Annotated in this window: 46 protein-coding genes and 3 tRNA genes (2 of these 49 only partly in view); 27 read left to right on the forward strand and 22 right to left on the reverse strand. The window is 38.9% G+C overall.

Annotation, left to right across the window (positions count from 1 at the left end; all coding sequences use genetic code 11):
* Both JKG61_RS07615 and JKG61_RS07620 read right to left on the reverse strand, forming a co-directional pair.
* Positions 1 to 181: the 5' end (the start) of a UbiD family decarboxylase gene (locus tag JKG61_RS07615; protein ID WP_202102365.1), read on the reverse strand. Its footprint begins 1,658 nt before the window's first position; only the first 181 of its 1,839 coding nucleotides appear in the window; the start codon lies at positions 179 to 181; its stop codon lies beyond the left edge, outside the window.
* Positions 182 to 255: 74 nt separating this feature from the next.
* Positions 256 to 1,110, reverse strand: coding sequence for a hypothetical protein (locus tag JKG61_RS07620; protein ID WP_202102366.1), 855 nt, complete (start codon positions 1,108 to 1,110; stop codon positions 256 to 258).
* A 244-nt stretch (positions 1,111 to 1,354) separates the two neighbouring features.
* Between JKG61_RS07620 and JKG61_RS07625 the strand changes: the two genes are divergently transcribed.
* The 5 genes from JKG61_RS07625 (at position 1,355) to JKG61_RS07645 (ending at position 9,098) form a co-directional block, all read left to right on the forward strand.
* Entirely contained in the window at positions 1,355 to 2,542 is a 1,188-nt protein-coding gene (locus JKG61_RS07625; RefSeq protein ID WP_202102367.1) for a deoxyribodipyrimidine photo-lyase, read from the forward strand.
* A gap of 152 nt (positions 2,543 to 2,694) precedes the next feature.
* The gene (locus JKG61_RS07630; RefSeq protein WP_202102368.1) at positions 2,695 to 5,433 is read left to right on the forward strand and encodes a 2-oxoglutarate dehydrogenase E1 component; all 2,739 of its coding nucleotides are present in this window, start codon (positions 2,695 to 2,697) and stop codon (positions 5,431 to 5,433) included.
* 66 nt (positions 5,434 to 5,499) lie between these two features.
* Positions 5,500 to 6,726 carry a 2-oxoglutarate dehydrogenase complex dihydrolipoyllysine-residue succinyltransferase gene (odhB, locus tag JKG61_RS07635; RefSeq protein WP_202102369.1) on the forward strand — a complete coding sequence of 409 codons (1,227 nt, stop codon included), beginning with the start codon at positions 5,500 to 5,502 and terminating at the stop codon, positions 6,724 to 6,726.
* Between the two features lie 72 nt (positions 6,727 to 6,798).
* The gene (locus JKG61_RS07640) at positions 6,799 to 7,827 is read left to right on the forward strand and encodes a hypothetical protein (protein WP_202102370.1); all 1,029 of its coding nucleotides are present in this window, start codon (positions 6,799 to 6,801) and stop codon (positions 7,825 to 7,827) included.
* Between the two features lie 56 nt (positions 7,828 to 7,883).
* The gene (locus tag JKG61_RS07645; protein WP_202102371.1) at positions 7,884 to 9,098 is read left to right on the forward strand and encodes a hypothetical protein; all 1,215 of its coding nucleotides are present in this window, start codon (positions 7,884 to 7,886) and stop codon (positions 9,096 to 9,098) included.
* 7 nt (positions 9,099 to 9,105) lie between these two features.
* Here JKG61_RS07645 and JKG61_RS07650 read toward each other — a convergent pair whose 3' ends face one another.
* The gene (locus JKG61_RS07650) at positions 9,106 to 11,040 is read right to left on the reverse strand and encodes an LTA synthase family protein (protein WP_202102372.1); all 1,935 of its coding nucleotides are present in this window, start codon (positions 11,038 to 11,040) and stop codon (positions 9,106 to 9,108) included.
* 12 nt (positions 11,041 to 11,052) lie between these two features.
* The gene (locus JKG61_RS07655) at positions 11,053 to 12,933 is read right to left on the reverse strand and encodes an LTA synthase family protein (protein ID WP_202102373.1); all 1,881 of its coding nucleotides are present in this window, start codon (positions 12,931 to 12,933) and stop codon (positions 11,053 to 11,055) included.
* A 171-nt stretch (positions 12,934 to 13,104) separates the two neighbouring features.
* Here JKG61_RS07655 and JKG61_RS07660 point away from each other — a divergent pair, with 171 nt between their 5' ends.
* From JKG61_RS07660 to JKG61_RS07675, 4 genes are all read left to right on the forward strand, one after another.
* Complete coding sequence (locus tag JKG61_RS07660) at positions 13,105 to 15,723, forward strand: valine--tRNA ligase (protein ID WP_202102374.1); 2,619 nt, start codon at positions 13,105 to 13,107, stop codon at positions 15,721 to 15,723.
* A gap of 199 nt (positions 15,724 to 15,922) precedes the next feature.
* On the forward strand, positions 15,923 to 16,804 hold the full coding sequence (locus JKG61_RS07665) for an SH3 domain-containing protein (RefSeq protein WP_202102375.1): 882 nt from the start codon (positions 15,923 to 15,925) through the stop codon (positions 16,802 to 16,804).
* 59 nt (positions 16,805 to 16,863) lie between these two features.
* Entirely contained in the window at positions 16,864 to 17,613 is a 750-nt protein-coding gene (locus tag JKG61_RS07670; protein WP_202102376.1) for an isocitrate lyase/PEP mutase family protein, read from the forward strand.
* 201 nt (positions 17,614 to 17,814) lie between these two features.
* Complete coding sequence (locus JKG61_RS07675) at positions 17,815 to 20,367, forward strand: DUF5686 and carboxypeptidase-like regulatory domain-containing protein (RefSeq protein ID WP_202102377.1); 2,553 nt, start codon at positions 17,815 to 17,817, stop codon at positions 20,365 to 20,367.
* 40 nt (positions 20,368 to 20,407) lie between these two features.
* Here JKG61_RS07675 and JKG61_RS07680 read toward each other — a convergent pair whose 3' ends face one another.
* The 4 genes from JKG61_RS07680 to JKG61_RS07695 form a co-directional block, all read right to left on the reverse strand.
* A complete protein-coding gene (locus JKG61_RS07680) occupies positions 20,408 to 20,674 on the reverse strand; it encodes a hypothetical protein (RefSeq protein WP_202102378.1) in 267 nt (88 codons plus the stop codon).
* A gap of 123 nt (positions 20,675 to 20,797) precedes the next feature.
* Complete coding sequence (locus JKG61_RS07685; protein WP_202102379.1) at positions 20,798 to 21,400, reverse strand: LytS family sensor histidine kinase; 603 nt, start codon at positions 21,398 to 21,400, stop codon at positions 20,798 to 20,800.
* Positions 21,401 to 21,405: 5 nt separating this feature from the next.
* On the reverse strand, positions 21,406 to 22,002 hold the full coding sequence (locus JKG61_RS07690) for a DUF502 domain-containing protein (protein WP_021070055.1): 597 nt from the start codon (positions 22,000 to 22,002) through the stop codon (positions 21,406 to 21,408).
* Positions 22,003 to 22,004: 2 nt separating this feature from the next.
* Positions 22,005 to 24,437 (reverse strand): bifunctional UDP-N-acetylmuramoyl-tripeptide:D-alanyl-D-alanine ligase/alanine racemase, encoded by a 2,433-nt coding sequence (locus JKG61_RS07695; RefSeq protein ID WP_202102380.1) that lies wholly within the window; start codon positions 24,435 to 24,437, stop codon positions 22,005 to 22,007.
* 119 nt (positions 24,438 to 24,556) lie between these two features.
* On the opposite strand from JKG61_RS07695, the gene JKG61_RS07700 reads away from it, so the two are divergent.
* From JKG61_RS07700 to JKG61_RS07710, 3 genes are all read left to right on the forward strand, one after another.
* Positions 24,557 to 25,033: a regulatory protein RecX gene (locus JKG61_RS07700; protein ID WP_202102381.1), complete on the forward strand. Its 477-nt coding sequence runs from the start codon at positions 24,557 to 24,559 to the stop codon at positions 25,031 to 25,033.
* A gap of 69 nt (positions 25,034 to 25,102) precedes the next feature.
* Positions 25,103 to 25,175: transfer RNA gene (locus JKG61_RS07705), tRNA-Gly, on the forward strand.
* Positions 25,176 to 25,180: 5 nt separating this feature from the next.
* A tRNA-Leu gene (locus tag JKG61_RS07710) sits at positions 25,181 to 25,265 on the forward strand.
* A 205-nt stretch (positions 25,266 to 25,470) separates the two neighbouring features.
* Here the strand turns inward: JKG61_RS07710 and JKG61_RS07715 are convergent.
* The 4 genes from JKG61_RS07715 to JKG61_RS07730 all read right to left on the reverse strand — a co-directional run bounded on the left by JKG61_RS07715 (position 25,471) and on the right by JKG61_RS07730 (position 30,942).
* Positions 25,471 to 26,100, reverse strand: coding sequence for a YceI family protein (locus JKG61_RS07715; RefSeq protein WP_202102382.1), 630 nt, complete (start codon positions 26,098 to 26,100; stop codon positions 25,471 to 25,473).
* A gap of 101 nt (positions 26,101 to 26,201) precedes the next feature.
* Entirely contained in the window at positions 26,202 to 27,527 is a 1,326-nt protein-coding gene (gene murA, locus JKG61_RS07720) for a UDP-N-acetylglucosamine 1-carboxyvinyltransferase (RefSeq protein ID WP_202102383.1), read from the reverse strand.
* A gap of 182 nt (positions 27,528 to 27,709) precedes the next feature.
* The gene (locus JKG61_RS07725) at positions 27,710 to 28,456 is read right to left on the reverse strand and encodes a DUF4290 domain-containing protein (protein WP_202102384.1); all 747 of its coding nucleotides are present in this window, start codon (positions 28,454 to 28,456) and stop codon (positions 27,710 to 27,712) included.
* A gap of 215 nt (positions 28,457 to 28,671) precedes the next feature.
* On the reverse strand, positions 28,672 to 30,942 hold the full coding sequence (locus JKG61_RS07730; protein ID WP_202102385.1) for an ATP-dependent helicase: 2,271 nt from the start codon (positions 30,940 to 30,942) through the stop codon (positions 28,672 to 28,674).
* Positions 30,943 to 31,062: 120 nt separating this feature from the next.
* On the opposite strand from JKG61_RS07730, the gene JKG61_RS07735 reads away from it, so the two are divergent.
* Positions 31,063 to 31,749: a M15 family metallopeptidase gene (locus tag JKG61_RS07735; RefSeq protein WP_202102386.1), complete on the forward strand. Its 687-nt coding sequence runs from the start codon at positions 31,063 to 31,065 to the stop codon at positions 31,747 to 31,749.
* Between the two features lie 9 nt (positions 31,750 to 31,758).
* On the opposite strand, the gene dnaB is transcribed toward JKG61_RS07735, so the two are convergent.
* Entirely contained in the window at positions 31,759 to 33,348 is a 1,590-nt protein-coding gene (gene dnaB / locus JKG61_RS07740; RefSeq protein ID WP_202102387.1) for a replicative DNA helicase, read from the reverse strand.
* A gap of 438 nt (positions 33,349 to 33,786) precedes the next feature.
* Between dnaB and ubiE the strand changes: the two genes are divergently transcribed.
* The 4 genes from ubiE to JKG61_RS07760 are packed head-to-tail and all read left to right on the forward strand — an operon-like array spanning position 33,787 to position 36,654.
* On the forward strand, positions 33,787 to 34,527 hold the full coding sequence (gene ubiE / locus JKG61_RS07745; RefSeq protein ID WP_202102462.1) for a bifunctional demethylmenaquinone methyltransferase/2-methoxy-6-polyprenyl-1,4-benzoquinol methylase UbiE: 741 nt from the start codon (positions 33,787 to 33,789) through the stop codon (positions 34,525 to 34,527).
* An 11-nt stretch (positions 34,528 to 34,538) separates the two neighbouring features.
* Positions 34,539 to 35,375, forward strand: a complete 837-nt coding sequence (locus tag JKG61_RS07750) for a PorT (RefSeq protein ID WP_202102388.1) — start codon at positions 34,539 to 34,541, stop codon at positions 35,373 to 35,375.
* Between the two features lie 51 nt (positions 35,376 to 35,426).
* Positions 35,427 to 36,188, forward strand: coding sequence for an SDR family NAD(P)-dependent oxidoreductase (locus JKG61_RS07755; protein WP_202102389.1), 762 nt, complete (start codon positions 35,427 to 35,429; stop codon positions 36,186 to 36,188).
* A gap of 16 nt (positions 36,189 to 36,204) precedes the next feature.
* Positions 36,205 to 36,654 carry a GatB/YqeY domain-containing protein gene (locus JKG61_RS07760; RefSeq protein WP_202102390.1) on the forward strand — a complete coding sequence of 150 codons (450 nt, stop codon included), beginning with the start codon at positions 36,205 to 36,207 and terminating at the stop codon, positions 36,652 to 36,654.
* A gap of 44 nt (positions 36,655 to 36,698) precedes the next feature.
* Here JKG61_RS07760 and JKG61_RS07765 read toward each other — a convergent pair whose 3' ends face one another.
* Both JKG61_RS07765 and JKG61_RS07770 read right to left on the reverse strand, forming a co-directional pair.
* Positions 36,699 to 37,667: a GNAT family N-acetyltransferase gene (locus tag JKG61_RS07765; protein ID WP_202102391.1), complete on the reverse strand. Its 969-nt coding sequence runs from the start codon at positions 37,665 to 37,667 to the stop codon at positions 36,699 to 36,701.
* Positions 37,668 to 37,672: 5 nt separating this feature from the next.
* Positions 37,673 to 38,500, reverse strand: coding sequence for a 1-acyl-sn-glycerol-3-phosphate acyltransferase (locus JKG61_RS07770; RefSeq protein ID WP_202102392.1), 828 nt, complete (start codon positions 38,498 to 38,500; stop codon positions 37,673 to 37,675).
* 251 nt (positions 38,501 to 38,751) lie between these two features.
* Between JKG61_RS07770 and JKG61_RS07775 the strand changes: the two genes are divergently transcribed.
* The 8 genes from JKG61_RS07775 (at position 38,752) to JKG61_RS07810 (ending at position 47,728) form a co-directional block, all read left to right on the forward strand.
* Complete coding sequence (locus JKG61_RS07775) at positions 38,752 to 39,333, forward strand: CBS domain-containing protein (protein WP_237249407.1); 582 nt, start codon at positions 38,752 to 38,754, stop codon at positions 39,331 to 39,333.
* 43 nt (positions 39,334 to 39,376) lie between these two features.
* On the forward strand, positions 39,377 to 40,270 hold the full coding sequence (locus tag JKG61_RS07780) for an NAD kinase (RefSeq protein WP_202102394.1): 894 nt from the start codon (positions 39,377 to 39,379) through the stop codon (positions 40,268 to 40,270).
* A gap of 78 nt (positions 40,271 to 40,348) precedes the next feature.
* Complete coding sequence (gene porG / locus JKG61_RS07785) at positions 40,349 to 41,176, forward strand: type IX secretion system protein PorG (RefSeq protein WP_202102395.1); 828 nt, start codon at positions 40,349 to 40,351, stop codon at positions 41,174 to 41,176.
* A 16-nt stretch (positions 41,177 to 41,192) separates the two neighbouring features.
* Positions 41,193 to 41,930, forward strand: coding sequence for an isoprenyl transferase (locus JKG61_RS07790; RefSeq protein ID WP_202102396.1), 738 nt, complete (start codon positions 41,193 to 41,195; stop codon positions 41,928 to 41,930).
* Between the two features lie 113 nt (positions 41,931 to 42,043).
* Positions 42,044 to 44,626, forward strand: coding sequence for an outer membrane protein assembly factor BamA (bamA, locus tag JKG61_RS07795; protein WP_202102397.1), 2,583 nt, complete (start codon positions 42,044 to 42,046; stop codon positions 44,624 to 44,626).
* A gap of 84 nt (positions 44,627 to 44,710) precedes the next feature.
* Entirely contained in the window at positions 44,711 to 45,253 is a 543-nt protein-coding gene (locus tag JKG61_RS07800) for an OmpH family outer membrane protein (protein WP_202102398.1), read from the forward strand.
* 78 nt (positions 45,254 to 45,331) lie between these two features.
* Positions 45,332 to 45,865: an OmpH family outer membrane protein gene (locus JKG61_RS07805; protein ID WP_202102399.1), complete on the forward strand. Its 534-nt coding sequence runs from the start codon at positions 45,332 to 45,334 to the stop codon at positions 45,863 to 45,865.
* A 168-nt stretch (positions 45,866 to 46,033) separates the two neighbouring features.
* Positions 46,034 to 47,728, forward strand: coding sequence for an FAD-dependent oxidoreductase (locus JKG61_RS07810; protein ID WP_202102400.1), 1,695 nt, complete (start codon positions 46,034 to 46,036; stop codon positions 47,726 to 47,728).
* 187 nt (positions 47,729 to 47,915) lie between these two features.
* On the opposite strand, the gene JKG61_RS07815 is transcribed toward JKG61_RS07810, so the two are convergent.
* From JKG61_RS07815 to JKG61_RS07840, 6 genes are all read right to left on the reverse strand, one after another.
* On the reverse strand, positions 47,916 to 49,049 hold the full coding sequence (locus tag JKG61_RS07815) for an alpha/beta hydrolase family protein (RefSeq protein ID WP_202102401.1): 1,134 nt from the start codon (positions 49,047 to 49,049) through the stop codon (positions 47,916 to 47,918).
* Positions 49,036 to 50,409, reverse strand: coding sequence for a putative oxidoreductase C-terminal domain-containing protein (locus JKG61_RS07820; RefSeq protein WP_202102402.1), 1,374 nt, complete (start codon positions 50,407 to 50,409; stop codon positions 49,036 to 49,038). The genes JKG61_RS07815 and JKG61_RS07820 overlap by 14 nt, the downstream gene beginning before the upstream one ends.
* A 1-nt stretch (position 50,410) precedes the next feature.
* Positions 50,411 to 51,724 carry a sugar MFS transporter gene (locus JKG61_RS07825; protein ID WP_202102403.1) on the reverse strand — a complete coding sequence of 438 codons (1,314 nt, stop codon included), beginning with the start codon at positions 51,722 to 51,724 and terminating at the stop codon, positions 50,411 to 50,413.
* A gap of 5 nt (positions 51,725 to 51,729) precedes the next feature.
* Positions 51,730 to 53,079 carry a Gfo/Idh/MocA family protein gene (locus tag JKG61_RS07830; protein ID WP_202102404.1) on the reverse strand — a complete coding sequence of 450 codons (1,350 nt, stop codon included), beginning with the start codon at positions 53,077 to 53,079 and terminating at the stop codon, positions 51,730 to 51,732.
* Between the two features lie 10 nt (positions 53,080 to 53,089).
* A complete protein-coding gene (locus JKG61_RS07835) occupies positions 53,090 to 54,085 on the reverse strand; it encodes a Gfo/Idh/MocA family protein (protein WP_202102405.1) in 996 nt (331 codons plus the stop codon).
* Between the two features lie 85 nt (positions 54,086 to 54,170).
* Positions 54,171 to 55,229: a LacI family DNA-binding transcriptional regulator gene (locus tag JKG61_RS07840; protein ID WP_202102406.1), complete on the reverse strand. Its 1,059-nt coding sequence runs from the start codon at positions 55,227 to 55,229 to the stop codon at positions 54,171 to 54,173.
* Between the two features lie 287 nt (positions 55,230 to 55,516).
* Between JKG61_RS07840 and JKG61_RS07845 the strand changes: the two genes are divergently transcribed.
* Both JKG61_RS07845 and JKG61_RS07850 read left to right on the forward strand, forming a co-directional pair.
* Positions 55,517 to 56,809, forward strand: coding sequence for a 4Fe-4S dicluster domain-containing protein (locus JKG61_RS07845; RefSeq protein ID WP_202102407.1), 1,293 nt, complete (start codon positions 55,517 to 55,519; stop codon positions 56,807 to 56,809).
* 12 nt (positions 56,810 to 56,821) lie between these two features.
* Positions 56,822 to 57,616, forward strand: a complete 795-nt coding sequence (locus tag JKG61_RS07850; protein ID WP_202102408.1) for a (Fe-S)-binding protein — start codon at positions 56,822 to 56,824, stop codon at positions 57,614 to 57,616.
* A 52-nt stretch (positions 57,617 to 57,668) separates the two neighbouring features.
* On the opposite strand, the gene JKG61_RS07855 is transcribed toward JKG61_RS07850, so the two are convergent.
* Positions 57,669 to 57,671, reverse strand: a tRNA-Leu gene (locus JKG61_RS07855); it runs 81 nt beyond the window's last position.

Genomic DNA, 57,671 nt, shown 5'->3' on the forward strand with positions numbered 1-57,671 from the left:
ATACCGCCGGAAACTCCGACCCTTTTATACGTTCAAACAACAATGCCGGCCCCTCTGCATCAAACACCCGCATATGAATAGCGGCCATCTCCAAGTAAGGATCCACTTCTTCTTTTATCCGTACCAAATGCCCATGCTGTTCTAAATCAGCTATACAAGCCGCCAAACTAGAGTATCCCATATCTTTGATTAAGTGAGCAACAAAAATAGCAGAATATTTCAGCTAAAAAAAGTCTTATAAGTTCTGGCAAATATCTACTCAATAGGCGAAACTGTAAAGTCAACCTGCTCTCTCCACACCGAATTGTCAGTCTCCTGGGCTCCCATAATTCCTAACAAATAGTCATTATACACTTCGACTTCTATTCCATACAAAATTTTATTGAGCCATATAGACAATGTTCTACTAGGCAGCGAAAAAACATTGTATTTGATATGCTTACCAAATTTTTTGATATTCCAATGTATTAATTCATTAACACTCATCAGTCTTTCTCCGCCGAACTCTATTCGTTGGTTGATAAAAGTAGACTGCCAATCTACTTTTTTAATAAAAGCGAAAAGATCGGACAATATAATAGGCTTAAATTTTATACGCGCCAGACGATGGCATATATATATCGATTTGTTCTGGAGAACTTCGTTCATTAGCCCCTCAAAAGAGCTCCCTGGCCCTACAGCCAAATCCTTAAGTAGTATGGTATAGTTTACGCCTACCTCAATAAAAAGAGATTCCACAGCATCTAAGTATGACTTGTCATAGGTTCTACCCACATAAATAATACGATTACAGCCATTTCTCTTCGAAAGACAAATAAAATTACGTAGCGATACCAATTCATATTGTACCCCCAGTTTATCCTTTTGATTAGGGATTTGGGCAAAATACACCGATAAATCTAAATCTTCGATATGAAAATCTTCAAATGCTTTTCCTTTCTTTATCAAATCAATCGAAAACAACGATGCATTAACATCGCCATCCATTTTTCCTTTTAAAAGATTGACATCTCTTACGATACCAAAAACCTTATAGCCATTGCCAGGCATGTTAGCAAGCCCAGCACGGCCAAGATAAGAATTCAATCCACATAGCAGTAAATTCGTCATGCTATTCTACACTTACATATTACATTCATTACAAATAAGCTTACTTTCTCAAATTTTGTTTTAGCAAAAATAAAAGACTCCATTGATTCTGCCCGTTAAAAAAAGCTAAATGAATCCTTTTGACACCACAAGACTTCACTTTGTTTAAATATTGTAAATATTCACGCTTGACCATCCGACAATCCTTTAAATGTAATATCTTTACAGAACTTGAATTTAATCTAAATAAGTACGTGGTAGGTAAATGAGCAAAAAGGTTATTTTAGTTTGGTTTAGGAATGATCTTCGTACCCATGATAACGAGGTATTGCAAAGTGCTATTCAGAAGGCAGATTTTATTATTCCAGTTTATATTTTCGACCCCCGTTATTACCAAGAGAATAAATTTGGTTTTAAGAATACCGGAGAATTCCGGTCAGATTACATCGCACAAACGGTATTTTCTCTAAAGGATAAATTGCAATCTCTCGGCGGAGATTTGTTGACCTATGAAGGTTATCCCGAGCAGATCATCCCACAACTCGTTCAAAAATATGACGCAGACGAGGTCTATCATCATCGCGAAGTCGCAAAGCGGGAAACGGATATTTCAGAACTTGTAGAAGAGGAACTCTGGAAAGTAAAAAGAAATTTACGCCATTTTATTGGACACACCTTGTATCATAAGGAAGATTTGCCTTTTCCAATTCGGGACATTCCTAATGATTTCAATACTTTTCGCAAAAAAGTCGCTAAAGAAAGCTTTGTTCGTGGATGTATAGAAGAGATACAAGCGGTTAATATCCCTCCTCATCTCGAAAAGACGGCTTTCCCTTTTGATTTGGATTTTTCTCGATCAAAAAGCGATTTTGGCGAAAATGCGGCAAATGCTATTTTAAAAAAACTAGTCAAGGAGACAGAGGTGAATATGGAAAGCTATACGGAACTATCACCCTTTCTCGCTCTGGGCGTACTTTCTCCGGCCTATACTTTTCACTTTCTCACAGAAAACATCAACCCTAAGAATAAAAAAGGGATCAATCTCTTTTTAGAAAATCTGATGTTAAGGGATTATTTTCGGTTTATGCTGAAAAAATATCCAAACTGCTACTTTATAAGCAAGAGAGAGAGCCCAGAACACACCGCATTGGCGACATGGACTAGCGGAGGCACATCGAATAGTGTAGTGAACAAACTAATCCTCCAACTCAACTCTACAGGAAGGCTTACTCGGAAAGAAAGGGAGATCGTAGCTATGCACCTCGTCTACGAACTTAATGAGGACTGGTTGGCAGGTGCGGCTTGGTTCGAGCAGCAATTGGTCGACTATGCACCAGCAACAATTTATGGTTTTTGGGCACATATCGCCGAACAGGGAACGAGTATCAAAAACAATAAAAATATAGCAGATTGGGAGAAAGTAAAAGCGGAGTTTTCGAAAGATATCGTTTAACGTTAAAACATGTGCTATTTATTCAAGTTTGCCATTTAAATTTATGGCTACCGAAATGACACTATTTAAGTACAAAAACTTCAATTTCAGTACTCGAAACTCCTATTTAATTCCTAAATTTGGCAAATTCTTTAGACTTATATCAAAAGTAAATGGATAAATTGACATATTTGAGTAACGCCGACTCGAGCTATATCGACGGGTTATATCAAGCGTACAGGCAAGATCCGAATTCGGTAGATTTTGGATGGCAAAAATTTTTTGAAGGTTTTGAGTTTGGTCAAGGCGCTGAAGCAGTCAGCATTGACACCGAAAATGTTTCAGAGCATGCTCTGAAGGAAATCAACGTGTTAAACATGATTCACGGCTATAGAGACCGCGGGCACCTGTTTACGCACACCAACCCCGTCCGTGAGCGCAGGAAGTACTACCCAGGCAAAGAACTGGAAACTTTTGGCTTATCGGAAGCAGACATGGATACTGTATTCAATGCAGGTATTGAAGTCGGCTTGGGCCCTGCCAAATTGCGCGATATCCGTCAACTTATCGAAGATACTTATTGCCGTTCTATTGGGGCTGAGTTTAAATATATACGTAATCCTGAAAAAATCAAATGGTTGCAGGGTCGTATGGAAGCTGACCGTAACACCCCTAGCTACTCTGCCGAGCAGAAGAAACGTATTCTGCAAAAGCTAAACAGAGCGGTTGTGTTCGAGAGTTTTCTAGGCACCAAATTCTTGGGCCAAAAGAGATTTTCTCTGGAAGGTGCTGAAAGTTTGATCCCTGCCTTGGACTCCGTTATGGAGAAAGGTGCTGACTTGGGTCTTCAAGAATTTATGATTGGTATGGCGCACCGCGGTCGGCTAAATGTATTGGCCAATATCATGGGTAAGCCTTACAAAACCATCTTATCTGAATTTGAAGGTAAGATGTATAAAGAAGAAGATCCTGAATTAAAATTTGGCGGTGACGTTAAATATCACCTAGGTTACTCTTCGGATATCACCACTGATAAGGGAAAACATATCCACCTATCATTAGCGCCTAACCCTTCTCACTTAGAGACGGTGGATCCTATTGTTGAAGGAATGGTTCGTTCTAAAATTGACATGAAATATGATGGAGATTCTTCTAAGATCGCTCCTATCCTGATTCATGGTGATGCTGCCATTGCGGGACAAGGGGTAGTCTACGAAGTTACACAGATGTCTAAATTAGACGGCTACAAAACCGGTGGTACTATCCATATTGTAATCAATAACCAAGTAGGTTTTACCACCAACTATAAAGATGCTCGTTCGGGTACATATTGTACAGATGTTGCCAAAATAACATCTTCACCTGTATTCCATGTTAATGGAGATGATGCCGAAGCCGTAGTATATGCGATCAATCTCGCGGTAGAATATCGTCAAAAATATAAAACCGATGTTTTCATCGATTTATTGTGTTACCGCCGTTATGGCCATAATGAAGCTGATGAGCCTAAGTTTACACAGCCTCTTCTGTACAAGCTTATCGAAAAACATGCTAACCCAAAAGAGGTTTATGCGAAAAAACTCATCGATGAGGGTTCTATAGATACTTCGTATGCCAAAGAAGTCGAAAAAGAATTCAAAGACTACTTACAGAGTCAATTGGATGCTTCTAAAGCCGTAGAGAACCTAGAAGAAGAAGTTCCAATGTTTGGTGGTGCTTGGAAAGGTTTACGCCCAGCAAAAAGAGCGGACATCTTCCAAACAACAGAGACCAAAGTCAGTGATACGGTTTTTAAAGAACTGGCTATACAGATTACATCGTTACCAAAAGACAAGAAATTCTTCCGCAAGATCTCTAAGCTTTTTGAGGACCGTGCGGCCATGATCGGCAAGGATGCTTACGATTGGGCAATGGGTGAGCTGATGGCCTATGCAACACTATTGAATGATGGTAAGCGTGTTCGTATTTCCGGACAGGATGTACAACGTGGTACATTCTCGCATCGCCATGCGGTATTAACTTTAGAGGATTCTGAAGAGAAATACGTACCATTGGCTAATGTTAAAGGCGGCGACAAATTCAGCATTTACAACTCCTTGCTTTCGGAGTATGGGGTATTAGGTTTTGAATATGGCTATGCCTCGGCCAACCCGCAGGCACTGACTGTTTGGGAAGCGCAATTTGGAGATTTTTACAATGGTGCACAGATTATCGTTGACCAGTACTTAAGTAGTGCAGAAACAAAATGGAAACGTTCTAATGGATTGGTCATGATGTTGCCACACGGTATGGAAGGCCAAGGTCCAGAACACTCTTCAGGTCGTATTGAACGTTTCTTAGAATTATGTGCCAACGATAATATGATTATCGCGAACTGTACAACACCGGCAAACTATTTCCATTTGTTGCGTCGCCAATTGGTACGTGACTTCCGTAAACCATTGATTGTATTTACGCCAAAAAGTTTACTCCGCCACCCTAAAGTGGTTTCAAAGCAGGCTGACTTTACGAAAGTCAATTTCCAAGAGGTGATAGATGATACTGCTGTAAAAGCAGCTTCCGTTAAGCGCGTGTTATTCTGTTCAGGAAAGATCTATTACGACTTATTGGAAAAACAACAAGCAGATAAACGTAAAGATGTTGCTATCGTGCGTATTGAGCAATTGTATCCAGCGCCAGTTGAACAACTACAGGCTATCCATAAGAAATACAATAAAGCTTCTGAATTCATCTGGGTTCAGGAAGAAAACGAAAATATGGGCGCTTGGCCTTACTACTGCCGTACATTCCGCAAATCCGATATCGAATTTACGGATGTTATTTCTAGAAAAGAAAGTGGTAGCCCAGCAACTGGTTATATGAAACAGCATATCGCTCAACAAGAAACAATCATTAATAAAGCATTCGAATAAACATTTATAGAAGCCAAACGTTGTATATTATACGATATACAACGTTGGTTTTAAATAAGAACACATATGAGCTTAGAAATCAAAGTCCCTACGGTTGGTGAATCAATTACCGAAGTAACCTTAGCCCAATGGCTAAAAGAAGATGGCGACTACGTCGAAATGGACGAAAACATTGCCGAACTGGAATCAGACAAAGCTACATTTGAGCTCCCAGCAGAAAAAGCTGGTATCCTGCGTATTATCGCTCAAGAAGGCGATACGTTAGAAATCGGAGCTGTAGTATGTACAATTGAAGATGGCGATGCTCCTACTGGAGATAAAAAAGCGGAAGCTCCTGCTGCAACAACAACAGCTGCATCTCCATCGACAGAAGCATCTGAAAATCCGGATTCTTATGCTGCCGGAACAGCATCTCCTGCAGCGGCGAAAATTTTGAGAGAAAAAGGAATTGATCCTTCAACTATAAAAGGTACAGGCAAAGACGGCCGTATCACCAAGGAAGACGCAGAAAAAGCACAAGCAAAACCTGCAGCTCCTAAGGCTGAATCTAAGCCAGCCGCTACACCTGCAGCAGCTCCTACTATCGCTGGCGCACGCAACGAACGCCGCGAAAAAATGAGCTCTCTGCGCAAAACTATCGCTAGACGTTTGGTATCTGTAAAAAATGAAACAGCTATGTTAACTACATTCAATGAAGTGAACATGCAACCGATCATGGATTTGAGAGCTAAATACAAAGACATGTTTAAAGAGAAACATGGTGTAGGTCTAGGTTTCATGTCTTTCTTTACTAAAGCGGTAACTACTGCATTAAAAGAATGGCCTGCAGTCAATGCTCGTATTGAAGAAAACGAAATTGTATACTCTGATTTTGCAGATATCTCTATCGCTGTTTCCGCTCCAAAAGGATTAGTGGTACCAGTTATCAGAAATGCAGAATCTATGTCACTGTACCAAGTAGAAAAAGAGGTGATCAATTTGGCAACTAAAGCGAGAGATGGTAAATTGACCATTGAAGAAATGACAGGTGGTACATTTACGATCACTAACGGTGGGGTATTCGGCTCTATGATGTCGACTCCTATCATCAATGCACCACAATCTGCGATACTGGGGATGCACAATATTGTGCAACGTCCGATTGCTGAGAATGGTCAAGTCGTCATCCGTCCTATGATGTACGTAGCTCTTTCTTATGATCACCGTATCATCGATGGACGAGAGTCTGTGAGTTTCTTAGTTCGTGTAAAACAATTGTTAGAAGATCCTGCACGTTTATTATTAGAGGTGTAATCTTTTAAGAAAGTAAATAGAAAAAGGTCGTTCAGTACACGGACGGCCTTTTCTTTTAAAAATAAAGTTGATATGCCAATTAATAAATTCAACCATCTTTCTTTTACACTCTTTTTTTTCATTCTGCTAAACGTTTCTTTCCTCAAAGCACAAGAAGTTGGCTATAAGCTTGATTTCTTTGGCTATGCAGATAACAGAGAGTATGGGTCCTCTTATACACAAGATAAAACTATCTTTGGGACTTCGATAGCTCCCCAAATGTACTTCAAACTTAATGAAAACCATGTCTTATATGGCGGTATACACTATAATCAAGACTTTGGAAGCCACCCTGAGGATAAACGGTTATTCACCCCTATAACCTACTACAACTACACTTCCTCCAACATCGATTTTGCGATTGGTTTTATTCCCAGATATGAGCGCCTTAAGGATATTCCACGAGTGGTCTTAGCGGACACTTTTATGTATGACCGTCCCAACATAGAGGGTATGTATTTTCAATATATAAAAGGGAGCTTTGAGCAACGTGTTTTTATAGACTGGCTCAGTAAACAAAGTGATAAGCGTCGCGAACAATTTGCTGCTGGGATATCGGGAGTTTTCCGTCAGGGTCTATTTTATGTAAATCATGCGGGCTTACTCTATCATAACGCGCTCACTAGCAATGATGCTATAGACGAACACGTACAGGACAATGCTGTTGTAACCGCTAAAATAGGCTTAGATATCAGTGAAAAAACTTTCTTTGATTCGCTTACTGTAGATGCCGGTGCGGTAGTTGGATTTGATCGTATCCGCTCCAAATACGAAATGCGAATTACTAAAGGTTTTATTACAACCCAACATATAGGTTATAAAAGATTCGATGCTACCAATACGTTATATCTTGGTCAGACGCAATACCTTCCTAACGGAGACCCTTTCTATCGTCGCGGTCAATATGACCGTCTAGATCTTGGCTGGACCCCATTCAAAAGTCGCGCTATAGAAGCAAAACTTGTTTTGTCTTTCCATTTCACTAGAGATCGGGTGGATAATCAGCAGGCATTCACGCTGCGCTACAAATTTGATCAATCACTGTGGCGTAAACATAAGTAGTAAATATCCAATCTTACGGCATTAAATTTGCAGAGACACCGGAAACCCATAGTTACATGAACTGTAAAATATTCAAAATATTAATAATACTCCTCATCTTTCTCCCCCATACCACTTTCGCTCAGCATAAGTATTTTCTGTATAAGTATAACGCATATTTCGGCCTGACCAATATCGGGGGAACTGAATTAATAGAAGGAAATTTCACCAGTCACAGTGACCAAATAACGGATTATGCACTTTTCACTGCTGAAGATAAAAAACAGGTACTGATTAATCTAGAAACAGGTAAAAAAGACGTATTTGATGAATTCGAAGGAAATAGTATTTTTTTAGACAATCAATATTTTGCAAATGTAGAGAATCAAGGACAGCATTTTCTATGGAGTCAAACGTCTGGAGAGAAACTTCCCATGCCTAAAGCATTGCAGAAACTACCTTTTCAAAATGTCTACATGATAAATAAGGATTTTTTATATGCGATAAGCTATGAAATTGTATATCCTCCTATACCAAAAGAAAAGCCTGTTCAAAAGGGGAAAAACACGAATCAACCTCCTACAATTACCCCTCCTCGAAAAATTGAAGCACCAAAACAGGTTACCTATACTTATATCTTTAAGAATGAACGTAACATGCCTTTAATTGCAAAAATAGAGGTCGATGATGACAAACTGTTTGGAGGAAAACAACCGACTTCTGTATTTACTTTTTACGAACTTAAAAAGACTCCCAAATCGGATAAACAAGGAGACGAGATGCAGGTTTTTTCAGCTTCCAGAAGCAATTGGAATTCAGCACTAAAACCGTGGCACTTCTACTATGATGCTCCCTTTGATGTCGTCTGCATACCAATTGAGGACAGTATTCGGATTCTAGACGGTAATTTTAAGATCTTAAAAACTATCGCTTCAGCAGACAAATATGATCGTGACATTGTCGAAAGCTACTTTAAAGCTCAATATCCAAATGATGAGGTCGAGTTGGGCTATGCTGGTTTTTCCGCTCCAATAAGCATGGGTGGACCAGCAAGAAAGCCTTTTTGGCAGATATCCAATACGGAAAACCTTTTTGAAGTCAGCTATCTACAAGAAGACGTGTATATCCCCTATCTACAGCTTCAAGCAGCAGAAGCTAGGATAGGTTACGATAATGGACTATATCTAAAAGATAAAGATAACAATGAGCTGATGATCCAGTTGAGCAAAAAACGTGATCAGTTGCCCGTACCACTAAAGTATAAAAAACAATTCAGCATTCAAGAGTTATAAGCAGTCGCTATTCGGCGACTAGCTTATTGTGTATCATTCCATAATTATACTGTTGCATAAATGCATGGAGTTTTTGCGTTAAGCTATCTCTGACACTTTGCTTGCTCTCGAGAAGATTTTCTTGGAGCATCTTATCCTTTCTTAAATTATAAAGGGAAGTGGGCTTATTGTCATTATAGGTCATAAAATAATCACCATTAAAAAAATTAAAGGTGTCCCCTATCGTATTAACAACGAAGTTATCGCTATTCTTGTCAAAAGCATCAAACCCAAATGCAAAGTAGGGTTTGGGATACTTTAGATAATTCAATACGGTAGGCATAATATCCATCTGCTGTACTAATTTATCAGAAACTCCCTTTAAATCTCCTCCAGGATAATAAAATATAATTGGAATGGCGAAAGTATTGGGCAAAGTTTGGTATTCAGGCAAGTGGCTTAGACTGGTATGATCCGCACAGAGAACAAATAAGGTATTGTTGTACCAATCGCTTTTGGAAGCTTTATTAAAAAACTGTCTTAAAGCATTATCGGTATAACCGATAGGTTCTTGTAGTGGTACTGGGCCTTTGGGAAAAACGCCTTTATAATGCTCGGGAACCTTAAATGGGTGGTGTGATGAAAGCGAGAAAAAACCAGCAAAAAAAGGTTGAGCTAAATCATCCATCTTACTTGCCATAAATTGCATAAAAGGCTCATCCCATATCCCCCAGATGCCATCAAAATCAGCATCGTTGTTATACTCATTCTTTCCAAAGTAATGCTTGATACCTGCTAACTGTGTATACGCAGAGAACCCCATACTCCCATTCGGCGCACCGTGAAAAAAAGCGGTTTCATAACCTTCATCTCCTAATAGTTTTGCTATACTGGTCGTTTTATTGCCTGAATATATAGAAAGAACAAAAGGCTCGCCAACTGAAGGTACTCCTGTGATGACAGAAGGTAACGCATCAATCGACTTTCTACCGTTAGCATACGAACGGTTGAATGTAAAAGACTCCTCTATCAGAGAATCCAAGAATGGTGTATAACCCTTATAACTCCCGCCATCTATGTGTTTATTCAAAGCACCAATATGTTCTTTGCCGAAGCTTTCTAAAATCAGAAAGACCACATTCAGCTTTTGAAATGACGAAGAGTCTTTGGGCTGATGTATAACGGGATAAATCTCATTAACTTCTTGTGGAGAAAAATAATTTTTCTCCTGCAACTGGATTGCTTTTAGCGTTTTTAGAATACTAAATGGCGTATTGAGTACGATGCTCATTTCTTCGGGGTTCTTCACATAGTCTCCAGCGTTACTCAAGGTAATCGGTCTAGTACTATGTGCCCAACCGCCACGTACTCCTCCGACAAACAAAAATATCACTAAAAAGAAAGATAGCGTCTGAATGAGGTAGAAAGTCCATCCCGTCTTGACTGGACGAAGGAGTTTTACTCGATCATAACACCAGGCTAAAAGGCATACTAATGCCACAAAAGCAATAACTAGATACCAATAGCCTAGCAGAAAATCTATGGTCAATTTGCCCAGATTCTGCTCGTTGGAAAACTGCCCAAAAACAGTTCCCGTTGTACGTTTCAACGTGAAAGGGTAATAGGCGTAATCGATTAAACTTAAAGCAATCCCTATACTATTCGTAATTACGAACACCCACTTACACACCCTTTGATATATCAAGTTATACTTAAATGGGGCCGGTATTATCTGTAATAAAACAAAAAGAATATTGACGTATAGAATAGCGACTGTATCAAATTTGATTCCCCCCACAAACATGGTTAGCAGAGATTGGGTATCGACATGCAGAAAGAGACTATGGTTAACGCCATAAAATCCAAGCCGTAATAGTGCATAAAATATCAGTAATAGGACAAATGTAATTCCCAAAAACAACAATGAATTCCAATTACCGCTCAAATTCCATCTACTCTTCATAAGAAAACAAAATTAATATGCTAAAAACTCACTATAAACACCTTGATAATAACCCTTAGCTATATTCAACAAGCTATCGGTTTTCTCCTTGGGATAAGAAGGGTTGCCTATGTAGTTAATAGACTTGCCGACATTGTCAAAAGATATGACCTGTTCCGGTGTAATGATTCCAAAAGCATCCTTTGAATTATAAAATGCGACCTGTGATGTCGTAGTGTTAAAAAGATCCCTACTCCAAGAGTATCGCTCTGTCCCAGCTCCCAATTGCTTTAGTAATGTCGCAGCCAAGTCGGTTTGATTTCCAATTCGAGAGAACACCTTTCCTCTATATTCTTTCTTTATGACATCACCAAAGAATATCAACGGGATGTGAAACCTGTTGGGATGAGACAGATCCCATTGTTCTGTAGGGAATCGATGTCCATGATCTGCAATTAGTACAAAAAGTGTATTCTCATACCAAGATTCCTTTTTGGCCTGTTCGATAAAATCGAAGATAACGGAATCTGTGTAATAGGCTGTGCTTCTAAATTTGTTGGGATTGCTATCCTTACCAAACTTATATGTCCCTTTTAAATCGAAAGGTTCGTGATTGATCAGGGTAAACATCGTAGAGAAAAAAGGCTCGGGCTCCTTTCTTAAATCTTTAATCATTTGATTAAAAATAACATGATCATATACGCCCCAAGACGCACGCTCTTCGTGCAGTCCAAAGTTAGCTTGATCGACTACCCGATCTATACCGTGTGTGAGCATATAGGACTTGAAGTTATAGAATTCACTCTGCCCACCGTGATAAAAGGAATTACTGTATCCCAACTTATCAAGGTCTTGTCCAATCGCCGGTATATTTTCATGCTTTGGTATGTATTTGATAATACTTTCGGGTCCTTGTGCAGGGAAACCACTCAATATACCTATCATGCCTTTGTCTGATCGATCTGAAGCCGAATAGATATGATCAAAAAGAACTCCACGTTGAATCAATTTTTCAAGATTAGGGGTCACCCCTTGCTCTCCGCCCAAAGAAGCAACTAAATCGCCAACAAAACTCTCCATCATAATCAATACAATATTAGGACGGGTCGTTGTTAATACCAGTATAGCCGAGTCTGGGTTATGAACAAATACTGGCTCAATCGATTTCTTAATAGCCCCCTCATCAGCATAAAAAGGATAAGGATTGCGCAGCAAGGTACTTCTCGTAAAATAATCCCGCAATAATGACCATTGCGTGTTTACGGCAGCATGATTATAAAATGTATTTTCTGAAAAATAGGCTTTACTTGGATTCAACGGTGCTCTACCGTATCCGCCACGGATAAAGGTAAATAAAACAAAAACACCAATTAAAAGCTTTACAACATTGGGCAAAACTCGTTTTATATTAAAAAAACAAACAGGTTTGAATAGATATCTATACAGGTAATATCCCAGAACGATACCTAATATAATACCTACAATGGGGACGAAAGTTGGTGTGGACTCTGCTGAGGCTATAGCACCGGATGGGGAGGCCCAAAAGGCATCTACAGCCCGCTTAGAAATCTTATCGCCCCATTCTCTGTAAATATTGATATTTATAAAGGAAACACCGAAATAAACTAAGAGCGCCACCAATGTATAGACATCGAGAACCTTACGCGTTAACTTGACCTGTGGAAAAAAACTAAGAATACAATACAATAAGAATGGAATAACGCAGATATAGGCTACTGCTGAAAAATCCAAGAATAACCCGTGATAAAATATCTTTAATAGATCTGTAAAAGGCTTCCCCTTTACTTTTTCAAAAAAAGAAATAATAAAAATAAGACGATCGATCATACATATAATCAACCAAAATAAAAAATAACGAGTTAAGGCTTTTAACTCATTAACCAAGTTCTGCATCTGATTTCATTCTAAAACGAGCAAATTTACGCTTAATTATCAATCCCTTAATTACATATTAACATATTTTTAACAGTTTAAATAGCTACTGTTCTTTATTTAGGCGAAGAAAGTGGGATTTCACACCTTAAATCCTTATTTTTGTACACTTTTTACGCCATATTTATAGCAATGAGCATAGCAAAAACTTATAATCCAAAAGAAGCAGAAGACAAATGGTATTCCTATTGGATGGAGAATGGTTTTTTCCGTTCTACCCCTGATGAACGCGAACCCTATACAATAGTGATGCCTCCACCTAACGTAACTGGAGTACTACATATGGGCCATATGTTGAACAATACTATTCAGGATGTATTGATTCGCCGTGCCCGGATGCAAGGGAAGAATGCATGTTGGGTACCAGGAACCGACCATGCATCGATTGCTACAGAGGCTAAAGTCGTGGCCATGCTGAAAGAGAAAGGTATCGATAAGAGATCTTTAAATAGAGAAGATTTCTTTGCACATGCCTGGGAATGGAAAGAAAAATACGGAGGTATTATCCTCAAACAACTGGAAAAACTAGGCGCTTCTTGTGATTGGGAACGCACCAAATTCACGATGGATCCAGAGTTGTCGGAATCGGTAATTGATACGTTCATCAAATTCTACAAAGAAGGCTATATCTACCGTGGTGTACGTATGGTCAACTGGGATCCCCAGGGAAAAACGGCTCTCTCTGACGAAGAGGTAATACGTAAAGAAGTCAACCAGAAACTTTATTATATCCGCTATCAGATCAAGGATAGTAATGAGTATATTATCATAGCAACCACTCGCCCAGAGACTATTATGGCAGACACGGCTGTGTGTATCAACCCGAATGACGAACGTTATACGCACCTCAAAGGCAAGACCGTATTGGTACCTTTGATCAATCGCGAAATCCCTATCATTCAAGATGAATACGTAGAAATGGAATTTGGTACAGGTTGTCTTAAAGTAACACCTGCACACGATCTTAACGACTATGAGCTTGGTCAAAAACATAATCTTCCTGTCATCGACATCCTGAATGATGATGGTACGCTCAACGAGAAAGCAGAGATACTCGTAGGTGAAGATCGCTTTATTGCCCGTAAAAAGATAGCGAAACAATTGGAAGAAGCCGGACAAATCGAAAAAATCGAAGATTATAAATCTCAGGTTGGTTTTTCGGAGCGGACTGACGCCGCCATCGAACCCAAGCTTTCGATGCAGTGGTGGTGTAAAATGGAGGAGCTCTCGAAACCTGCTCTGAAGTACGTAGAAAATGGTACGATAAAACTGATTCCGGAGAAGTTCTTTGCTTCCTATAAGCACTGGATGGAGAACGTAAAAGATTGGTGTATTTCTCGTCAATTGTGGTGGGGACAGCGTATCCCAGCATGGTATAATGATAAAAATGAATGGGTAGTTGCAAAAACGGAAGCAGATGCTATTCAAGAATTCGAAAAAACAGGTAAATCTTCTGCAGGCATTCATCAGGAAGAAGATGTCTTGGACACATGGTTCTCATCGGCACTGTGGCCAATGTCTGTCTTTGATGGTGTACGCAATCCGGACAACAAGGAATTCAACTATTACTATCCAACCAATGATTTGGTAACCGCCCCGGAGATACTCTTCTTCTGGGTAGCACGTATGATTATCATGGGACATGACTATACGCAGAAGCCGCCCTTCCGCAATGTATATCTTACTGGTATCGTTCGAGACAAACTAGGCCGTAAGATGTCCAAATCCCTAGGTAATTCTCCAGATCCTATTGAGCTCATGTCACAATACGGAACGGATGGTGTGCGTGTCGGTATGTTATTATCTTCACCTGCAGGAAATGACCTTATGTTTGATGTTTCTTACTGCGAACAGGGTAGAAACTTTGCCAACAAGATATGGAATGCTTTCCGCTTGGTCAAAGGTTGGGAAAGTGTAGATGTTCCGGCAACGGCTGCTCAACAAAATGCTGCAAATTGGTTTGAGAACCGTTTTCATCAAGCTGTTGCTGAAATTGAAGAGCATTTCAATAATTACCGCCTATCAGATGCCTTAATGGCAACTTATAAGTTAATATGGGATGATTTCTGTGCCTGGTACCTGGAATTGGTCAAACCTGCCTACCAAACACCGATCGAATCAGAAACATTGGATACTGTCAAAACCTTATTCCAAAAAGTACTGACACTGGCTCATCCGTTTATGCCATTCTTGACCGAAGAATTATGGCATGATGAATTATTTGGAGTCCGTGGTGTAAAAGACTGTGTAATTGTTGCTGAGTTTCCTAAGGTGACGACTTTTAACGAACAGCTCATTAAAGAGTTTGCATCTGTTCAACAGGTTATTTCTGAAGTACGCAGCATACGCAATGCTAAAGGAATGTCTCCAAAAACAGCGCTTCCATTGGCCATAAATGCTAATGACATGGATTTTTCTAATTATCAGGAGAGCATTATCAAACTCGCCAACATTTCTGAATTGAGTTTTGTAAAGGAAAAGGTGACAGGCGCATTAAGCTTTTTGGCTGGAAAAAGTGAGTGTTATGTCAAACTGGCTACTGATAATATGGACATGGAAGCTGAGAAAGAGCGCATCCGTAAGGAAATCGACTATCTAAAAGGTTTCTTGGTATCAGTAGACAAGAAATTATCTAACGAACGTTTTGTGCAGAATGCAAAACCTGAAGTAATTCAGAACGAACGGAATAAAAAAACAGATGCCTTAGCTAAAATCGAAATATTAGAAGAAAGCTTAGTATCACTGGGATAAAAAACATATAGTATAGATAGAAAGCCTCACCTCTGTGAGGCTTTTTTTTATCCCTTTTTTCAGGTATTGTGAGCATTCTTTTTTTTTCAGTAATTCGCATAAAATATGTTATAACAACACATGAAATACTCCTGTCTAGCGAAGTCCCCCATGAGTCGGTCAACTGGCAGATGATCATTAAAGAAAAAATAATACACATATGAAAAATTTATTTTTTGGTTTATGCCTGCTGATGTATACCAATATCGTATTCGCACAAGAGCAGCCAGCGGCTTATGTTCTGGAAGATGGATATGACTTCTGGATGAAAGAAAAGGGGGATACAGCGTATGTCTTTGCTGATATGGCCTATATAAGAGATTACCCCAGCACGAGAGGCAAACTCCTTGACTCTATTCCACAGGAAACAAGGGTTATTATTAAATCAGATAGTTATAACAATTCTATAGCTAGGGGATTTGAGGCACCTTGGTGCAAGATTTCTTATGTTAAAGATGATAAAGAAAAAGAAGGATTTATCTGGTCAGGCCTTTTGTCCATAGGACGCATCCAGCAAAAAGACGGTACAATTTTCAATATAGGCTTTTTACGTTATGAAAAAGAAACATCATACAGCGCTGCAACGTATCTGCTGGAAGTAAAATGCTTTGATAGCAATGGTCATCTAAAAGCAAAGGATTATTATCCTGCCGAATTGTCTGAACAACGTTACTCCGAACATAAACTACTACCCCACATGGGACTAGAAGGTTTAGAAAATATTGTCCGGATTGGATTTTTGGGTGAAGCATGCGGTGTACCGAGTTTTTACTACTACTTCAGCTGGAATGGTAAAGAAATCATACCGATGTTTAGCCGGTATACCGTATCAGATGCCGGAATCTATTATCATGAAGAAAAAATCCTCTTCCCTTCTGAACATAACCTAGATCCCAATCTTATTATTAAGGATATTGAAGAGGGAGAAGTAATTGACGAAGATGCTCGAGAATATCATTACAAAAAGACTTGGAAACGAGTTAAATACCTCTGGGATGGTAAGCTTGCTTCTGAACTTATAGAAATGAAGGCTGCTAATTGATAGCCCATAAAACAAAATTCTGCTATCTATGTTCTATTACTGAAACAAGAAATAGGAACATGTCATATACGAAATTTAAAAAGCTACATCAACAAGAGGAATTACTGGTCTTAGGAAATGTTTGGGATGCGCAATCGGCGTTACTCGCCGAAGAAAGCGGTTTTCAAGCATTAGGCACATCAAGTCACGCCATCGCCAATCTATTGGGCTATCCAGACGGCGAGAAGATATCGGTGGACGAAATCCTATTCATGATCGAGCGCATTGTTAAAGCTGTAGATATACCGGTTTCCGTTGATTTTGAAGCAGGATATGCCGATGATCCCCAGCAAGTAGCAACCAACGTGGGCCGTCTCGTAGACCTTGGTGTCGTGGGAATCAATATTGAAGACGGGAAAGTCATAAAAGAGGGACGGCAACTACAATCAGCGGATCTGCTACAGCAAAAGATACAGGCAATAAAGGCATGTCACCGCAACATTTTTATCAATGCGCGAATTGATACCTATACCACAAAACATGCGAACGCATTGGAGGAGTCTATCAAACGAGCAAGTATGTATCAAGACGCTGGTGCCGACGGTTTATTTGTTCCTCTAGCAGAAAAAAAATCAGATATCGAGTCTCTCTTACAATGCTGCTCATTGCCTATTAATCTATTCCTCACATCTAAATTGCCTTCTATTGCTGAACTATCACGGATGGGGATCAAGCGCTTGAGCCATGGGGCTAAAATCTACGAGCAAATCGTCCAAGAAAACAAGAATATGTTCGAAAAATTCATAGCTAATCCTGCGCTTTCTACGTAACACCGTTATAGCTATTACCACAGTCTTGGAGGACTATAAACGTTGCTTTCTCGCCCAAAAGCTAGTCAATTAGACTTTTATCATAAAAAGGTCAAACTCATTTCATGCTCTTTTATATTTGAAAAATATCCGCGTAATTTGCATTATAACTTTTGAATAAATACGTTTTAAAGTCAAAAGTAAAAACAAGGTTGTTTAAACATGAGAGAGCTAATCAACAACAATATACTTCTTCTTATTGGTGTACTTTTTTTCAGCTTCGCGAATGCACAGGAAGTTCAGGTCCGTGGCCGTATTTTGGATAAGCAGAATAATGAACCCATTTCTTTTGCGACCGTAGCTATAGTAGGTGGCCAACAAAAGACATATTCTGATGATAATGGTAATTTTAATATCACACTGCCAAACAGACAAGTAAAAGTCCGTGTTTCTTATGTAGGCTATCATGAACAGATGTTGGATCTAAGTGGTAATAAGACAAATTTTGATTTATTATTAGATCCCGAAAACATGATTGACGAAGTCGTTGTAAAAAGACCTAAACTCAAGTATTCGAATAAAAACAATCCGGCAGTCGAACTGATACGTCAGGTAATTGCCCACCGTGATCAGAATAGGCTGACAGGTCAGGATTTTGCTGAATATGAACAATACGAAAAAATTTCTTTAGGTTTAAGTAACCTTTCTCCCAAATTTGTCAACAGGAAGGTTTTTAAAAACTACCAGTTTCTTTTTCAAAAGGATGATTCTACAGCGACAGAGAGTTACGTATTACCTGCCTTTATCGAAGAAAAAGTCTCCAAAGTCTACTATAGAAATGATCCCGAAAAAACGAAGCAGTACATCATTGCGGAACAGCGTGCTGAATTTGACCCTAAATTTATCGATAATGACGGACTGTCCAGCTATTTTAACAAACTTTACGAAAAGGTAGATATCTATGATAGTAACATTAGCTTATTGACTAACCAGTTTTTAAGTCCTATTGCTAATAGTTCTCCTACCTTTTATCGCTTCTATATCACAGATACCATCAAAACAGATCAGCCTTGGTTGATCGAATTAAGTTTCTTCCCGCGCAATAAGAGCGATTTCTTATTTCAAGGAAAACTTTATATTACACTAGATGGACAGTATGCTGTACAAGGTGCAAAGATGAAAGTCAGTGATGATATTAACCTCAATTTTGTTCGGGATCTGAACATTGAACTTGCGTTCAAAAAAGACAATCGCAACAAGTATTTCTTAAACAAAAGTAGCCTAGGAATTGATTTTTCATTAACAGAAAAAGGAAAGGGAATCCGAGGAAACCGTATTGTATATTATAAAGACTATGTCAATGGAAGACAGCAGCCAGACAGTATCTATGCCGGTGAAGATGTCGTACGTGTACCTGCTCCACCTCAAACGGAAGAAGTCAGAGAAAGCTATTGGGCAGGTCTGCGACATGAACCTTTAAGTGGTGCCGAAATAAACATCTATCACAATATAGACTCCCTACAATTGATGTCTTCCTTTCGGAGGGTTATGGACATCGGCGCGCTCCTTCTTTCGGGATATAAACAAGCTGGCCCTGTAGAGATAGGTCCAGTCAATACTTTTTACAGCTATAACCCTGTAGAGGGGTTACGGCTCCGCATAGGGGGACGAACGACAGAGAGTCTGAGCACACGATTCTATTCAGAAGCTTATGCAGCCTATGGTTTTAATGATAAAAAGTGGAAATATTTTGTAAGTGGTACCTACTCCTTGAACAATAAGTCGGTGTATAAATTTCCACAACATTATATCCGCGCATCGGTACAGCATGACACCAAAATACCAGGTCAAAATCTTGAATTTATTCAAGAGGATAATATTTTATTGTCATTCAAACGTGGGGAAAATGAAAGTTATCTTTATAATGACATCTATAAACTAGAATATAAAGCTGAATTTCAGAACCATCTTTCGTTGACCGGAGGTCTCAGTAAATGGAGACAACAACCTGCTGGAGTAATACGTTACGAGATGAGACCTGAACAGGGAGATCCTTATCTAGTTCAGGAACTCAATACAACAGAAGTGTCTCTAGGATTAAGATGGGCTCCGAAGGAACAATACTATCAAGGAAAGTTGTACCGAACCCCTATTTTCAATCAATACCCAATTTTTACCGTCAATTATACGGCCGGTATTAAAGGATTCATGGAAGGCGAGTATAACTATCACAACTTTACGGCAAGTGCTTTTAAACGCTTCTATCTGTCTCAGTTAGGACAGGCAGATGTGACTATAGATGGAGGATATACCTTAGGTAACAATATCCCCTATCCTCTACTGACTATACACCGTGCTAATCAGACTTACGCATATCAACTGCAATCCTACAACCTCATGAATTTTATGGAATTTATAACGGATCACCACGTAGGACTGAACGTACAGTATTATATGAATGGTTTTATTTTGAATAAAATCCCTTTGATAAAGCGCTTGCAGCTTAGAGAAGTATTCAGTTTCAAAGGACTTTACGGAGGACTTAGAAATGAAAATAACCCCACACTGAATAATAAAGTTTATTCATGGCAGACAAATTCTGATGGTAATATATCTTCGTTCACTTTTGGCTCCGATCCTTATATGGAAGCTAGTGTGGGACTTGCCAATATCTTTAAGATATTACGTATAGATTATGTAAAGCGATTGAATTATTTAGATCACCCTAATGTATCCAAATGGGGTATACGTGCACGAATTAAGTTTGATTTTTAAGGTATTAAAAAAAGGTCCAAGATTTTGGACCCTTTTCTCTCTAATACTCAACAGATATAATAGAAGATAACGGGATTAGCACACCACTTTTTATTTGTATGTACTTATCCGTTAGAGACCATACTGTCGTCTCTATCCGCATAGGGCCATCTTCTGTATTGAACACAATGGTCACTTTCGATTTAAACTCATTTCCCAAACGTTGTGCATCTTTCAATTTACCGCACAACTCCTCCACTTTGTTGTCCTCTGCGGCGATAATTTTGTAATTGTTGATGCTTTCCTTTTCTATTAATGTTCCGATCATTTTAAACGTATTTAAATCCGACAATTAGTTATTTAATAACTCCTATATAAATATAGCTAAATGTGTTTTTAAAAATCAATTGTTATAAAATAATTACATTAACATTAACATAATTTTAAGGTTTCAATCCAATAACTGCAAGCGTAATGAAGAACGGAAGATATTACTGTTACTATTCAAAATTAACTCATATCGCTCAGGGTATTCTTGTTCTAATCGAGATTTGAAAAGTCGAATCAATTCCATCTTACTCTGATCATGAACGTGGTGATTGACTCTGTTACTCACTTCCAGTATTAAATAATTTCCGCTAACTCGTCCTTTTATTCGCAGGGGAAACTTTGCTCCGACATGATATCCATAATGGAGGGCATTTTGAATTAATGGAAATAATATAAAAGGGCAAATACTAAACTGTTGCACTTCTAAGGGGAAATCATATTGAACGAGAATTTCATTTCCCTTATAATACCTATAAAATGCAATATAGCGTTCCAGATTATGCTGTTCTTCCACCAGTGGGATCTTATTGCCTGCCTGAGCATTAATCGCAGCCTGCATATAGTTATTGAAACCGGGAGGAATCGGTTTTTCATCTTCAAAATGCGCCGACAACAGCTGCACATCCAATTTGCTACGCTCCAAAGACAGCTTGGACTCCAACTGTAAAAGCTCGTCCTCTCTGGGCACTTCTTTATTAAATATACGCCTTAGAAATGTCGACATGATACTTACTCAATTCCTGACACACCACCAGAGACGACTAATTTCATAGCATCAGTAGCAGTCATATTCAATTTGGTAACACGTGAAGAATGGACGATCACAACCTGACCGGCAAACGAATAGGAATATGGAAAATATACAATTACTTCGTTAGGCAACCCCAACTTCCCCAACTCTTTTTGGGTGAGGAAACCTATTTTTTTCAATCCGGTTTCATTCACTTCTACTAATACAGGCTCGTTGAATTTCTTCGCATCTCCTACAAAAGCTTCGGTGAAATCCTTAATCGAAGAGTATAAGGTATTGAACAACGGAATTCTATTCACCGTTCTGTTCAACCAACTTTTAATAGGTGCTGTCACTAACGTCGTAAATACTATCCCTACGATAATCAATAGTACGATGACAGTAAGGATACCGATTCCGGGGATATATAAGGGATGCCCCTGTTCATCCTCTAAAAAATGCTGGGTAATATTCAATGCGTTGTCCAGTGACGCAACGATCCATACAATTAAAAAAACTGCACCCGCTAAAGGAACAACGACCAGTGTGCCCTTAATCAAATAATACAGTAACCGTTGAAAAATCTTCCTTAACATAATTACTCGTAAAAATACACTCTTTTTACTCGAGATGAAATACCTGTTAACAATTCATAAGGAATAGTTCCTATATTTTTTGCTGATTGATTAATATTGGGGAATACTAATACTTCATCCCCTTCCCTCGCTACTATATCGGTTACATCTAGCATACACATATCCATACATATATTTCCTACGGTAGGAACAAGACTATTGTTAATAGCCATCTTTCCTACTCCATTGCCCAATCTCCTATCATAGCCGTCTGCATAGCCTATTTTTACGGTGGCTATTCTTGAATCGCGCTGTAACACTCCTTTTCTATCATAGCCTACGGTCTCGCCGGCAGATAGTTCTTTAATCTGTGTGATCGTAGTTTTCAAGCTTCCTACTTCTTGCAGCGACAGACTGTTGGGGGCCATATCAAATCCGTATGCCCCGATCCCTAATCGCACCATATCAAAATGAGCTTCTGGGTGATGAACTATCCCTGAGGTATTACAGATATGTTTTATCACGGTATACCCTAAAGTGGTTTCAACTTGGGTCGACATGCGCTTAAATAGTGCTATCTGCTGTGCCGAAAATTTTTTTAGCTCTTCATTTCCCGCTCCTACCAAATGTGAAAACACGGTAGCTACACGAAGCTGCGTATGCGCAGCAATAATCATCAATGCTTCCTCTATTTCTCGTTCCATAAATCCTAACCTGTGCATTCCTGTATCCAATTTCAAATGTATAGGGTAAGCCTTAATATCCCTTTCTTTTAGAAAAGCTACAAATGCCTTCAGAATCCTCAATGAATATATCTCAGGCTCCAAACTATACAGTAGAATATCTTCAAAAGTCCCTTCATGTGGACTAAGTACCATAATAGGTAGGCTAATCCCTCCTCGTCGTAATTCGGCGCCTTCATCAACGAAAGCGACTGTAAGGTAATCGACCTTATTAAACTGTAGAACATTTGCAATTTCAAAACTACCGCTACCATATGAAAAAGCCTTAACCATAGTCATCATACGCACCCCCTTTTTAAGGCAAGAACGATACTGTGAAAGATTGTTTTCCAATGCTTTCAAATTGATCTCTAAGACGGTATCATGCGACTTCTCGACCAAGAGACGACTAAGCCGTTCTAATTCAAATCTACGCCCTCCCTTTAACAGTAAAACATTATCCCTTAAATCTAATTGTTCTAGGGAATCTATCAATAGATCCGTCGATTCGAACAATAAAGAGGGGGTAGTCAACTGCTGCTGTAGACTAGTCAATCTATTTCCGACGAGAATTATCTGACTTAATGATTGTACATTGAGCAGTTCAGCCAATCTACCGATAGACAAAGATGTCCACTCTTGTCCCTCAAAATCACTTAGCACCAGCTTTTTTACGGAACTTTGGTTTTGTTGTCCCAAAAAGTCTAAGGCAATCTGTAAAGAAGCCAGATCATTGGAGTATGTATCATCTATGATGCTACTGTTGTGTTTGCCTTTTTTCAACTGTAATCTCATCTCTAAGGGGCGCAACCAGGCTAGACGCTTTTTAATAACTTCCATATCGTACCCCAAAGTCAACATGACCAACGTACAGGTCAATACGTTATCAATGGAAGCCTTGTCAATAAATGGAACAGTCACAGCACATTCTAAAGCTCCATAACGTAGCATTAGTATGGTTGTCTCTTCATCCTTCTGTACTTTTAAAAGTCTTAAGTTATCAGTCAGTTGATCTCCCCATGTGATATAGTCGGAATCGACCAATGAAGCAGAGGATAATGCTGCGGACGGTGCCACAACAGTCTTTACTTCTTTGAATAATTTCAATTTTTCATCTATCTTTTGCTTTTCCGAATCAAATCCTTCCTGATGGGCAGGGCCTATTCCTGTCAGTATGCCCAACGTCGGACGTATTATATCCTGCAAAGCGTCCATTTCTCCCACTTTACTAATGCCCGCTTCGATAAGAGCTAAGTCATGTTCTTTTGTGAGATTCCATAACGATAGTGCTACACCAAGTTGAGAATTATAGCTTTTGGGACTCTGATAGCAATTGTACTCCGGCGCCAGTAATTGATGAAGCCAAGTCTTGACGATAGTCTTACCGTTACTTCCCGTTATCCCTATGACTGGGATGGAAAAATGATTACGATGATAGGCAGCTAATTGCTGTAAGGCTCGAAGGGTATTTTCTACCCAGACAAAATTTGCGTCTAAATATGGCGAGATATCGAAATCATTATCGGATATCACAAAGTTTCGGACTCCCTTCTCATAAGCTTCCTCTATATAGCGATGTCCATCTCTTTGTTGGACTAGAGCAAAAAAAAGACTACTCTCTCCCATCCTGATTTTTCGTGTATCATAAGCTAATGCAGAAAAAGTGGAATTCGGTAAGTTTAAATGACTCTTACGGCTACCAATAGGCTGAAGAATCGTATCTAATGTATACATAGCTAAGAATTAAACGAATAGTGAAGAGTTGAAAACAACTTCTGAATAAGAAACAAATTTCATCATTATTTTTAATAAGTAAAAGTGGATTATCCTATGCTTTTACATAAGTTTGTAGAATGGAAGAGCAGCGCCCACATAAAAAAATATTCACGCCGCATCAAGTAAAATTAAAAGCCGAGGCCTACTGCGCCTATCAGGAAAGATCTCAACAAGAGGTAAGAGACAAGCTCTACGAATGGGGATTACACCTAGAGAATGTCGAGCAAATAATTAGCGAACTGATTGCTACCAATTTTCTAAATGAAGAACGTTTTGCTAATGCTTTTGTTTTGGGTAAATTTAGAATAAAAGGTTGGGGTAAGATTAAAATACAACAACATCTAAAAGCAAAAAGAGTATCTCCCCCTTTAATAAAGGCGGCACTACAACAAATCGATCTCGATGATTATGAGCAGAAGTTGACAACTATTATCGAAAAGAAAATAAACGGAGATGTACAACAACTTACTATACAGGATAAAGCCAAGCTCATACGCTACCTACAAAGCAAGGGTTATGAGAATGCTCTTATTTTTGAGAAAATAAGGGTCTGATATAAGTTTTTATTTTTCACTTTTTTCTTTGCAGAATTGCATTATTACTCTATATTTGCACCACGTCAAGCGAAAGTAGCTCAGTTGGTAGAGCACAACCTTGCCAAGGTTGGGGTCGCGAGTTCGAATCTCGTCTTTCGCTCAGTTGCCTAGGTGGTGGAACTGGTAGACACGCAGGACTTAAAATCCTGTTCCCGTTAAGGGAGTGCGGGTTCGATTCCCGCCCTAGGTACAAAAGGCTAATCTTGAGATTAGCCTTTTTTTATTCTTTCTTTGGACTCTCTGCTCTTTCTAGAATTCTTTGAATAAATTTCGGTGATAAACTTGCATTGATGTGCAACTCTATACATCTCTTTTCTTTATGTGACAGATGTAAGCAAACAAAAAAGCGCTAGTAATTTTTACTAACGCTTTTTGTTTCATTATTTACGTATTAATTATTTCTTAGCGATGATATTAACACGGAAGTTAATCTCTTTAGAGATCAAATCATCTTTTTTTCCTTCATAATTTACTCCCCAATCTTCACGTAAGATATTGAAGTCTGCAGAAGTTTTCACCGTAGTATCTGTGATTTCTTCTACTTTTGCATCAAAAGTGATGTTTTTTGAAGTTCCTTTAATTACCAAGTTACCTGAAATCACAACATCATTTGCTGTTGCACCGGCTTTTACTTCAGTAATAGCGAAACTAGCCTCAGGATGAGTAGCAGCGCCAAAGAAATCGTCTGCTTTTAGATGTCCATCCAATTTATCTTTATACTCACCCTCTAAATCTGTAGCCGAGATTGTATTCATATCTAATACAAAGTTTCCACCAGTTATCGCTCCATTATCTACATTCAACTCACCTGATTTTACTTTTACAGTTCCTTCATGGAAACCAGAAACCTTTGTTCCTTTCCACATGATTTGGCTTGCTTCCGTATCTACCGCATACGCAGCGCCTGCCACTTTGTCTACAGTAGCTACGGAGTCTTTGGTTTCCGCCTTTTTACCTTCGGGATTTCCAGCACAAGAAGCAAGGACCATCGCCGCTGCCGCTGAGAATAAAACTAGTTTTTTCATCTTTTGATAATATCTGTTTAAACTTTTATTTTTACAAAAATAGAATTGCTTTTTAGAAAACAAAATGTATCTGAATATATTAACATTATTCAGACAATTTATCAGTGACCCATTGGCTGTGCTTCAACCCTCTTAATATCAGCTCCTAAAGCCACAAGTCTTTGTTCAATATCTTGATATCCACGCTCTATCTGTTCGATATTAAATATTGTTGACTTACCTTGTGCGGATAAAGCTGCTATAAGCAAAGAAACTCCTGCACGTATATCGGGCGAGGACATTTGTATCCCTCTAAGTTGAGTTTGCTTATTCAAACCAATAACTGTAGCACGGTGTGGGTCACATAGAATAATCTGTGCTCCCATATCAATCAATTTATCAACGAAGAACAATCTGCTTTCAAACATTTTTTGATGTATTAATACATTTCCTTTCGCTTGAATAGCCGTCACTAATACAATACTCAAAAGATCGGGTGTAAACCCTGGCCATGGAGCATCAGATATTGTTAATATAGAACCATCTATAAAGGTATCAATCTCGTAGCCATCCTGTGCTGGAATAAAAATATCATCTTCCCTTAGTTCCATTTTAATACCTAAACGTGAAAACACCGTAGGGATAATACCCAGCTCTTTATAAGCTACATTTTTAATCGTTATCTCCGAACCGGTCATTGCTGCTAAACCAATAAAAGAGCCAATTTCGATCATATCTGGTAGCATACGATGCTCTGTACCTGTCAACGATTCTACTCCTTCAATAGTCAACAAATTAGAACCGATTCCAGAAATATTAGCTCCCATACGGTTCAACATCTTGCATAATTGCTGCAAATAAGGTTCACAGGCTGCATTATAAATAGTGGTAGTTCCTTTCGCCAAAACTGCAGCCATAACAATATTAGCAGTTCCAGTAACAGAGGCCTCGTCAAGCAAGATATAGGTACCTTTCAATGCCGTTGCATCCACATTGAAAAAATGATTATCAGCATCATACACAAATTTTGCACCTAATTTCTCAAATCCTAAAAAGTGAGTATCTAATCTCCTGCGGCCGATCTTATCTCCTCCTGGTTTAGGAATAGCAGCTTTGCCGAATCGGGCTAATAGGGGTCCTACGATCATGATCGATCCCCGCAAACTTCCCCCCTTCTGTTTGAATTCTTCAGAAGTAAAGTAGTCTATATTAATATCTTTAGCTCGAAATTCATAGGTATCCTTATTCAATTGATTCACCTCTACACCCAAAGATCGTAACAAATCAATCAACTTATTGACGTCCTTTATATCTGGGATATTGCTTATCGTCATTTTCTCTTCGGTCAGCAATACTGCTGATAGAATTTGTAATGCTTCATTCTTTGCCCCCTGAGGTATTATCTCTCCCTTTAACGGCTTCCCACCGTGAATTTCAAATGCGTTCATATATTAATTTTATAATGAATATAGATATAGCTAGTCTCCAAGCCGTTTAAATAAATAGATATACAACAAGAGGATATCTTCAGAACGAAATACAAACAAAAACCTCACCAAATCGGAGTGATCCTGCTTGTATTTTGAAATTGTAGATATCCTCTTCAATAGAAGTAATCGGATATACCCTTCTATTTCTTATAATTGCTGCTCTGATAAGGTCTCTTACCTGCAGTATTATTGTTTTGCCTTTTACGACCGCCGTTATTATTGTTGTTGTTATTATTCTGATACTGCTTTTTATTATTGTTTGATCCCGAAGCTTGCTTTTGATTGTTATTATTCGTAGTAGCTTGCGATTTAATACGGTTGCCCGGAGGCGGTGTACGGAAATCCAACTTAGTCAATACCGTATCTTCTGGCAATACTAATACAAAGCCAGAAAGTTCTTTCAGATCTTGAATAATCTGCTGATCATTGACAGAGTCCTTGTTCCACGTGAGATAAGCCATTTTCATAAAATTGGCAATCCCCAAAGTCATCTTCTGCCTCGTTTCTACATCAGATACAGCCATAGCCTTCTCGATCATAGATTCTACAATATGTCCATAATGCTTGAATCGGATCCTATGCTGAGGATAAGGTAAGGGCTCCGGTTTGTGACGTATCTCTTCCTTAGAAGGAATTGGATAAGGAGAGTCAACATCAATTTTAAAATCGGAAATGATATATAAATGATCCCAAAGTTTATGCTTAAAATCGGAAACATCTCTTAAATGGGGGTTTAAAACGCCCATCATATCGATAACGACCTGTGCTAATCGGTTGCGTTCTTCCTTGGAAGGTACCGTACAGATATGGTCAACCATATTCTGTACATTCCTGCCATACTCGGCCAATATCAACTTAGGGCGTGTACTGTTATAATCAAAATTCATATGTATTAATTTGCTTTTTAACGGTCATTAACTTGTCCCGACGAGTCGGAATTGAAAATCCAATATTTTGCACCGTTTTGTTAACAGACAGCGCGCATGCTACTTCATAGTCATGTGTCTTTGTACAGTCTGAACCGCATGGATGTTTCATATAGTTAGTGAAATTAATCGTAATATATAACGTTATTTTTTTATTTAATATTCTCTCCAGTGTATTACTGGACAATTCTTAGTTTTGCAAATTTAAGCAACAATTGTTTCTGTCCCAACTCTTTAAAAAAAATAGTTGCTTTTAGGTCTGGACTACTACCCTCTAAATTAATGACTTTACCAAATCCAAAGCGTTCGTGTTCTACTTCCATGCCCACCTGGAGACCACTCGTATCTGAAGGGGCAAAACCTTCAGTAGGAACATGGGCCTTCGGTAAAATCGAAGTCGTCTTGACCACTTTAGGCTTTGGTTTGGAGAAGCTATCTTTCTGCTGCCAAGCAATCCGATCTGACTTCATTCCCCCTTCGCCAGCTGCCGCACTCATTCTTGGTTTAAAATCCAAGTCCAGACACGCAGGGTTCAATTCGTCTAAGAAACGACTGGGTTCACAATTATTTAAAGTACCCCAGCGATACCTTGAGGTGGCATAGGAAATGTGCAGTTTTGTCTCAGCACGTGTCACTGCGACATAAAACAACCTTCTTTCCTCTTCCAATTCTGCTCGTGAATTTACGGATAATTGTGATGGAAACAAATTTTCTTCCAACCCTACGATAAATACGCTGGGGAACTCGAGTCCTTTGGAAGAGTGGATAGTCATCAGGGAAACTGTATCTGCATTCGGATCCTTGTCATTATCATCATTCGTCAACAGAGCAACGTCCTGTAAAAAGATATCGAGGCTTTTTTCTTCAATATCCTCACGCTCCGAAAACTCCTTAATACCGTTCAATAGTTCTTGGATATTTTCATAGCGACTTAAACCTTCTACCGACTTGTCCTCATAGAGATCCTTTAAAATACCCGAATGCTGTGCAATATGCATCGCCGTATCAAAGGCATTCAGCTGATTTCCAATCGCTTGAAAACTCTGTATCATCGTACCAAAGGTCGATACAGCCGTTGCACTACGTCCATCTAAAAACATCGGAGCGTTTGCTACTACATCCCAAAGTCGGTATTGATGTTTATCTGCAGCTACAATAATCTTATCGATAGTGGTATCCCCTATCCCACGTCTCGGATAATTAATAACTCTTTTTAATGCTTCTTCATCATTCGGGTTATAGGTCAACCTGAAATAGGCAATTAAATCTTTTATCTCCTTACGCTGATAGAAGGAAGTGCCTCCATAAATTTTATAAGGAATGTTAAGCTTACGTAACGACTCCTCCATGGCTCTCGACTGTGCATTGGTCCGGTACAGAATAGCAAAATCCTTGAATTGCTGTGAAAACAATGCCTTATCTTGTAAAATTGCCTCCGCAACGATCTTTCCCTCCTCATTGTCGGAAAACGCCCGCGCTACCTTTATCTTATCACCGTCCGCATTTTCAGAAAACACATTCTTCTCTAACTGATTTTTGTTGTTGGCAATAATGCTATTTGCAGCATTGACAATCATCTTCGTTGAACGATAGTTTTGCTCCAGCTTAAACACCCTGACTTCAGGATAATCTTTCTGAAAGTTCAGAATATTCTGAATGTTCGCTCCCCGGAAAGCATAAATACTTTGCGCGTCATCACCTACTACACATATATTTTCATTGACCGCTGCCAAACGTTTGACGATAAGATACTGAGAAAAGTTGGTATCCTGATACTCATCTACCATTAAGTATTTAAACTGATGTTGGTATTTGTGTAATGTTTCCGGATGTTTATTTAACAAAACATTCGTCTTGAACAGCAAGTCATCAAAATCCATTGCTCCGGCACGATAACAACGTTGAGCATAGGTAAAATAAACCTGCCCCATCTGTGGTCTGCCATTCTCTCTGTCCTCAGCAAGTAAAGCTTCGTTTTTATTGTATTCCTGTGGTGATATTAAATTATTCTTTGCAGATGATATACGACCATAGACCTGGTTTACATTATATAGCTTATCATCTAGATTCATCTCCTTCAAAATAGACCGTAGCAAACTCTTAGTATCATCGGTATCGTATATCGTAAAGTTCTTTGGGTAGCCGATCAATTCTGCCTCTACACGAAGTATCCTTGCGAAAATGGAGTGAAATGTTCCCATCCAGATGTTTTTTGCTTCCGCGCCGACTACCTTCATGATACGTTCGCGCATTTCTTTCGCAGCCTTATTGGTAAATGTTAAGACGAGAATATGGAAAGGATCCACACCTTTTCGAATAAGATGGGCCACCCTATAAGTGATAACACGGGTCTTTCCTGACCCCGCTCCTGCCACAATCATCACCGGACCTTCTGTCTGCTCTACAGCATCGCGCTGCGTGGAATTTAATCCTGCTAAATAATCCAAAATAATAAAGAGTTTTTCCGTTAGAAATAGATTACAAAGTTACTAAATTACTGCCAAATACGACTTGTATATGCTATTATTCTGATAAATAGTTACCTTTACTCGACAAACGACCTCGTTATGACCAAATTCGTATTTATTGCTTCTTTTTTAATCAAGCTTACTGCCTCTACACCGTTTCAGCAAATCTCAAAACAATTACCTGATGGTTTTGTATATGTCAGGGATATTATCCCACATATAGAAGTGGATCTACGCTATTGTGGCCATCACAATTTTATTGGAAAGCCCATACAAGGGTATCTGGAACCTCAGGCTATCCTGACAAAACAAGCCGCAGAAGCGCTTGCAAAAGTAGAAAAAGAGCTAAATAAAAACAATATGGGGTTAAAAATATACGATGGATACCGCCCTCAGAGTGCTGTAAATCATTTCGTTAATTGGTCAAAAGACCCCAAAGATACCTTAGGAAAAGCAGAATTCTATCCCACAGAAGACAAACATCTTCTATTTAAAAGAGGCTATATCGCCTCAAAATCAGGACACAGCCGAGGAAGCACGGTCGATCTGACCATTATTATGTTGGATAGTAAGATCGAACTGGATATGGGTAGCCCATTTGACTTTCTAGGAGAAATATCGGGACACCTATACACGAAGCTGAGTCCGGAGCAGCTAACGAACCGGAAGATACTTCGTGCTGCTATGGAAAAACACGGATTTAAAGCCTACTCCAAAGAATGGTGGCACTACACATTGAATAATGAACCTTTTAAAGACAAATATTTTGATTTTCCAGTGCAATAAATGCTGTTACTAGAAAGGAGCATCATCTGGCATGTCATTCATTCGAGATGGCATCGTAATTCCTCCGCCTCCGAAATCTTCAAATGAAGATGAAGGCATCATAGGGGACCCGCCAAAAGGAGAATCAGCACCGCCACCAAAAGAATCTCCCCCCATACCGGCAAAGTCATCTTCTAGATCGACGAATTTAACAAATTTACCCACGAATTTTAAAGGTACTATACCCGTTTCACCGTTACGGTGCTTAGCGATAATAACCTCACCGACACCAGCAGTAGGTCTGCCCTCCTCATCCTCAGTCAATCCATAATATTCTGGACGGTATAGGAAAAGAACCATATCTGCATCCTGCTCAATAGATCCCGATTCCCGCAAATCCGACAACATCGGACGCTTGGCATTACCAGGGCGTGACTCTACCGCACGGCTCAACTGTGATAACGCCAACACCGGAATATTAAGCTCTTTAGCTACGGATTTCAATGCTCTGGAAATACTACCGATTTCCTGTTCACGGTTTCCTCCACCTTTCCCTTCCGATTTACCGTGCATCAATTGCAGGTAATCGACGATAACCATCTGTATATCGTGCTGCGCCTTAAGGCGCCTACACTTTGCCCTAAACTCAAAAACGTTCAATGCAGGTGTGTCGTCAATAATAAGCGGCGCTTCAGTCAATCTCCCGATACGAGAGTGCAACTGCTGCCACTCATGATCCGCCAGATTTCCTTTTTTTAGTTTCTCCTGTTCAATTTCTGTTTCTCCCGCTATTAGACGATTTACCAACTGTACGGATGACATCTCCAGAGAGAATACAGCGACGGCCTTATCGTGGTCTACCGCAGCATTCCGGGCTACCGATAGTACAAAAGCCGTTTTACCCATCGCAGGACGAGCAGCAATAATAACCAAGTCTGAAGGCTGCCAACCTGAGGTCATACGATCCAAAGCAGTTAGTCCCGAAGGCACCCCCGTCAAACCATCTGTACGATCCCGTAATGCCTCCAAATTGCTGATCGCCTCCCGCATAATGTCATCCATTTTTCTGGAATCCCGGCGCAAGTTATTCTGGGCGATGTCAAAAAGACTCTTTTCGGCATGATCCAAAAGATCAAAAATATCACTGGTTTCATCGTAAGAAGAATTGATGATTTCGGTAGAAACTTTAATCAGCTCTCGTTGAATGTATTTTTGTGATATGATACGGGCATGATACTCAATATTTGCTGCAGAAACAACGCGATCGGTAAGCTGCGTTATGTAAAAAGCACCACCCACCATTTCCAATGCGCCCATTTGCCGCAATTCGGAGGTAACAGTCAGAATATCGATAGGCGACGTCTTTTGGAATAAGCTAAAAATAGCTTCAAATATCTTTTGGTGTGCCTCTTTATAAAAAGACTCAACTTTAAGAATATCAATAACTTCACTCAACGCATTTTTTTCTAACATCAACGCGCCCAACACAGCCTCTTCAAGATCCAAAGCTTGAGGAGGCAGCTTTCCTAAGCCACTAACAAGATTATTCAAACCTGTACGTTTCTTACTAAAACCTGTACGCCCCGCATTAGATGATTGTCCTGTGTGTTCCTGATCCATTTTTGATTAAGATTATCGCGTTCAACAATAAAAACAGAGTATCTTATTAGATACTAAAAATATTGTTAAACAAAGTTAGCAAAAATACTAGCTCTCTAATTTTTTAGTTCTGCACATCAAAAAAAAGTGAAAAGATCAAGCCATGCATCTCTCCTATCCTACAAGCCTTTATTTTTAACACTGATTGTTAACAAACTGTTGATAACACCAAAACGTAATTCATTATCAATAAATTATAAAATTGTGGAAAACTTTAGAGATTGTTAACAACCACCCTGAAAGGTCATACTGAAGTGTTCAACAAATCACGCTTCATTAAGTTTTCATTTTCAACACATTAAAGTCCAACTAACTATCAAGTAAGTTACTATTAAACATTTGAACAGCGCATCCAGAAATAATTATATTGCAATGAAAATATTATATTATCTTTGCTCTATGTCAAATGGAGCCTCAACATTAAAACCCTACAAATCAAAAGAAGGTGGCAAGAAAGAACAAGTTGCAGACATGTTCAACAACATTTCCCACAGATATGATTTATTGAATCGGATCATGACCATGCGGATCGATGTGATTTGGAGAAAAAAAGCCATTCGATCCTTAGAGTCTATCAGACCGCAACTTATGCTAGATGTTGCTACCGGAACGGGTGACTTTGCTATTGAATCACTCCGTCTACTAAAACCTAAAAAGATTATAGGTATTGACATTTCCCAAGGAATGCTCGATGTTGCCAAAGAAAAGATTGCAAAAAAAGGACTTGAACAACAATTGGAGGTAAAATTGGCAGACTCAGAAAACCTACCTTTTGAAGATCATACCTTTGATGCCGTGACTGTTGCCTTTGGTGTTCGTAATTTCGAAAATTTGGAAAAAGGACTAGCTGAAATAAACCGCGTTCTCAAACCCGGTGGAAAAGCTGTTATATTGGAATTATCAAATCCGACTACCTTTCCTATCAAACAATTTTACCAGTTATATTTTCACAAGTTTATACCTGCGATTGGCAAATTGATTTCTAAAGATTCCAGCGCCTACTCTTACCTTCCAGAATCTGTCTCTAGATTTCCGGACGGAGAAAGATTTGCTGATATAACCTCCCAGGTCGGTTTCAAAGAGACTAAAGTTAGACCACAAACATTTGGTTTTTGCACCATATACGAGGCAATTAAATAAAAGCAACTCGCATGAAACATATTTTCTTTATACTAGTGGGAGTTTTTTTTAGCTTAGATAGTTTGGCTCAACGAAAAATTTCGTTGCCATTCTCCTCCTCTTATAATGAAGATGCAACGATCTTGCTGGGTATACAATACAATATGGTGGTACAAAGCTATCAACTGCAATTAAAAAATGGCTGGCAAAACCACAGGATAGAGTACAACGGTAATGACGCTAAAAACCTCGGTGAACTTAAAAGTATACAATCTAAACCGAACTTTGGTTTTTCGGTAGGAATACCTGTAGACATACGGGCCGACGAGAATCTTTATTTCACCTTCAACCCTTCATTTCTCTTTTTCAACAACCTAGGGATCGAATATCTGTCAACCGGTTCAAAACCTGACTGGGAAAATAAAAGTATAGTCCGAAAACAAAGACATATTGCTATATCCGAAAAAGGATCTAATTTTACCGCTTTTGAATTCCCTTTATCCGTTAAATTTCGGTCGGACGAGAAGATCTTAAAAAACAAATTCAATAGATACAGAGCCTACCTAATCGGTGGAGTTCGGTATACCCGATGGATAGGGATAAATGATGAATATAGCGGTCTGCAAAATCGATCTAAAAATGATATACCCCCCTCGTTAATCATGAGACCAGGATACCTATCCTGGGAAGCTGGCTTAGGAGCGGATATTTTCTTTGCTTATTTTAAGATGTCACCTGAAATAAAATTCAATCAGAGCTTCGATAATGTATTTGCCCCTAATCATGAATTAGCAAAGAACAATCTATTCATGGAGCCTATTCAGAGAGGTTTGATTCGCAATATATATGTTAGTTTGATCTTCCAATAAGGTATTCGCCGCCTTAAGCTAGAAGACCACCTGACGACTAAAAAAATAAAAATGAGAACAGTATTAATAACTGGTGCAAGCTCAGGAATTGGAGCTGCCTGCGCACAAGTACTAGCAACTGAAAGTAATTATAGGCTCCTGTTATGTGCACGAAGAGCAGACCGCTTGACCTCGCTCACCAACGAAATCCACAGCCTGCACCCCAACGTCGATATACACAGTTTTACACTTGATGTACGAGATAACGCAGAGGTAAAAAGAGCAATCGCTTCACTTCCCACCGAATGGCAAAACATAGATGTTCTAATAAACAATGCGGGACTAAGCCAAGGTCTTGATGCCTTGCAAGATGGAGACACAGACGACTGGGACCGCATGATTGACACCAATGTAAAAGGACTACTATATGTTAGTAAAACTGTCATCCCTTTATTAAAAAAAAGCACACGGGCACATATTATTAATATAGGTTCCATTGCCGGTAAAGAGGTATATCCCAATGGCAATGTGTACTGTGCGACAAAACATGCTGTAGACGCTTTAAACAAAGCTATGCGTATAGACTTATTACCTTTTGGCATTAAGGTTACGGCAATAAACCCAGGGATGGTAGAAACGGAGTTTTCGGAAGTTCGCTTCAAAGGAGATAAAGAAAGGGCTAAAAATGTCTATGCTGGCGTCGTACCTTTATCAGGTTTAGATATAGCTGAGACCATCCGTTATGTACTTTCTCTTCCAGCACATGTCAACATCAATGACCTGCTGATCATGCCCACAGCTCAAGCTACAGGAACAGTAATAGTCAGAAACTAAATAAACTCATACAATAATGTCACTAGAACAACAAATAAACCAAGATATCAAAGCAGCAATGATTGCTAAGGATAGTGTTCGTCTTCGCGGCTTGAGAGCGGTCAAAGCAGCAATCTTACTTGCGAAAACTGAAAAAGCAGGAGTAGACGAACTGGATCAAGATACGGAAATTAAAGTTTTACAAAAACTTGTCAAACAACGAAAAGAATCAGGAGAGATCTATAAAGGCCAAGGACGTGAAGATCTTTTTCAGATAGAGTTGGAAGAACAGCAAGTTATCGAAGAATATCTTCCTAAGCAACTGGATCGTGCCGAGGTAGAGGCAATTATTCATACTATCATAGCAGAAACAGGAGCTTCTGGGATGAAAGATATGGGAAAAGTAATGGGTGCAGCTAATCAAAAACTAGCGGGAAAGGCTGACGGGAAAACGATATCAGAACTTGTAAAAAGCTGTCTTTCATAAAAGACTGAATAGACTTTTTTATCTATGCCACAAAAGAGAACTAATTAGTTCTCTTTTGTATGTTCTCTGCTTCCATAAATTTTATCTCTGTCAAAAGATGCAATGTGCCTTTCTTTCTTGGGTGGATAGATATCCTGCAATGTAATCAATATCCCAGTTTCTTCCACTTCTCCAAACTCATCGTTCATCGCAGTTCCAAATGTCATCATCGTTGGTGAAAGGTTCATATAGGTATTGATGAGTGGAGGGATATTCTCTCCAGCCTCCCGAACGTGTTTATTTAGAACTTTATACCCTTCCTTATAGGGCAGGCCATCAAAAATCCCCAAAAATGGGGTAATATCTGTTTTATAGCCCACCAAAAGATCATCATATGGTCTAACCATATTTTTGTGATCTGGAAAGTAACATTCCATAAAATACATTAATAAGTCACGTGCTTGAGCGTTAAAGTGATCATACATGGTCACTTTCCCAAACAAGTACTTGATATCGGGATTAATTACAACCAAAGCCCCTAGACCATCCCATAGATTATCTAATGAAAATAGTCCTTTTCTATTATCAATGGAAGGTTGATATTTAGGCTGTACCCATGAGCGTCCGAGTTCAATAGTATAAGGAAGGTAATTCTTTACAAATTCATCAGAAAACTTAAAATAATGCAAAGTAGAGAGATGAATCTCTCCTTGATCATCCATCGCCTGATCACAACGGATCACCCTATATCCCGCTATGATCTCTTCGTCCTCAGGATTCCATGCTATCAATTGATCATAATTATGCGAACAGGTATCATTCTCATCAATATCAAGCGCAAGACCTGTTCCTCCCCCAGCCCCTCTAAACGTCAATTCACGCAACCGACCTATCTCCCGCATGATATTAGGTGCAGAATGGTAGTTCACTAAATAAACCTCGTTATTTCCATTATTGGTATAGCGAAGAAAAGCTTCTTCCGTTAGCTCTGCTTTGATCAATCCCCTATCTACTGGGGCAATTATTTCTTCCATACAATTTATTTCTCCGTCTTCATTTCATATACGAGCTGCCTTGTATAAGCCGCCCATTGCCTTTCGTTCCTTGATGTATCAAAAAACGTATATGGAATTTTCTTCCCAATTTTTATTACTACTCGTTGATTCCGTTGCGCGAAAAACTCATCCGCCAAATACAACATCTCAACATTAAATTTCACGCCCAATTTAGCCCTCCATCTGGAGAGATTGTAAAAAAAACTTGAATTCTTCCCATCTATATAGACGGGAATGACATCTTTCTTATATTTCTTCGCCTTGGATACAAAACTTTTCTTCCATTCTAAATCTTCAATCTTACCATGATTCTTGCGTGATACAAGACCGGCAGGAAAAACCAAAAGCGCATGATCACCTGCATAAGCATGCTCTATCGCCGAAATAGCACCCTTATCCTGCCCTCCAATCTTATTAACCCCAACAAAAAGAGGCTGAAGATTTCCAACATTCATTAAGATATCATTGACTAAAAACTTAACATCTCGCCGATATCGTCCTATCGCATGCATGAATGCAATACCATCAAGACCTCCTAACGGATGATTTGATGCAAAGATAACCGGGTCGGTATCGGGAATATTCTCTTCCCCCTCTAATACGACTTCGACTCCCAAATCGGTAATCAATGCATCGACAAAGTCTAACCCCTGCAGATCCCTAAAACGATACATAATGTCGTTTATCTCATCTTCGTGTATAGTCCGTTCCAAATAACTGACAAGCACCCCCGGTATCCATTTAGCAAGTCCTGGACTTTTTTTTCGTATGACTTCCCTTACTTGTATGAACTTATCTTTTTCTATCGCCATCTTTTTGAAAGCACAGATTGCTCCTATTTCGTGAAGCGTAAAAATAAAAAAATAATGCTGTATCTTGCTAAGAAAAATACATTTAAAAACAAGTTTCTTGGCTTTTATGTCTATTTTTGGTCAACGATTAAACGTTTTCACCTATTGAGTGTTTAATATTAAAAATAGCAGCTATGTTTATCGGGCAATACATATCCTCTGATTATCACGAAGTTTTACACACGGACACCGTCGATTTTGTCCTTCAAAAGATGAGTGAAAGTCATTCTAAATTTCTAGCTGTCGTCAAAGGCAATATTTTTCACGGCTTAGTTTCCGAGGAATCGCTCCTTGACCAAGTAGATACTCAAATCCCTATAGGGGATCTCCGCATACTTTTCAAATCGGTATACCTGTTTGATTATCAACACATATACGATGCTCTACAGCTAATCACGACATATGATTATTGCTTTATACCTGTACTGAATAAAAAACACGAATATGTAGGTGTACTAACCAAACAGGATTTACTAATCGCTCTCAATGAGACTCTCGGCAATGATGAAGGTGCTATTATTGTACTTGAGCTTGGTATACGTGATAATGCGCTCTCCCATATTGCCCGGATTATTGAAGCAGAGAACACTAATATCTTAAGCACCGCAATACACCACCTACCAGATTCCTCTAAATTAGAAATGACAATAAAGGTCAATAAAACAAATATTTCGGGGGTAGTCTCCTCTTTATGGAGAAATGACTATGTTGTTAAAGCGACATTTAGGGATGGAGGTGAACAGTCTGACACACAAGACCGCTATGACCTTTTGATGAATTATTTAGATTTATAACCTATTCTTTGCACCTTTGTGGTTTAGAAATACTACTATAGCAATGGAGCAAACGAAAATTGCAATCTTTGGCAGAATATTTAATTCGACGGTAATCCCCTATGTCGACCATCTTTTCTATTATTTAACAAAGAGAAATATTCAGATTTCCGTACATATAGAGTTTTATGATTTTTTACTGAAAAACAACTTTTCTCGTCCTAACTTAGCGACATTCTCCACCCATGAAGATCTACCTAAAGACATTAGCTTTCTTTTAAGTCTTGGTGGAGATGGCACTATGCTTGCGGCAGTATCTATAATCCGAGATTCTGGGATTCCAATCGCAGGTATCAATTTTGGCCGTTTGGGTTTTTTGGCAAATATCCAAAAAAACGAAATAGAATCCGCGTTAAACCAAATCCTGAACAAGCAATTCCATATTCAGAAACGAACCCTCCTGGCAGTAGAAAGTAACCATAAAGATCTTTTCAATGGCGAAAATTTCGCTTTAAACGACATAACAGTATTCCGGTTCGACAGCTCTTCAATGATTACAATTGACGCAAAAATAGACAACGAACTACTGAACTCCTACTGGGCCGATGGTCTTATTATAGCGACTCCTACAGGGTCTACCGCCTACTCTTTAAGTTGTGGTGGGCCGATCATTATGCCTGGTAGCGGTAACTTTGTGATAACCCCGATATCTCCGCACAACTTGAACGTCCGTCCAATCGTTGTATCGGAAAATATGACACTACATCTACGTATCGAAAGCCGTACAGAAAAGTTTATACTGAGCTGTGACTCAAAAAGTGAAACACTACCGACAGTCGCAGAACTTAGTATTCGAAAAGCTCCTTTCAGTGTTAATTTGATCCGATTAGAAAAAGATGGGTACTTCCGAACACTACGCGAAAAATTGCTTTGGGGAATCGATGTTCGTAATTATTAAATTAATAATTGATTTAACAAAAATTAAGGTTATACAATTATTGCAAAAACTTTATCTTTACAACCAAATCAGTAAAAGTTGATTAAAATTCGTATTGCTATATTAACCATATTATCTTTCATACTGTCGGATATCCAGGCGCAACAGTATGAATTTGGCATATCCGGTGTCGCCACTGGCTATATGGGAGATATAAATACAGCTGATCCATTTTACTACAGAAATTTAGGTGGCGGGGTATTTGCGAAATATAATCTGAATCCAACCTGGGGTATCAAGCTTGGATATAATCACTTATATGTATCAGCAAGTGATCAAGATTTTAAAAATCAAAAACAAAGAAGCTTCCATTTTCATAATCAGGTGTCGGAACTCGCTATAACGGCGGAGTTTAACTTCTTTAAGTATATAGCAGGAAGACAGGTAAATAGATACACACCTTACTTTATAGGCGGTATTGCCGCTATCAAACATGATCCTTATATAACCTCAGCTAGGTGGCCAAAGAAAGTTTTATTACGAGAATTACACCTAGAGGCAGACAAAGAAGGCAATCCGATCACTTTTTCTAAATTTGCGGTAGCAATACCGCTTGGTATCGGCTTTAAATACAATATAAAAGGCCCTTGGTCTATTGGTGCTGAATCCATTTATAGAATAGCCATGAGTGACAACATAGATGGTATAAGTCAATATTATCTGCACCCAAGTAAAGTCGCGCTACCTAAAACGAATAAAAATAATCTTACAATAAACGATATTACGTTTTTAGCTGATCCTAGCCAAAATTTAGTGCAGAATCATGGTCGAGCACGCGGGGATGGTAAAAAACTTGATGGTTACATGACTGCCGGGATCACACTGACTTATACAATAATTAGTAAAAAATGTTATTGGTGGCAGTAATATTTTAGTAAAATCAATGAGTGTTAAAGAAAATATAGACCTTAAAAAGCTTCCACGCCATATCGCTATTATTATGGATGGGAACGGCCGCTGGGCCAAGGGTTTAGGAAAATTACGGGTTTTTGGGCACAAAAACGGTGTTACGGCAGTCCGCGAAGTACTTGAAGGCAGTATCGCGCTTGGTATTCCCTTTCTGACGTTATATGCGTTTTCATCGGAAAACTGGAATCGTCCAAAATTAGAAGTCCAGGCATTAATGGAGTTACTGATCAATTCTCTCAATAAAGAGCTTAAAACATTTCAGAAAAACGGTGTTAAATTGAATGCTATAGGTAATATTGATGATTTGCCAAGTAATGCAAAAAAAACGCTATTAGAAACCATGTCAGCGACACGTGATAATACCAAATGTACATTAAGCCTAGCACTGAGCTATGGTGGACGTTCTGAGATTGTGGAGGCAAGTAAACGTATTACCCAAAAAGTAATGTCTGGCGAACTGGACTTAGAACAAATTAGTGAAAGGGAATTTGCTGACAACCTATATACTGCAGATATCCCTGATCCGGATCTCATGATACGAACAGGTGGCGAATACAGAATAAGTAATTTCCTATTATGGCAACTGGCGTATGCCGAGCTATTCTTTTCGACTAAAATGTGGCCAGAATTTGATCGAGAAGATTTATTTGCGGCTATCTCTGATTTTCAAATGCGTGAAAGAAGGTTTGGAAAAACCAGTGAACAGCTTTGAATGAGAACAAAAAACAAACACAAATAGCTGTAAAACAACTATTTAAAGCAATTATACTTTTAACAAAAATTAACAAGAGTTTGATGTACTTTAGCATCCATAATAACAAGTAAATGAAGCAACTATATATACTAACAGCCGCGTTTTTATTGTTGACCTCCTTCTCTACATTTGCTCAAATAGCAAATCGTGGGCCTGTCAACCTTTCAGACCCAGATGAAATTTCTTATTTACAACCGAAAGACTATGTCATTGGTGGAGTTACAGTAAAAGGAGCTCAATACTTGGATACAGATGTATTGATTACAATTTCCAAACTTGTGGTCGGTCAATATATCGAGGTACCAGGAGAAGCTACTGCTAGTGTTATTAAGGATCTTATGGCTCAAAATTTGTTTGAAGACGTACAGTTATGGGCTACGCGAATCGACGGTGAGACCATCTTCTTTGAAATTCGTGTACAAGAGAGACCTCGCTTGACACGTATTGATATCAAAGGATTAAGCAAATCTCAAACTGAAGAAATCAACAAACGTCTAAACTCAAGTTCAGGTCGTATTGTTAATGAAAATCTAATTCAATCAACGAGAGCTACTATACAGCGTTTCTTAAGAGAGAAATCCTATCTTTATCCAGATATAAAAATAAACACGCTTAAAGATTCAGCTCAGGCAAACAACGAAATTTTAAATGTAAATGTTGAAAAGAACAAGAAAATAAAAGTTAATAAAGTTCTATTTACCGGTAATGAAACCTTTACAAATGCCGAATTAACAAAATACCTCAAGGGCGTAAAACCCAGAAAATGGTTCAGAATATTTGGTCCAGGAAAATTCAAGGATGACAAGTATAAAGAAGCAAAAGAAAAGCTCGTAGCGAAGCTTCAGGATAAAGGATACCGTGATGCACAGATCTTATCTGATAGTGTATATCGTTATGGACAAAAAGAAGTCCGAATCGACATGGAGGTTTACGAAGGACCAAAATATTACGTAGGTAACATTGACTGGACAGGTAATACCCGTTATAAAGACTCTATCTTAAATATTCTACTTGGAGTTCAAAAGGGAGATATCTATAGCGAAGAAAAACTTAATGCAAAGCTGATGGGGCCGACCCGTAATAGTGATGATATTAGTGCACTTTATCAAAATGATGGATACTTAACCTTTAACATCAATCCTGTAATCAAGAAAATATACAATGACACCATCGATCTTGAAATACAGATTAGTGAAGGAAAACAGTATACAATTAACAACGTTATCGTAAAAGGCAACGATGTCACCAATGATCGTGTAGTGTTGCGTTCAATATATACTAAACCTGGACAAAAATACTCTAGAGAGTTGATCATGCGAAGTATACGTGAAATATCCCAACTAGGAATGTTTGACGAACAAAAGATCACACCGGATATCCCGTCTTCTACGATGAATCACGAAGATGGAACTACTGATATCATCTTCAATGTCGTAGAGAAACCCTCGGATCAGGTTGAATTATCCGGAGGTTATGGTGCTGGACAAATCATTGGTACATTAGGACTTACTTTTAACAACTTTTCGACAAGTAACTTTTTCAAAAAAGATGCATGGAAGCCCCTACCACGTGGTGATGGCCAAAAACTAAGCGTACGTGGACAAACTTCGGGCAAACGCTATCAATCCTATAGTTTTTCATTTTCGGAACCTTGGCTAGGCGGTAAAAAACCTGTCTACTTCGGCTTAAGTGCATATACATCAAATTCGTCAGCCGGTGGCTTTAATTACTATACCGGCGAACAAATGGTAAAAGACTCGGAACTACAACGTATTTGGATGACAGGTGTGACTGCATCTCTCGGTAAACGCTTACAGTGGCCAGACAACTACTTCCAAATTAATAGTTCCTTATCTTTCCAGCGGTACAAGCTTCAGAATTATGACTATTACTTTTTGTTTGCGAATGGAACGGCCTATAACTTAAACTTTACACAGGAGATCAGTAGAAACTCCATAGATGCTCCTATATATCCGACTTCAGGTTCACATATCCGCTTTAGTGTTCAGTTGACGCCTCCTTATTCGTCTTGGAATAATATCAACTATAAAACAGATCCAGAAGAAGTTCGTTTTAAATGGACCGAATACCACAAGTGGAAGTTCGATTCACAGTGGTATATGAAAGTAGCCGGTAAATTAGTTCTTAAAACTCAAGCTCAATTCGGCTTTTTGGGGAACTACACCAACCGTACAGAAACTTCTACATTTGAGCGCTTCAAACTGGGAGGTGATGGCATGCAAGGATTTGACTTCTTGCAAGGTTCTGAAATCATTGCAATGCGTGGTTATGCTAATGGTACAATCATACCGGCATCTACAGGAAACAATATGCAACGTGTAGCAGTCAGTTCAGGTAGCCCGATATATGCAAAGTACCAGGTTGAATTACGTCATCCGATCATGTTGAATGATCAGGCTACTGTTTTTGCTTTGGCTTTTGCAGAAGCGGGTAACACTTGGAATAAATTTTCGGAAGTAAACCCATTTAAAGTCCGTCGTTCTGCGGGAGTGGGAGCTCGTATTTTCCTTCCGATCTTTGGTATGCTTGGTATTGATTATGGTCATGCCTTTGATCCGATCCCTGGAATGCGTTCTAGCGAATGGAAACAAAGTTTCACATTTAGTATCATGCAAAACATGGGAGGTTTTTAGTGTTTAAACTTTTTAGTATAATTGTTGTCATAGAATTATAGCTTAGGAATGAAAATTGTTATTAAATAGAAAAATAATACAGAGATGAAAAAGATATTCGCAATTTTAGCTTTTATAACTTGTAGCATCAGCGCTTCTTTTGCACAACGCGTTGCTTATGTAGATTCGGAATATATATTAAAACATATCCCAGAATATGTATCGGCTCAAAAACGCCTCGATGACCTATCTGTACAATGGCAGGGTGAAGTCGACAAACAATACGGCGAAATTGAGCGTCTGTACAAAGCCTATCAAAATGATCAAGTGCTTTTGAACGATGATATGCGTAAGAGACGAGAAGATGAAATCGTTAATAAAGAAAAACAAGTAAAGGATTTCCAAAAGCAAAAATTCGGCTATGAAGGAGAGCTTTTTCAAACGCGTATACGTCTCGTAAAACCTATCCAAGAACGTGTTGCAAAAGCAATTCAAGATATTGCGACTACTCAAGGACTAGATCTAGTACTAGACAAAGGCAGTGAGGTTACTTTCCTATTTGCAAGCCCTCGGTTAGATAAAAGCAATGATATAATCACAAAATTAGGTTTCAAACCAGATCCCTCATTAGCCGAAAAGACACCATAACACATAGAAACTAATTTATTAACAATAAAGAATTATTTAAAAATTACACTTGTAATTGTAGAGTTTAACATGAAAAGAATGAAAAATTTAGTAAAAGGAGCAGTTTTAGCAGTAGGATTATTTGCAGGATTACAAATAGCAAGTGCTCAACAGAAAATCGGACATTTAAATGCTGATGAAGTATTTCAAGCGACGGCCGAATTCAAAGCAGCGCAGGAGCAGTTAAAAACATTAGGGGAAACCAAACAAAAAGAATTAGACGGGATGATTGCTGAGCTCCAAAAGAAACAAAAGGAAGCTGATGAACTCATGAATAATCAGAGCCCAGCCAACAAAGCTGAAACAGAAACTAAATTACAAGCTCTGGGACAGGAATTTCAACAATTGCAGACACGCGTTCAAGAAGTTCAAAAAGTGGCTCAAGATGATGTCCGTAAAAAAGAGCAAGAGCTGATGACTCCTATCCAATCAAAATTGATGACTGCAATCAATTCCGTAGCCAAAGAAAAAGGATATGCTTATATATTTGATATCGGTTCAGGAGCAGCTGTATACTATGACGGTGGTGAAGATGTGACTGCTGACGTAAAAGCGAAATTAGGCATCAAATAGGCTTTAACTGTTATCTATATCTAAAAGGTGGTTTTAACAAACCACCTTTTTTTATACATGGCTGACTGCTCTTGATTTAATATTCCCGGTTAAAATTTTATTCAGAATAATTTAAAATGTTTCAAAAAAGAGGTACATTAGTATTGGTTACGTACACGGAACTAAATTATGAAAGAAACATTTGATGTAATAGTTGTTGGATCTGGTATCTCAGGAAGTTGGGCGGCTAAGGAGTTTTGTGAAAAAGGGCTGAAAGTACTATTGCTTGAACGAGGGAGACAGGTGGAACATATTAAGGATTATCCTACCGCAATGCTCGATCCATGGGAATTCCCCCGAGCCAACAGCATCAGCTCCAAAAAAAAGAAAACCAACCCGTTAATAAGTAAACACTATGCTTACAGCGAAGCAACCTCCCATTTCTACATTGAAGATCAAGAGCAGGAATATATCCAAGAGAAACCCTTTGACTGGATAAGAGGATATCAGGTAGGTGGTAAATCGTTACTTTGGGCCAGACAGACACAACGATGGAGCCACTTCGAGTTTAATAACCCAAGACAGTTCAATACTAAGGCCAATTGGCCTATAACTTATGAAGATCTTGCACCTTGGTATGGCCATGTAGAAAGATTCATCGGTATATCCGGTAATAAAGACGGCATTGAAAACCTCCCAGATTCTGAGGTTGTGGGGTCTTTCGAAATGAATGCTGTAGAAAGCCATATATCAATGGCAATACGCAACAACTTCCCAAACAGGTTCCCGATAATTGGAAGAACAGCAAATCTAGCACAAATTACAGAAACGCAGAAACAACAAGGGAGAGGTCAATGTATGGCTAGATCGCTCTGCGAGAGAGGATGCCCCTTCGGAGGTTATTTTAGCGCGAATTCTTCTACTCTTCCTTTTGCCAAAAAAACAGGCAACCTAACGTTAAAGACAGACAGTATCGTCGAAAAAATCGTTTACGATGAGGAGCTAAAAAGGGCTACAGGTGTACAGGTGATAGATGCACATACCAAGCAGAAAAAGCAATACAATGCTAAAATCATCTTCTTAAATGCGTCTACTTTAAACTCTAACTTGATATTGCAGAACTCTATCTCAGACTCCTTCCCTAATGGACTCGGAAATAGTAGCGGGATATTAGGACACTATATTGTATTTCATAATTACAGAGGAAAAATACAAGCCAAAATAGCTGGTTTTGAAGATAAATATTACTATGGTAAGCGTCCCACGCAGGTATTTATTCCTGCTTTCGAAAACATTAGGTCCAAACATCCAAATTTTGAAGGCTCATACCTGATCGCATTCAGTGCTAACCGCGATGATTGGAAACGTCCGAGTTCTTTACAGGTAGGACCTATCTTCAAAGACAGCTTAACAGAACCTGGAGGATGGAGAATCGGTATGATGATGCAAGGTGAAGTCGTGCCTATTTTTGATAACCATGTACGCCTTAGTAGGGAAAAGGATAAATATGGATTGCCAAAACTAATAACTTCCGTAGGCTATACTCAAAATGATATCGCTATGATGGAGGACTTTTTTAAGTCTGGGCAGGAAATGCTTGAGAAATCCGGTTGCACAGATATTAAAATAATAGATCAACATCTGGAATTGGGTCGACAGCCGGGTTTAGAAGTGCATGAAATGGGCGGAGCGCGCATGGGCGATGATCCAGCTTCATCTGTCCTCAACAAATACAATCAATTACATGATTGTTTAAATGTATTTGTAACTGACGGTGCATGTATGACAAGTGGCGGAAATCAAAACCCTTCCCTAACCTTTATGGCATTATCAGCTAGAGCAGCAAATTATGCAACCGAACAGTTCAAAGAGGGAAAGTTATAATCATCCAAAGCCGTCTTTCTAAGAGCTTCCATTTTCTACACTGTAAGGTAATATCCAACAGTTCAAATTTATATGCTCTAAGATTAGCAGAATCAAATATAGATGAGGATATTTTAGGCAGATTATATAACAGCAAAGTCTACCTCTCTAAAGCAATAGAAGCTACACCATTAAAGAAACGGTGATTTTATTTCAGATGATATTCAAAAAATGTATATATCACTTCGGTAGCGTCTTCAGTTAACGAGTGTGTAGTTCTATTTGTCATGGCCACTCTTTCCTTTTGACCCAAAAGCTTGTTGACTTCGACACTATGATTCAACGCTCTCCACTGTGTTACTGGATCTTCAGCTCCCCCAGATACTAGAAAAGGCCTAGGTGCCATCAAAGCATGTAGTTCATGTAGATTTCTATTTTCCTTCCTTAACTGATTGTACACACCATAGGCCGGATTCTGATCGGTAATCATCCCTCTCTTACGCCAAGGTTTACGATGAAAACCAAGATACCAAGGTTCCCAATAGTTTATTGATTCTCTATTCTCCTGCATAGCAATTCCCGGATCTGACCATGCAGCAGCGGCAAAATTATCTGTAAGACAAGAAGCAAACATAGCCCACTTTCCTCCAAAAGAATGGCCAACAATACCGATTCGCTTTTTATCTACATTCTTACAGTTAGCGAGAACGTAATAGGCATTATTCCCAGCATAAGCAAGCATAGAAAGTGGCTGAACAGATACTGAATCAATAGAAGGATAATACAGTGAAAATTCATTGCGTTCAGAAGCAGCCTGCGTACCAATAGCCAAAGTTACAAAACCTCTATTTGCCAATTGTTTTGCAAAATCTCGCCAAGGTCGCCAAGGTCTATTTGGGCTACCAATTCCTATTGAGCTTTCAGCATCATAGAATACGCTGACAACTGCAGGCATTTTACCACTAGCAATTTTAGGCACCAATAGATAGCCCTTTGTCCATTCCGTAGGTGTCCATTTAAAACGCACACCATATTGTGTATACGTTTCTTCATATAGTGTATCAATATATTCAAAACGCTGTTCTTTATAAAGTTGTGGCCATATTCCCAGATAACCTTCCCAATCTCGCTTTATTTCCTCTTTACGTTTTGTCCATTCCTTTGCGGATTTCACTTTCTTACCGTTTTTGAACAAAAGCGGAGAACGAAACTCTCCAAAATCATTACGTAAAGAATCTGGGGGAGAAAAATAAGGTGCTAGCTTTTCGTGTAGAAGACTTGTTTGTCCAAATAAAACCTGGCCAAATAAAAATGAGAAAATGAAAATGCTAATCTTCTTCATAGCCGATAGTTTTTGCCTTCGCCAATGCTTGGGTCGTTAAATAATATTTAGCCAACATAAAAGATTTTTCCCAGTCAGGTAATGCATTTGCTCTACGATAGAGCACAAACTGATTCAAAACCTTAGCAAAATGATCTTCATGACTTAAATATAAACTTTTAGGTACTGATATCTTATAAGCATCTTGTTCCTGCATAATATCCAAACCAGGCAAGTCTTTCAATTCTCCAAGTGCTTGTCTCAGCTCTCCCTCAAAGTTTCTATTCACTTCTTTCGGTATTACGAATACAGACATTACCCCGGTGCTATCAGGCTTTATTTCTAATCGAAACTTTTTTGCATTAAACTCTGCTGAGAATTGATCACCTCTTTTGTCCAATGATTCCACATTCCATTGAACTGCAACAGAAACAGGAACCCCTTTAAAATTAAAACACAATTTCCCGTTGCTATATACAGCGAGATCTCCTTCATTTGTTTCCGACGACTTTAACATACTTGGGTATTGTTTTAGTCCAGTAGATTTTTCAAAGTCACGTTTAGTAACCCGAGTATACCACCTGAAAGAGCTATCCAACTTTATATCTTTTTTTAAATCAACTGTTTGTTCTGACGAAAGCATCCAGTACACTAAATCAATATAATGAGTAGTAACATCAACCAAACCTTCTCCCTGCTGTAACGTATTATAAAACATAGCAGGCCGTATCAAAGGCTTCCCCGAAACATCCTTTATAAAATGATGTGTACTATTAAATTTAATAGCATGTCCACTCTCATCTTTATTAATACCTCCCGAAAATTGAGTATCATTCAATAACGACTTGACGATAAGATTCTTTACATCATAACGTTCAGTCATAATATCGAATATTAGTGGTGTAGTTGAAGATGAGGTCAAAAGCCTTTCAAGTTTATCATATCCCTTGGTATTAATAACCAACGGTTTATCGGCAAAAACATCCTTACCTTTCTCTAGGGATTGTGATATAAACTCAATTTTCCGCTGATTGTCGCCCGCCAATACAACTACGTTCCCAATGTTAAACGCCTTATTTAGAAAATCATGCCCATAATAAGCTATGACTTTCCAATCTGTAGGGTTCTCTCTTCGTGAATTATATTGTTGTATGAAATCCCGATAGGCTTCTGCAGAGTTCTCCGTATCTGCAAAAAGATGTACCTTCGGTTCTATCTCCGCGTTTTTATATTTCTGAACAAGCGCAGCATGGAAATGTTCAGGTTGTATCAGCACCAGTTTAATCAAATCTTCATCACTTTTAGAGGACTGGCTTTGACCACATCCCATTCCCAATAGACATAAAGCAGTCCATAAATAAGCTTTTTTATATAATTTCATTCTACCATTTACGAATTTTATGGCCATGGACCGCATAAAAAATCAGATACAAATAACAGGGTACCAGAACCCAATAAGCTGTTCGTAGATCAAATACATCAGCATAATGACCATATATCATAGGCATAATGGCGTTACCACATAGCCCCATAATCAGCAACGCTCCTCCTTGTTTTGTAAACCTTCCAAGATCACTCAATGCTAATGGCCATATGCCTGCCCACACGAGTGAATTGGCAAACCCCAACAAAACGATAAACCAAATGGAAACATCAGCTTTATGCCCTAATAATGTGATGTCTCCATGGAGATAAATTATTCCAAAAGAGAGGAGCAATCCCAAAATGGTACAGACCTTAAAAGCTGTAACTTGGCTCATCACTTTAGGTATTAAGACAATCCCGCAGAGATATCCCACTATAGTGAGAAAAAGGGTGTAAGAAGGGAAAACCTTAGCCTCCAAAAGGTCAATATCCATTGATCCCGCATATCCTATTATAGTATCTATTGAAATAATCTGTGTCCCCACGTGCAAAAAAATAGCTATAGCACCTAGAATTAAATGAGGAAACTGGAAGATACTATTTTTAGATGAGTTGCTGGCTGCCACATCCGCATCCTCATACTCGGTATCAATCTCTGGTAACGGAGAAAAACGAACTAACAATCCCAATCCTACGAGAATAAAACCTAGAACTGCATATGGTGCAATCACGCGCCGGATAAAGACATCAAGTTCTTGGGACCGTTGCACAATATCCATAGTTTCAAGGTTCTTGAATAAATCTGAATCTGTAGCCCGCAATACAACGGTAGCAAAGATTAATGGTGCCAATATCCCTGCGGCCTTATTACATATACCCATGATGGAAATACGCTGTGCTGCACGTTCTTTAGGACCCAATATGGTCACATAAGGGTTGGCAGCAGTCTGCAAAATCGCTAAACCCGCACCCAATGAAAACAGACCTATTAAAAACACCTCATACGTCCGCGTCAATGCTGCAGGAATAAAAATAAATGCGCCAAACGCCATAATAAAAAAACCAATCATAATACCGTTTTTAAACCCTTTATGTTTAAGCAGGTAAGAAGATGGCATGGAAATAATCAGGTAGGAAATGTAGAATGCAAACGTGACTAGATACGATTGAAAATTAGTCAATTCACAAGCTATTTTAAAGTAAGGTATCAATATAGCATTAACCCAGCTAACAAAACCAAACATAAAAAACAACACCCCTATAATCCCTATTGATACAATAGTCTCCCTTTGCGTCAGACTAGCTGCGGTTTTAACTTTATTAACTCCCATACGATTTAGACTTTAGGCTCCCATCCTTTAGCGTATTCTCTTGACCATAGATTTTTCATCGCATTATCGTCGTTCAAAATATATCCATTCTGTGGATTTATTTCCAATTGCTTACCAGCTCTTAATGCTATATTCCCTAATTGCACTAATAGGGTACTTTTATGGCCACTCACAATATCCGAATTAAGATTTCCCGACGTCTTCATTGCCGCAAACATGTTCTGCATATGTAATGCATCCAATTGCTGAGAAGGACTACTGAGACTAGCCGTATCGATTGGCCCACTGTCTTTGACTTCTTTAACCAACTTACCCTTAATATCAAACAGTTTGTAAGAATTTGCACCATCGATCTGCAAGGAACCATTTGACCCATAAAATATTACTCCAACATTCGATCCTTCTGTCGTCATAGCATTACAGCTTCTTCCCTCCCAAGTGATCATTCTATCAGGCCCAAATTCAAGACTTATAACCTGCGTATCTGGCGTCTCCCAATCATCTTGATACGCATATCGACCACCGTTAGAGCTCACTCGGGTAGGATAGTCAACCTGCAACCCCCAACGTGCTAGATCGACCATATGCGTACCATTATTCAAAGCCTCACCAGTGCCCCAATTCCAAAACCAGTGCCAGTTGTAGTGTAATAAATTGTCCTGATATGCGGTCCGAGGCGCCGGCCCTTGCCATAAATCAAAGTCTAACCAAGATGGCACTGAGGTCTTCTTTCCGACACCGATCGAAGGACGATTATTGGTATACCAAGTCTTTGCATAAAAAACCTTACCGATGGTACCGTTGTGCACCTCTTCGATGCCTTTAACCACATTAGGCCATGACCTTCGTTGATTACCCATCTGAATTATATTTCCATACTTGTTCGCTGCAGCTATTAACAGTTCACCTTCTCTAGGGTTGTGGCCACAAGGTTTCTCCAAATAGATACTTTTTCCTGCCTGTGAAGCCAATATAGCTGCAGGGGCATGCCAGTGGTCAGGTGCGGCAATAACAAAAATATCCACATCCTTGCTTTCCAATGATTTTCTAAAATCTCTAAATCCCGTTACGGTCGTATTCTGAAACTTAGCAAGTCCCGTCTTACATTTATCAATAGCTCTACTATCAACATCACATACATGGATTACTTCACTCTGGGCCTGACTGGCAAAATTTTGTGCCAATGCCGCCCCACGAGAGTTGACCCCCATTACAGAAACTCGCATTTTCTCATTAGAACCGACAATCCTATTATAACTTTTAGCACTAAAACCAGGCAAGACTCCGCCCAATCCTACAGCAGTAGATGCGATCAATGTTTTCTTTATAAAATTTCTTCTCGAATTATTATCCATAATAGTAAGTTTATTTTAAGGTGATATCTGTTAAATTGACGGATCGTCCCTGCATCTTTTTACTCAAATCAGCAGCTTCGATAAAAGCACATATTTCCAACGTTTGGCCCTCATCAACTGGAGCTTCTCCTGAATCAAAAAATGAGACTATTTCTTCTAGTAGAGGTTCATAACCTAAAAAATCGCCTAACTTGACTACTCCTTTCTCACAATAAACCGTACCGCCAAAAGCAGCTGTACCAGTCCTCGTCCCCCTTACAGTTCCAACACGACCATCTTCCCAAACCCCAACAATAATATCGGTTCCATCGGTATGGGTACGATTCAACATTTTACACCCCACCCCCATGCATGTAATCAACATTTCTACAGCATGTATCCCATACCAAAAGAAATCTAAATGACTCGGTTCGATGGTAGCTGGCGAATAGACATCAGCTCCTAACACTTTCCCATACTTTCCTTCTAAAATCTCCTTCATACCAGAAATATATCGCAACGACGAAGAGGAGAAAAAAGGAATACTGTATTCTTTAGACAGACGCATGATTTCTTCCGCATCCTTATAGGAAGCTGCCAAAGGCTTATCGATAAAAAGGGGTTTCTTCGCTTTGAAAACTTCACGAGCCTGATCTAGATGCAATCGGCCATCATTTGTTTCTAACAATACGTAGTCTACCTCTTTCAACAATGTCTTGATAGAGTCCACGACTTTAACATCGAGTTTCTTTATATCTGCAATATACTTAGGGATACGATCTGTAGCTGAAGGTATTGTCCTTGTCCCGTATGGATATGCAGCCACAACTTTGTAATCACGAAATTTTTCGGGCTTACCGTGTAAGGATTTCGTAAAAGCTATAGCATGGGAGGTATCCAAACCAATGATACCAATACGCTTTCCTTTATTCTGAAAAAAAGGAATCCCCGAAGCTGTGTTTATCATTACAGCACCCAAAGCTAAGGAGCCTGTACAAACGAAGTCTCTTCTACTTAGATTTTTCATAATGCGGTTTATTATGTTACGTTATAAAGATACTAAATAGTGTACGTACCCGAAAATATATTCGGAAACAATTTTTCTGTTCTATCTAATTCTTATAATATTTGTAATTCTCTTTAGTGAGGATATCTATAGGCATCAATTGCACTTTGTCCACCTGGCCACTTTCAATAAAATATTCGTATAACGTCAACAGCCCCTTATACCCCTGCTCTATCGGCTTTTGACAAATCAAAAAGTCGATGATTCCTTTTTCCAAATATTCAATATTACGACTAAGATAATCATAACCGATCAGCTTTATATTCGTAATATTATTGGTCTCAAAATACTTAGCTACAGTAGAAACTCTCGAGTTCGTGACAAAGAGTAGATCTACGGGATTGTACCTCAAGTAATTTTCTAGTTCAACCATTATGGAATCATAATCAGTTCTATGGACTGTCAACATGTCGACCCTAGAAGCTAATTTGTTCTCTTCAAAATAACTTTTAAAGCCCGTTGCTTTTTTCAGCAAATGGTGTTCTGCTCCCAACTCTCTCGACACATTGAAGATAAGGATATTTCCTCCATCCGGAATCAGGTATTTCGAAAGATTTCCTGCTAGTTTACCTGACTGAAATAAATCAGGTCCAATATAGCTTAAAGGAGTCACATTAGATATATCTGAATTAATGAACACACACTTAATCCGCTTTGCCTCACATTTATAAAAAAACTCTAAGGCTTCACTAATAAATGAGGGAGCTAAAATTACACCATGAAAACTATCGTTAAGGATATTGCTGCTTGCCGAGTTGAATGTCTGTCTGTCATTAAGTTCATAATGAAAAAAAACAACCTCCACTCCATACATACGAATCTCCGACCAAGCCCTATTTATACCTTCAAGCGGAGCCTTCCAATACTCAGTCTCAGGGGATTCCCGCGGAATCAGTACAGCAATACGAAAGTTCTTTTTTGAAGCTAAACTTCTCGCCAAAAGATTGGGCTTATAATCCATTTCCTTTATGATAGCCTCGATTTTCTCCTTTGTTTTCGCAGAGACACCACTCCGATTATGAATCACGCGGTCCACTGTCGCAATCGACACATTTGCTCTTCTCGCAATCTCTTTTACTCCAGACAATTCATTATTTTTCTGCATACAGTAACCAATTGGACTTCAATTAAAGAATTTTTTTTTTACTTTCCAAAAGTAGACTGCTATCTTCACCCAAGTAGAGAGTAACTGGTCCCCCGACTTTAACCAATTCTATGTCATCAAATTTGACTAGAGAAACGTGACTCCTTCAGAAACACCGTTTATATTGATACCGTAAAACATTCTACGGTGTTTTTCAGACTAATTTTTAATCCTTCTAAATACATATTATGCACGCATAATATCCCATATAATTAATTATATTTGTTCTTGAACCTGGTTATAAAACTATGATTGGTCAATTGATTTTTACAATCCTATTCTTTGCCGCAGTTTTTTTCTTCTACAGAAATGCCGCAAAGATTTACAGAAACATCAAATTAGGAAAAGCGGTCGACCGTTTTGATAATGCTTCAGAGCGATTAAAGACTATGCTATTAATAGCATTTGGTCAAAAAAAGATGTTTAAACGTCCCATTCCTGCATTACTTCATCTATGTGTATACGTAGGATTCTGCATTATCAATATAGAAATGCTAGAAATCGTAATCGATGGAATATTCGGTACACACCGTGTTCTATCCTTTATGGGAAGCTTTTATAGCTTTTTAATCTATAGTTTCGAAATTCTAGCTCTACTTGTTTTACTATCCTGCGCTGTCTTCTTCATTAGACGAAATGTATTAAAGCTGAAACGATTAAATCAGCATGAATTAAAAGACTGGCCAAAAACAGATGCGAACATCATTCTAATTACGGAGATTCTGTTAATGGCAGCGTTCCTTATCATGAATGCGGCGGATCAAAAGTTACAGATATTAGGACATCCACACTATACGACAGCCGGTACACTCCCTATTAGTACTTCTTTACTGCCATTGCTGCCAAGTACATTCGATAGCTTAATACTTATAGAACGTTTTTGCTGGTGGTTTCATATTGTGGGGGTATTGGCCTTTCTTAACTATCTTCCGCTATCTAAACACCTTCATATTATCTTAGCATTCCCTAACACGTACTTTACAAAATTGGAACCAAAGGGTAAGTTTGATAATATGCCTGCCGTCACTGCAGAAGTAAAAGCCATGCTCGATCCCAGTCTTCCCCCTCCTAGTGGAGAAGTGTCAAGATTTGGCGTAAAAGACGCTACAGATCTAACCTGGAAAAATCTTCTAGATGCCTATACCTGTACAGAGTGTGGACGCTGTACCTCCTCCTGTCCAGCTAATATCACTGGAAAATTGCTATCTCCTCGTAAGATAATGATGGATACGAGAGACCGAATAGAGGAAATAGGTAAGAATATCGACGCTAATAAGTCCTTCATAGATGACGGAAAATCCTTACTGGACGATTATATCAGTAGAGAAGAAATATGGGCATGTACAAGCTGTAATGCCTGTGTAGAGCAATGTCCTGTAAACATCAATCCTTTAGAAATTATTATGGGCTTAAGGCAATACGCGGTAATGGAAGAATCCAAGGCTCCCGCAAGCATCAACGGGATGCTGGGAAATATGGAAAACAATGGAGCTCCCTGGAAATATGCACAAGCAGATCGTGCCAACTGGGCCAATCAATAAAGATTCTTAAACATGGAAAATCAAATACAAGTCCCCACAGTCGCCGAACTAGTTGCTAAAGGCGAATCTCCAGATATATTATTTTGGGTAGGCTGCGCTGGCTCATTTGACGAAAGAGCGCAACGTATTACAAGAGATATCTGTAAAATACTTCAACATGTAGGTATAAAATATGCAATTCTAGGTACAGAAGAAAGTTGTACCGGTGACCCTGCCAAACGAGCAGGCAACGAGTTCCTATTCCAGATGCAGGCTATGATGAACATACAGGTACTTGATGGCTACGAAATAAAGAAAATAGTAACCGCCTGCCCACACTGCTTCAACACAATAAAGAATGAATATCCGGAACTAGGCGGAAACTATGAAGTAATCCACCACACCCAGTTGATTCAGTCACTTATCGAGCAAGGAAAATTAAAACCTGCTGATGGACACGCTTTCAAAGGAAAACGTATTACCTATCACGACCCTTGCTACCTCGGACGCGCCAATGAAGTTTATGAGGCCCCACGGAAAGCTCTAGAGATTTTAGATGCGGACCTAGTAGAACTCAAACGTTGTCGCAGCAATGGCCTATGCTGTGGAGCCGGGGGGGCGCAGATGTTCAAAGAGCCAGAACCCGGCAACAAAGATGTTAATATAGAACGTATAGAAGATGTGATAGAAACCAACGCATCTGTTGTAGCTGCCGCATGTCCATTCTGCATGACCATGTTACAGGATGGTGTAAAGATTAAAGAAAAAGAAGAGCAAATACAAGTACTTGATATCGCAGAAATCACCGTAAAAGCCAATAATCTTTAAAGAAAAGTACATAAAAAAAAGTGATCATAAAATATGATCACTTTTTTTTATGTAC

Source organism: Sphingobacterium faecale (genome assembly GCF_016746095.1).
GTDB lineage: Bacteria > Bacteroidota > Bacteroidia > Sphingobacteriales > Sphingobacteriaceae > Sphingobacterium > Sphingobacterium faecale.

What these genes read in the sequence shown, in the direction of transcription:
- JKG61_RS07620 (WP_202102366.1), bottom strand. Translation starts at nt 1,110, where the DNA reads ATGACGAATTTACTGCTATGTGGATTGAATTCTTATCTTGGCCGTGCT.
- JKG61_RS07625 (WP_202102367.1), top strand. Translation starts at nt 1,355, where the DNA reads ATGAGCAAAAAGGTTATTTTAGTTTGGTTTAGGAATGATCTTCGTACC.
- JKG61_RS07630 (WP_202102368.1), top strand. Translation starts at nt 2,695, where the DNA reads ATGGATAAATTGACATATTTGAGTAACGCCGACTCGAGCTATATCGAC.
- odhB (WP_202102369.1), top strand. Translation starts at nt 5,500, where the DNA reads ATGAGCTTAGAAATCAAAGTCCCTACGGTTGGTGAATCAATTACCGAA.
- JKG61_RS07640 (WP_202102370.1), top strand. Translation starts at nt 6,799, where the DNA reads ATGCCAATTAATAAATTCAACCATCTTTCTTTTACACTCTTTTTTTTC.
- JKG61_RS07645 (WP_202102371.1), top strand. Translation starts at nt 7,884, where the DNA reads ATGAACTGTAAAATATTCAAAATATTAATAATACTCCTCATCTTTCTC.
- JKG61_RS07650 (WP_202102372.1), bottom strand. Translation starts at nt 11,040, where the DNA reads ATGAAGAGTAGATGGAATTTGAGCGGTAATTGGAATTCATTGTTGTTT.
- JKG61_RS07655 (WP_202102373.1), bottom strand. Translation starts at nt 12,933, where the DNA reads ATGCAGAACTTGGTTAATGAGTTAAAAGCCTTAACTCGTTATTTTTTA.
- JKG61_RS07660 (WP_202102374.1), top strand. Translation starts at nt 13,105, where the DNA reads ATGAGCATAGCAAAAACTTATAATCCAAAAGAAGCAGAAGACAAATGG.
- JKG61_RS07665 (WP_202102375.1), top strand. Translation starts at nt 15,923, where the DNA reads ATGAAAAATTTATTTTTTGGTTTATGCCTGCTGATGTATACCAATATC.
- JKG61_RS07670 (WP_202102376.1), top strand. Translation starts at nt 16,864, where the DNA reads ATGTCATATACGAAATTTAAAAAGCTACATCAACAAGAGGAATTACTG.
- JKG61_RS07675 (WP_202102377.1), top strand. Translation starts at nt 17,815, where the DNA reads ATGAGAGAGCTAATCAACAACAATATACTTCTTCTTATTGGTGTACTT.
- JKG61_RS07680 (WP_202102378.1), bottom strand. Translation starts at nt 20,674, where the DNA reads ATGATCGGAACATTAATAGAAAAGGAAAGCATCAACAATTACAAAATT.
- JKG61_RS07685 (WP_202102379.1), bottom strand. Translation starts at nt 21,400, where the DNA reads ATGTCGACATTTCTAAGGCGTATATTTAATAAAGAAGTGCCCAGAGAG.
- JKG61_RS07690 (WP_021070055.1), bottom strand. Translation starts at nt 22,002, where the DNA reads ATGTTAAGGAAGATTTTTCAACGGTTACTGTATTATTTGATTAAGGGC.
- JKG61_RS07695 (WP_202102380.1), bottom strand. Translation starts at nt 24,437, where the DNA reads ATGTATACATTAGATACGATTCTTCAGCCTATTGGTAGCCGTAAGAGT.
- JKG61_RS07700 (WP_202102381.1), top strand. Translation starts at nt 24,557, where the DNA reads ATGGAAGAGCAGCGCCCACATAAAAAAATATTCACGCCGCATCAAGTA.
- JKG61_RS07715 (WP_202102382.1), bottom strand. Translation starts at nt 26,100, where the DNA reads ATGAAAAAACTAGTTTTATTCTCAGCGGCAGCGGCGATGGTCCTTGCT.
- murA (WP_202102383.1), bottom strand. Translation starts at nt 27,527, where the DNA reads ATGAACGCATTTGAAATTCACGGTGGGAAGCCGTTAAAGGGAGAGATA.
- JKG61_RS07725 (WP_202102384.1), bottom strand. Translation starts at nt 28,456, where the DNA reads ATGAATTTTGATTATAACAGTACACGCCCTAAGTTGATATTGGCCGAG.
- JKG61_RS07735 (WP_202102386.1), top strand. Translation starts at nt 31,063, where the DNA reads ATGACCAAATTCGTATTTATTGCTTCTTTTTTAATCAAGCTTACTGCC.
- dnaB (WP_202102387.1), bottom strand. Translation starts at nt 33,348, where the DNA reads ATGGATCAGGAACACACAGGACAATCATCTAATGCGGGGCGTACAGGT.
- ubiE (WP_202102462.1), top strand. Translation starts at nt 33,787, where the DNA reads ATGTCAAATGGAGCCTCAACATTAAAACCCTACAAATCAAAAGAAGGT.
- JKG61_RS07750 (WP_202102388.1), top strand. Translation starts at nt 34,539, where the DNA reads ATGAAACATATTTTCTTTATACTAGTGGGAGTTTTTTTTAGCTTAGAT.
- JKG61_RS07755 (WP_202102389.1), top strand. Translation starts at nt 35,427, where the DNA reads ATGAGAACAGTATTAATAACTGGTGCAAGCTCAGGAATTGGAGCTGCC.
- JKG61_RS07760 (WP_202102390.1), top strand. Translation starts at nt 36,205, where the DNA reads ATGTCACTAGAACAACAAATAAACCAAGATATCAAAGCAGCAATGATT.
- JKG61_RS07765 (WP_202102391.1), bottom strand. Translation starts at nt 37,667, where the DNA reads ATGGAAGAAATAATTGCCCCAGTAGATAGGGGATTGATCAAAGCAGAG.
- JKG61_RS07770 (WP_202102392.1), bottom strand. Translation starts at nt 38,500, where the DNA reads ATGGCGATAGAAAAAGATAAGTTCATACAAGTAAGGGAAGTCATACGA.
- JKG61_RS07775 (WP_237249407.1), top strand. Translation starts at nt 38,752, where the DNA reads ATGAGTGAAAGTCATTCTAAATTTCTAGCTGTCGTCAAAGGCAATATT.
- JKG61_RS07780 (WP_202102394.1), top strand. Translation starts at nt 39,377, where the DNA reads ATGGAGCAAACGAAAATTGCAATCTTTGGCAGAATATTTAATTCGACG.
- JKG61_RS07790 (WP_202102396.1), top strand. Translation starts at nt 41,193, where the DNA reads ATGAGTGTTAAAGAAAATATAGACCTTAAAAAGCTTCCACGCCATATC.
- bamA (WP_202102397.1), top strand. Translation starts at nt 42,044, where the DNA reads ATGAAGCAACTATATATACTAACAGCCGCGTTTTTATTGTTGACCTCC.
- JKG61_RS07800 (WP_202102398.1), top strand. Translation starts at nt 44,711, where the DNA reads ATGAAAAAGATATTCGCAATTTTAGCTTTTATAACTTGTAGCATCAGC.
- JKG61_RS07805 (WP_202102399.1), top strand. Translation starts at nt 45,332, where the DNA reads ATGAAAAATTTAGTAAAAGGAGCAGTTTTAGCAGTAGGATTATTTGCA.
- JKG61_RS07810 (WP_202102400.1), top strand. Translation starts at nt 46,034, where the DNA reads ATGAAAGAAACATTTGATGTAATAGTTGTTGGATCTGGTATCTCAGGA.
- JKG61_RS07815 (WP_202102401.1), bottom strand. Translation starts at nt 49,049, where the DNA reads ATGAAGAAGATTAGCATTTTCATTTTCTCATTTTTATTTGGCCAGGTT.
- JKG61_RS07820 (WP_202102402.1), bottom strand. Translation starts at nt 50,409, where the DNA reads ATGAAATTATATAAAAAAGCTTATTTATGGACTGCTTTATGTCTATTG.
- JKG61_RS07825 (WP_202102403.1), bottom strand. Translation starts at nt 51,724, where the DNA reads ATGGGAGTTAATAAAGTTAAAACCGCAGCTAGTCTGACGCAAAGGGAG.
- JKG61_RS07830 (WP_202102404.1), bottom strand. Translation starts at nt 53,079, where the DNA reads ATGGATAATAATTCGAGAAGAAATTTTATAAAGAAAACATTGATCGCA.
- JKG61_RS07835 (WP_202102405.1), bottom strand. Translation starts at nt 54,085, where the DNA reads ATGAAAAATCTAAGTAGAAGAGACTTCGTTTGTACAGGCTCCTTAGCT.
- JKG61_RS07840 (WP_202102406.1), bottom strand. Translation starts at nt 55,229, where the DNA reads ATGCAGAAAAATAATGAATTGTCTGGAGTAAAAGAGATTGCGAGAAGA.
- JKG61_RS07845 (WP_202102407.1), top strand. Translation starts at nt 55,517, where the DNA reads ATGATTGGTCAATTGATTTTTACAATCCTATTCTTTGCCGCAGTTTTT.
- JKG61_RS07850 (WP_202102408.1), top strand. Translation starts at nt 56,822, where the DNA reads ATGGAAAATCAAATACAAGTCCCCACAGTCGCCGAACTAGTTGCTAAA.